The following is a 57,671-nucleotide window of genomic DNA, read 5'->3' as shown; positions in this document are numbered from 1 at the left end:
TTGCTGACACAGCAGGGCGTTTGCATAATAAAAGTAACCTGATGGATGAGTTGGAGAAGGTAAAACGTGTTATTGGTAAGGTAGATGACACGGCTCCCCATGAAGTGTTATTGGTGTTGGACGCTGGAACGGGCCAGAATGCGCTAAGTCAGGCTGACTTATTTAATAAAGCCGTTGGCGTAACGGGCTTGGCATTGACCAAGTTGGATGGTACTGCCAAGGGCGGTGTGATTTTCGCGTTGGCTCAAAAATTTGCTATTCCAGTGCGTTTCATTGGTGTTGGGGAAAGTGCGGAAGATTTGCAGCCTTTCTCTGCGCAAAGCTTTACTCAAGCCTTATTTGGTGACAAGGCGAGCACGTAACCTTGTCATAAGTCGAAAAACAACTGAGCTCATTCGGGATAGAGCGATATAAAGAAAAGAGTAGATGATTAGCTTCAGCCAAGTCAGTAAACGGTACGAAACCGGACAAGAAGCCCTGTCGGGAGTGTCTTTTGATATTCAGCAGGGCGAAATGGTGTTTTTAACCGGCCATTCGGGCGCGGGGAAAAGTACCTTAATGAAGTTAATCATGCTTATGGAGCGCAGTACTCATGGTCAGGTTGTGATTGCCGGGCGTAACCTCAACCGCATGCGACGCAGCCAGATTGCATACCACCGCCGTCAAGTGGGGGTGGTCTTTCAAAACCATCAGTTATTGTTTGATCGCAATGTCTATGAAAACGTAGCGCTACCCTTACAGATTGCCGGCTATCAGTCCAAAGAAGTTGGTCGCAGAGTTCGGGCGGCGCTGGATAAGGTTGGGTTGCTGGATAAAGAAAAACAAAACCCGATAGCCCTTTCGGGGGGGGAGCAGCAGCGTGTGGGTATTGCCCGAGCGGTGGTAAATAAACCCCCTCTCCTACTTGCTGATGAACCAACCGGAAACCTCGATCCGAAACTGTCGGCAGAAATCATGGATTTGTTTCGTCAATTTAATGCGGTTGGGGTCACCATTATGATTGCCAGTCACGACCTTGGTTTGATTCAGCGGTTAGGGCATAGAACCCTCACATTGGCTAAGGGACAGATCGTGCACGATGGTCAGCTGGTTGATACTGAGGTGGTGAGATGATTCGTTCCAATCAAGTTGAAAAAAGTCAGGGGGCGGTGCAAAGTCGAACCACCTTTGGCGATAAGCTTTCCAGTTGGTGGATCCACCATCACACCTCTTTTTTGGGCGCGTTTTCCAGATTGATCGCCACACCGGTGCAAACGTTAATGACCTCCCTTGTCGTGGCCATCGCCCTCGCCTTACCTGCGACCTTATTTGTGGCGTTAAGTAATATCCAGGAGTTGGGTGATAACTGGGATGCCCAACCGAAAATATCGGCTTACCTGAATGTTCGTGCACGAGAGGCGGCGATTTTAAGCTTTATCGATGAAGTGAAGCGCATGCCGGATGTGGCGCGTGTTGAGCACCTGTCTCCCGCAAAAGCGTTAGAGGACTTTCAAAAATATTCTGGTTTTGGCGAGGTGTTATCCGGTCTGGATGAAAACCCCTTACCAGCTACCGTTATCATCACACCCAAATCCTCATTGCAGCCCCATGAATTGAAGCGGTTGGGTGAACAGATTGCAAAAAATCCCATTGTTGATGAAGCCAGCCTGGACATGGAATGGGTGAAGCGTTTGCGCGAGCTTATGGTTCTGGGCAAAAAGATTGTGGTTGCGCTTGCGTCACTGCTTGGGCTCGGTGTGCTTTTGGCTGTTGGTAATACTATTCGCCTGGCAATTGAAAACCGTCGTGATGAGATTGTGGTGGTGAAATTGGTTGGCGGTACCGATGCATTTGTTCGTCGCCCGTTTATCTATGCGGGTGCCTGGTACGGATTCTTTGGCGGTGTCATTGCCAGCATTATCGTGGCTGTTGGCTTCTTTACATTGTCAGATACAGTAGGTCGCTTGGCGTTTTTGTATCAAAGTGATTTTTCGCTACAGGGTCTTAGCTTTGGACAAAACCTGCAACTGCTTTTGGTCAGCACATTATTAGGGTGGGCAGGAGCGAGGTTGGCGGTTGGTCGGCATTTAGCATCTATCGAGCCAAAGTAATCAATGCAGCCTATAAATACGCTTGGGCTGCTCTAATAGAGCGCGCGAGGCCAAGCGCATATCTAACGTAATATTTTATGAGTGATCGCTCTCTGACAGTAAATTGATCGAAAGCGATCCTTCTCACATTATTTCAGTGCATTCCAGCTTTCTATCCCTGCATCCAGTGCAACGACTGCGCCTGCGTTCTCCTGTAACGAACCTCCCATCGCATTTTTGTTAAAGCGGATTGTGTAAGTAGTTCCGCCGTTAAAGTTGATGGTGACGATGTACTCAGCTGTGTTTTCGCTGACTGATGCGGTGTTAATCAAGCCGTCAATATCCAGAACGTTCAGGAAATAGGCCTGCGCATCTGTTGAGCTGATTTCAATCCGGTAGCCGGTGGTGAGATTACCTGCAGCATCAGTGTAGCGGCTGACGATATCTTCCATACCACTGTAACTTACCACGGCTTTTGTGGAGGTACTGGGGTTGGGGACTAGAGGGATAAGCTCAAGTGATGACATACCCCCTTGCATCAGGTAATTGTTGCCGTTTACCGTTGGTGAAAATGGCGTATTGAGTTGCCAGATTTTCCGGGTATCGGAAGAGGCATTATCCGTAACCTTGTCTAACACAACCAATGCACCCTCTTTGATAAATACCATCTCTCTGCGGGCTTGATCCAGTTTTTGGCTGTGGCTTGGGGAGGTGTAATCGTATATTGGCTTGGTATCTACCGCGACCCACAACCAATTAGCCGTGTTTGTCATACCAAAAATATTGGGTGCTGGTGCATCCCAGGTTGTGGTGACCGTTTCGCTAGTTGCCTGGTCTACAATACGAACAACGTTATGGAACTCTTCTTCAGCCCGAATACCTGAGTGGGTATTGATCTGCTGGTCGTAGGCCAGCCACTCGTTTTTGTAGAGGTAGAAACCACCTTTATCCCGGTGATCATGGGACTCGGTAAATGGGCCAATCGTTGTTGAAAAATGCGCAGCGCTTGACGTCCAGTCGGTTCGGCTGAATAGATGGCCGGTGCCTGAAGCGTAGTAACTGTTGTTGAGAATATCCGGTTGTTGTGCAGGAATATCGTCTAAAGCGTAGAGAAAATCGTAGACAAAGTTAAAGCGGTGATACTGTCGAGTAACACTGCTGTTCGCCAGTTGCGTTTTTACCACACCGGAAATAGCTTCTTGTGGGTGTAAAAAGGCCGATTCGAGCATCAATGTACGGTGATAGTCAAAGAAGGCGGCAGAAGAGTCTCTCGCGTGGTCACCAAAAGGCACCAGGTAATCTCCTGTTGGCATTAACGCGTGAACCATGTAATAACTATTTTCCAATGCATGGTCGGTCAGGGTCGTAATATCTGTCCCACCGCTTTGACGCCACCAATCGAATAGGCGGTAAAGGTCTCTAAGGGAAGATCCGTATCCGGTACCTTCCCGAGAGCCTCCACCGACGAGTTCGGCGTTGAATATTGGGATTAATTGGTCGGTGATCTTGGTTTTGAAAAAGATATCTTCCCACTTACCTTGAGCTCCGTATGTTAAGCCGTCATTTTTAAATGCGAGGCCCGTGAGCATGGTGGCTTCAAGGAAACTGTAGTAATAATTGTTGTAAGGGTTGTCTATTGACCAGCCACTCCAAGTGTAGGTCACCCCTCCCCACGAAGCGGAGGTGGGGTTCCAAATGTTGTACACGGTTTGGTCAGCGTAATCTCTCCAACGTCTGACCATGTCGCTGGTAAGGAAGCTTGAACACCAGTCGCGAACCAAAGCAATATCACCAATTGTACCGCCGGAATGTAGGTAGCTATCGCCCGAAACCTCTGCTTTTTGGCCTGAGTTGATAAGCGTTTCTTCTCCCCGGACGAATTCATCTATGTTTGCCACTGCGTATTGGCAGTATTGGGGTTCCTCGGTGAGTTGATACATTAATGCGGCAAACCATTGCTCAAAACCGTAGACGCCACCAGAGGCCAGTTGCAAGTCGACTATGTCTTTAAAGCGTACGGCAGCTGCATGGTTGGTTTGCAGCATACCGCTCAAATGACTGATCAGTTGTGTATTTAGAACGATACTTGCTGTTTTGAATACTGGGGGGGGGCCAGATGAGCCGCTACTGGAGCTCGAGCTTGAGCCTGAAGTCGATCCCGAAGAACTGGAGTTTGAGCTGGAACTCGAACTGTCAGTAGGTGAGTCGGGTTTGGCGACTAACGATTTACTGCCGTCACCTTCGCTACATGCGCTTAGTATGCCGAGAAACGCTGTTAAGATTAAAGCGGATCGGCAACGGGTAACGAAGGTAAAAATTAAAGAAAGGCTCATTCGATATCCTTTTAGGCGGTTATGCAAACTGACATTCTAGCTATACAAATCAATAGATGAATCAATACGTTTGAGGTAAATCATTCTATTGAGCTTTTCCTTATTCTACGCGACAGAAACGACAGTTTTTGCGAAAAATGGCACCCCAAAAGGTGATCTCTCGCCCAATATTGGCCATATGTGGCGTGATAGTCTTCAAGATAGAAAGGAATATTAGGGAACTCTTATGGTGGGCGTTGCTCTAAACCCGAGTAAAATGGGTGGTTTAAATATGGGAATTTATTCGTACATATTTTTTTCACATTTGATGTGCTTGAATATTCCTCGTATTAGCCCAAAATCAGCATGTGGATAACTCCATCGGGGAGTGCTAAACTCCTGCGGTGAAATTTTTGGAGGTTATGAATGGGAACAAGCCTACAGACGGTGCAAGCTCTGGCTCCAGGTCAGAATTTGAACGCTTACATTACGGCGGTCAACAGCTTTTCTGTACTTACTGCTGAAGAAGAAAAGCAGCTTGCAGAGGATCTTTATTACAGAGAGAACCTTGAAGCCGCCCGACGGTTGGTCATGGCGCACCTGCGTTTTGTGGTTCATATTGCAAAATCCTATGCTGGATACGGCTTAAGTCAGGCCGATCTGGTTCAGGAAGGCAATGTTGGATTAATGAAGGCAGTAAAGCGTTTCAACCCTGAAAAGGGCGTTCGACTGGTATCTTTTGCTGTGCACTGGATTAAAGCCGAAATCCATGAATTCATTCTTCGTAATTGGCGCATAGTTAAGATTGCAACCACTAAAGCTCAGCGTAAATTGTTTTTTAATCTTCGCGGGCAAAAGAAAAAGCTTTCATGGTTAACTAACAACGAAGCCAAAGCGATTGCTGAAGACTTGAACGTTGAAGTAAAGCATGTGCATGAAATGGAAGGTCGGTTATCTGCTTTTGATACTGCTTTTGATGCTGGTGCAGATGATGACGATGACACTGCATTTCAGGCGCCTGCAAATTATCTTGAAGATAAACGCTTCGATCCTTCCACATTATTGGAAGATGCTGACTGGAGCGAAAACAGTGTAACAGGCCTGGAATTGGCGTTGGAAGAGCTTGACGATCGAAGCCGGGATATCCTTCAACAGCGATGGTTGAGTGAGGAAAAAGCCACACTGCATGATCTTGCAGCGAAATATGGTGTTTCCGCGGAGCGCATTCGACAGCTTGAAAAGAACGCCATGAAGAAAATGCGTGCGCATATGGAAGCCTAAACGCTTAATTTAAGTCATTACGAAAAGCCGCTTTTACAGCGGCTTTTTTACGTTATAAATCGAGTAAATTAATGGAGAAAAGTAAGTGAGGCATTATATTACGATTGAAGTTAACCTGATTGACCCAGCCTGGGTGCCCGAATACATTGAGGCTGTTACACCTATGGTTGTATCCCATGGTGGTCGTTATCTGACTCGCTCATCCCAGGTGGATGTACTCGAAGGCACTGAGAAGCCTCAATTTCTACTTATCGCCGAATTTCCTTCAAAAGATGCTGCATTGGGTTTCTATAACTGTGAACAGTATCGACCATACAAAGAGAAGCGTTTGGCTGGTGCTCGATGTTCTATGAAGTTGGTCCCGGCGGAAGGGGTTGCGGGTTAATGAGTGCGCCTCAATTTTATTTAGCGATAAGTGCAGCTAGCGGATGTCTGGCCACAATACTCGGTGCTTTTGGTGCCCATGGTTTGAAAGGCAAAATATCTGAGCCTCTATTCCATGCCTATCAGACCGGCATTCAATATCAGTTTTATCATACCTTTGCCCTGGCAATTGTGGCATGTCTTATGTTTCGTTACGGGGCGAGCAAGGCGTTGAGTGCGAGCGCGATGCTTTTTATCGTGGGTATGATTTTGTTTTCTGGAAGTTTGTATGCCCTGGCTTTTGGTGCTCCTAGATGGCTGGGGCCGATAACGCCTGTTGGTGGCCTCTGTTTTATCGGAGCTTGGGCGTGTCTAACTTTTGCAGCATTAAAAATGAACTAAATGAGAGAAGAAGTGAAACCGGAATATAAGAAAAAACCCATTCGTAGTTATGTTATCCGAGCCGGTAGAATGACCGATGGGCAGAGGTCCGCTTTTGATAAATGGTGGCCGCAGTATGGGTTGAGTCTTTTTGACGGCCCAATCGAATTATCAGAGATATTTCCCGAAGGTGGTGAGGTTGTACTTGAAGTGGGTTTTGGCATGGGTGACTCCCTTCTACAAATGACAAAATCCTCACCGGAAACCAATTTTATTGGGATTGAGGTGCACCCCCCTGGGGTTGGTCGTTTAATTAGTTGTGCCGGAAAAGAGGAAGTAAAAAATCTAAAAGTTTATATGGCAGATGCGCTGGATGTACTTGAAGATTGTATACCCCTAAATAGTCTGGATCGATTTCAGCTCTTTTTTCCAGACCCCTGGCATAAAAAAAAGCACAACAAGAGAAGGATTTTACAGCCGGAATTTGTCCAGCTAATTCGGGACAAATTGAAGCCCGGTGGTATTTTTCATATGGCGACAGACTGGGAGGAATATGCAGAATATGCCATGGAGGTCATGTCGACGGCGGATGGATATGAAAATTGTGCTGGGCAGTATTTGTTCTCTGTTAAGCCTGAATATAGACCGAATACCAAATTTGAGGCCCGGGGAGAAAAGCTTGGTCACGGTGTGTGGGACATCGTGTTTCAAAAAAGTTAATGGCATTGTGTTGGCAGGGATGCTGCCGGTGTGTGACCTGCTCATTTTTTTAAGTTAGAACACTCGCGGTTCGATACTATTTAAACTCTAAGAGCTAAATCAATAGTCTGTTTCACCAAATGCGAATGATGTCATGGAATTAAGATGTGTATTTGACGACAATGGGACGTTCCGCGCAAATGTATGCATTGAAATATAATGCGGTATAAGCAAAAGCATTTGCAAGCACGACAACAATACGTAAACGTTCGCGCATAGCTGGATTATTCGGTTTTCAGGTGTTTAGTTTTTAGGATTTGAACAATGGTTACAGCAGAGTCGGTTCAAACTGCAAAGGTCCTCTGGCGTCAGCCTTTGTGGGACTTTTCCTGTTCTCTCTATGAGTCAGAAAAACTCAAGACACTATTGCATCGCCTGCAAGACGAGTATGGGGCGAATATCAATATAATCTTCTGGTGTGTGTGGTTAGAGGTAAATGAGATAGATATCTCGAAAGAAACCATCGATGACGTATTGATTGCGGTAGATTCGGTTTCTCAAACCACGGTATCCAAAGTCAGAGAACTCAGAAATCATATTAAGTCTACAGAGTTGTTTACCCGGGTGCAGACTAAAATGATATGTAAGCATCTTAGTGGTGCAGAATTGTTAATCGAAAAAATTCTTATTCAGAGGTTACAGGATTTAAGCGAGCGCTTTGCTGAGGTTATGCCGGATTCTTTTGATCCAATGAGTTTGGAATTTTATCTGGAGTTTTTGGGAATTCCTGCTTCATATGAGAAGGCAAGAGGGATTGTCAGTTATTGCCAAAAAAATGTGGCTTAACAACAGGGCAGGCTGGGTTACCTTGCGGTATCGGTCGCTCTAATAATGAAAGACGTAAAACGAAAAAACCACCTGAAAGCAGGTGGTTTTTTTATACAAGATCAGAATTAATTGTCGCCAAATAGGCTGCCTGATGAAGGAGAAAAAGGTTTTGGTTCTTCCTCTTTTTTCTCTACCTCAGGTTGTGGTGCCACTGGTGCAGCAGGTTTGTCTTCCACTTCTGGAGTAGCGACCACAGGAGTTGAAGGAGGTACAACTACCGGTGCCTTTTCTTCCACGATAGGGGCAGGTTTTTCTACAGCCACTGGTTCTGGTTTAACAACCGGCTGTTTGCTCTCTGTAACTGCAGGTTTTTCTTCTTTAATAACTGGAGCAGGAGCAGGTTTTTTCTCTACAGGCTTGGATTTGGTAGGTTTAGGAGCCTCTGTTTTTTTAACTTCTGGTTTAGCTACCTCGGCTTTACTCTTCGACGCTGATTTCTTAGCCGTTGCTTTTTTGGCTGCTGGTTTTGCTTTAGCTGTAGCAGCCTTCTTCTTCGCAGGAGCCTTCTTGACGGCCGCCTTTTTTGCAGGCGCCTTTTTATCCTCTGCAGCGGATTTAGCTGAGGCTGCTGCTTTAGCGGTTGATTTTTTTGCTGCTGCTTTTTTTCGTGTTGCTTTTTTCTTGGGAGAAGATTGCTTAACTGCTTTAGTAGCGATTTTAGCGATTGCATCAGCATTAGCCTTAGCTGTTTTTGCTGAAGCTAGCTCAACTTTTGCCTGAGCTAAAGCTTCGGTTGCAGTTTTAACCACGCTGCGTTGCGCTGCGACAGCCTCTTTCGCTTTTGCAACTTTACTCTTCGCTGCTGCGGTTGGTTTAGCTTTAGCCGCTGTTGCTGCTGCTTTGGCTTTTTCGCTTAATTTGGCGAGTTTAGCCTTTTCGCTTACCGCTTTTTTTTGAGCGGCTGATGCAGCTTTTTCGGCATTGGTGACTTTTTTGGTTCGCTCTTTATCAAGTTGCGCAGAGACCTTAGCAATTTGATTTTCGAGATCTACCACAGAATCAATAGTTTTTTTTCTGGCAGCCATGATCTATACCCGGTATGTTTTTATAAGTTGGACAACAATTGATGCAAAAAAATGATAGCTCAGTAAACGCCGACAAGTACGTTTTTTCAGCAAAAGCAATAATACATCTTAAGGCAAAGAGTACAAAGCTTTTGTTAGATAATCTGATCTCAGAATCATGCCTAGATCAAATATAAAAAGGTTTATACGGCAGTTTCTTTACAAATACAGCGGTTAGCCTTGTATTCAGGGGAAAAATGCAAACTTTGTGGAACACCGCGCCTATCTATTGTACTAAGTTTGTATTCATCGCCAAGCATTCTATATACTGGCGCGACGACAATTGGTAGGACCGTATGGGGTCCATAATAAAGGTGCCTTATGAAAAAGCGAATAATGATGATTGGGGTAGCCTCAGCATTAGTTATGTTGACCGGCTGTAAAAAAGATGGGGCGACCGATGCCGCGCCGGCAGATGTAGAGCTTGACTCGCTAGATAAAAAAGTCAGTTACATCTTTGGTTACGATATCGCTCGAAAAACAAAGTCTGTTGGTTTCGAGTTAGACACACAGGCTATGGTTCAGGCGATCCAGGATGCACGTGAAGATAAAGATCCTCGTTTAAGTGATGAGGAAATGCAGGCGACGATGGTTGCTTTCCAAACTGAAAGTCAGGCCAAGCGTCGTGAGCAAATGAAGCAAATGGCGGATGAAAATCTGCAAAAAGGTAAGGATTTCCTTGCGGAAAACGGTAAGCGTGAAGGTGTAACCACAACCGAATCCGGTCTCCAATATGAAGCTTTGACTTCTGGTGATGGGGCATCTCCAACCAAAGACGATAAAGTAAAAGTTCACTATCGTGGAACCTTACTGGATGGCACCGAGTTTGATAGCTCACTTAACCGTGAACCTGCAGTGTTCAAAGTTGCACACTTGATTCCTGGTTGGGTTGAAGCATTACCGCTAATGAAGGTTGGTGATAAGTGGAAGCTATTTATTCCATCTGAGCTTGGTTATGGTGCTGGTGGTACTCAACGTATTCCTCCAAACTCAACTCTGGTTTTTGAAATGGAATTGTTGGATATCGTAAAAGAAGAGCAAAAGCCTGCTGAAGCAGCAAAATAAGATATATTTTCTTCTACTAAAAAGGCCGCTTTTGCGGCCTTTTTTCTATCATTAGTGGGGTGGAATTACTCTGATGGTACGGTTAGATGATGAATGAAACCATTTGATGCCGTGGCGAGAAAATGATTTGGGGTTGACGAAAAGGCGACAGCAATAACCGCCGCAGAAGTCGGTTTCCAGGCATCTCTTTTTGGTAGTTTCCAGCTGGCAATTTTGCGCAAAGTGGCTGTTTCCCAAAGTTCGACAATTTGATCTGGCCGACCTGTTAATAAAAGCTGGTTGTCATTGCTGAAACGTGCGGCTGTGAAATGCAAACCTCTTTTCAAGCGTTCTGCATTTAAGGGGATCTCTCCAATTGCTTCGCCTGTGTCTGTATTCCAAAGCAGAGCTTTATCGTATTTGCTCACGGAAAGGGCCATGCTTCCGTCGTCAGAAATTTCAACAAGTTGAACATCGTCCTCGTGTTTAATTTGAATTAATTGCTTACCTGAAGGTATATCCCAAACTCTTGCGGTAAAGTCTTCGCTACCTGTGAGTGCGAGTTTCCCATCCTGAGATATATCGACACTACGGACGCGGTTGCCGTGTTCAAAACGCCTTTTTATCCCACCGTTACGAATATCAAAAATCACAGCGCTATTGTCGTCCAAGCCGAGCAAGGCAAAGTTTGCGCCGGGACCGAGTTCGATATCGAGGATTTCCCCTGGGGCAGTCCAAAATCGATCACCTTGTCCTGTTGCTGTATTCCAAAGGACGATTGTGTGAGGGTCTGCAGTGACTGCCCATTTGCCGTTAAAGCTAAAATCACAGGCTTGAATAGTGGTTGTTTCTTGGGGGCGATGGTTCCAGTTAAAGTGTCGTTCTTGATCCGCGGTTGTCCACAAACTGCCGCCATGATGTATCGAACCGATTACGGCCATAGAACCGTCCTCGCTGATACTGGACGAGTGAACACCTTTTACCGCCACTTCAAAAGATTGGTTCGGAGAAAGCGATGTGTCACAACCGGATAAGAAAACAGTTGTTACCCCAAAGAAAAGTCGTAGCCATGTTTTATGTATATGCATGTTCATTCTTAATAAACAGTAATGCTAATAGCATAGCACTTGCAGTAGAGTGAGTTGCTATGGGGGAGGTGGAAGCGGGAGAAAACTAGGGGGTTGGGGGAGAGGAAAGAGCCCGGTGTTATCACCGGGCTGATCAGCGTGTTTAGTGTGCTGTTTTAGCTGCATCTAAATGCTTTTTAATTTCTTCGTTATCCGGTTGCTTCTCCAGTGCTTTTTCCAGAATTGGGATCGCTCGATCATTTTGTCCAGACTGGGCTAATATCCATCCGTAGGTATCCAATATATTGGCATCGCCGGGAGCCAATTTGTAAGCCCTTTCAGCAACCGTCAGCGCGCGCGAGTCATTTAACTGCTGGTATATCCATGCAAGATTGTTGAGCATAACGGGCGAATTGGGAGCTGTTACCAGACCCGCTTCTAAATCCGACTGTGCTGCTTTTAGTTGACCTTGCTGAATATATATCGCACTACGCGTGGTTCTCGCTCTTACAGCGTTCGGTAGGGCTTCAACCCAAGTATCAAGGAATTTCTCGGCTTTTTCTTTATGACCTGAAGTACCAAGTAGGTGATAAATTTTAAAGCCAAGTAAATCGGAAGGCTGTTTATCCCAGGCTTTTTCGTAGCTATCTAAAGCGCTGGCAAAATATTTCTGCGCGTTGTTTAAATCGCCTTGAAGATGCAAGCCGAGAATTTCGTTGGTTTCCTTGATTTGTTCGATCACCTGAGCGGCTTGTTCGTATTGCTCTGCTTTGATTTCTGATTCGGCTAACAGAGTCAATAGTAACGGGCTATCAGAATCAAGTTGCAGACCTTTAAGAGCAAATTGCTTTGCGTCTTTATAGTTTTCGGAATCTTTGGCTTGCTTGGCTTTTGCGTACCAAATAGCTGCACTAAGCTTTTGAACTGTTGGGTTGTTTTCACTTATATCATTCGCTTTATCCCGGTAGCTTTCGGCAGCGGTGTAATCGCCTCGTCTTATTGAGTCTAAAGCAACGGCAATGTAGGCGGTTACGTTAGGCGTTTTGGCGTTTTGCTGCTCAATAAAGCTAACTGCACTATCCGATTTGTTCATCGCGTTGGCGGAGCTCAATAATCCCTTATAGCCTTCAATTTTCTCAGGTTGTAGCTCAATCACTTTCTTATAGGAGTCGAAGGCCTCTTGCCACTGTCTCAAGAAATATTGGGATTGAGCAACCTTCAATGCCGCTGCAGAGTTGCTAGGCGCAAGTGCAAGTGCTTGTTGGTAGTGGTTAAGCGCATCTGCGGTTTTTCCCTTGAACTGGGAAAGCTGGCCTGCAAGTAAGTAGCTGGAATATTTTTTGGGGTACTTGCTCAGTACTCGTGTTACGGTAGTTTCAGCCCCCTCACTATTGCCCATCATTAACTGCTGACGTACCAGCGCTTCGTGAATTATGGCGTCATCAGGCACCGCCTTATAGGCACGTTGAATCTCTGCTAAAGCCTTATCTGGCTGGCTTGGCGTTGCGTTGTTGAAGTAATTGGCGAGCACTAAATAAATATGTGTTTTTTCCGGTGCAATCTCCAGCGCTTTACGCAGATAGCCGATGCCCTCTTCTTGTTCTCCACTGCTGAGCTTTGCCAAGCCGTAAAGAGTTAAATTGGAAGGATCCTTGGATGACTGAATACCCGAACCCAAGATTTTTAATACATCTTCCGGTTTGTTCAGGCGCAGACTGGTAAGAGCAACAACCTGTTTTTCCGCGTTAGAGGAGATTTCAGGGTCGATATTCTCGTTGAAGTAGTATTCGGCTTCATCGAGGTCTCCCTGAAAATAATTAATAATTCCCAGCAACTGACCCGCTTTCTCATGTCCGGGAGTTTCTTTTAACAGGGCGATTAATACCGCTTCAGCTTTGTCCAGTTTACCGTCTTTGTAGAGTGTAACGGCTTCGTCATACTGGTTTTTGATGTTTTGTGCCCCGGGATAAGCTTTCGCTATCGAACGGGTATAGATCAACGCATCCGCGCTTCTTCCCAGTCTGGTTAAGACTTCTGCCAACGCGGAGATCACTCTGGCGCGCTTGGGAGTCATGATGTCTGTGGTTGGCATTTGGGTCAGAGCGGCGGTTAGCAATTTTTCACCTTTCTCAAGGTTTTTCTCTTTCAGTGCCAGCTTGGCCTGAAACAGTGTGACATCTGCCTCTCCGCTATTCTCTTCAAGCAAAGAGTCAATCATTTCTTGAGCAGGCCCCTGCTCGTTTTGCATGATGTATATTTCTGCTAGGCGAAGTTTGGGTTCTGCTTTAGAGGGTTCTAATGATCGAGCCTTTTTATAGCGGTTTATCGCTTCACTGAGTTTTCCAAGACCGGCTTCAGCATTGCCCTTAAGAATTTGGTATTGGTAAGGGTTCACGCTTTGTAAAAGCTTGGTATTGCCGCTAAGCATAATGTTGGCAGATTTATATTTACCGCGGGCAATATAGGCTTCTGCCAAAGTAAGAATATAGTCGGAATTTGCTTCGGGGCTAATTTGTTCAAGCTGCATGATGGCAGATTTGTGATTGCCCAATGCAATAAAGCATTTCGCCAGGGCAATATGGCCTTCTGGGGCTTGGGGGCTATTCTTGATTGCATTGCGAGCTTCGATCATTGCAGCGCCGAACTGGCCTTGCTCTAGATAAGAAGCAGATTGCATCAAATGTTTTTCACTGAGTTTTTGCTTGTCTTCTTCTGAGTCGAAGCAGCTGGTAAGCAAAAGTGATAGAAGTATTAGACAAGCAATCTTTAGGGGGTGAAGTGCATTTGAACGAAAAGAGGTTGGGTGAATTATTTTCAATAATGCCATGCTCATATCCCAGGTCTTAAAAGAAAATCTCGCAATTACCTTGTAGTTGGAGTTGGTGGTAACCGCACTGGCCACCGATAATACTACAGCAGTGCAACAATAGTTAGCATAAGTCGGAGAATAGAACGGAGAAAGGTAAGAGGCTGTTTCACAAAGCGGGCTTTGTTTCGTTGGTTTTTACGAAAAATGTACAAATAAAATACGCGAGGCGTGGCTTGAGCGAGAAGGCTCGGTATAGAAATAGCCTCGCGAGAATAGAAAACGGATTAAACGACTTTATCTTTGTTGGCTATGTGCAGAACTTCAATCATGCGATCTTCTGCTTCAAACCGGCTGGCGAGTACTTCGCCCAATTTTGAAAGGTCGACACCAATGGTATCAAGGTCGTCAGTTTCCTGGTACTTGTCGTTAAAATCCAGAATTTCCTCGGTGGTTGAATCAATCGTTTTGAATAACTCTGACGCTTCTTTCAAGCCTTCGGTATCATCAAACTCTCGCCCTTCCTTCACTAACTGGTCATAGACTTCAAAATGTCCGGCAGAGGTGTAATCCACCATGATCTCGCACATGGATTTGAGTTTGGGTGCTCGTTGTTCGTTTTCCTCATCTTCCAGAATCTCTGAAAGAGCACAAAATAACACGAGCATTTGCTGACGCTCTTCCAGCCAGCGGTCGATGATTTCGCTTACTCCACCCCAGCGCTCTTGCGCGGTCTTACAGTTATCTAACATTTATTAACGCCTTAAATCAAACTACTTACTTAGGGCGCAACCGGCAAGGCCACACCGTTCCAAAGAAAGTGGATAAGATAGGCGATCTATATCATCAGGGCAAGCCGCAATTCAGCTCGTCAGCTCTTACTGGTAAACAATTGGAATAGTCCCCATAGGTGTATAAAACATAAACCTATAAAAGCTACGAGGGTCCAGCCGGGGATACTGATGCCAAATAATGTCCAAACGACTTCTGCACAGTTCCCGTCACCGGCAAATAGCACTGAAATAGCATTCCAAAACGGAAGTGTTTCGAACATATAGGTTAAGCTTGGACCGCATGCAGGAGCGAGTTCTTCCGGCAAGCTCTGCAGCCAGAGCTGGCGTATCGCAATGCTTCCACCGCCGGCTGCCAGCAAAACGTTTAGCGCAAACCCAATTTTTAGTAATGAGGTTTTCGGGTTGCTATACCAAAATCCGAATGCAACTAACCCCACGCTAATGACAAAAACCCGTTGAGTTATACATAGAGGGCAGGGTTCAAGCTTGAGAATATGCTGAAAATACATCGCCCCCATCATTAGTCCGATACAACCCAGATAAACGATAAGCAGAATATTGCGTGGTTTGGTTAGAAAAAACATAAGTGGCCTTGTTCAGCAAAGTGTTATTGTGATTGTTAGTTATATCGGTTTATACCTTAAGCGCCAAATAATGCAATTGATCTTGGCGGCTATTTTTGGCTATTTCGAGTTAAGTGACCGTCAAAAGTTCATCACTTTTCGGCTTGTCGTGGCCTAAAGTGACGTTGTAAACGGAATTGTCTAAGCTAAAAGATGCAAAGCGTTAAATCAAATGTGCATATTGAGGTGGTTATGAGAAGAATTGCTCTGCTGGCTGCGGGTATTTTACTGAGTGTGTTTCTGTGGGCAGAGGACGCACCGCCAGAAGAGTCTGACGTCTCTCAAGCTGGAGCTGAAGGAGAGGCTATTCCGGCAACCGCAATTTACATTCCCTTAAAGCCACAGTTTGTTGTTAATTACGGTGGAGCCGGACGTTTACGATACTTAAAAGCAGAAGTGGCAGTGCGTTTGGCTGATGCCGAAACCGCGAATGCTGTTCGTCACCATATGCCGTATATCCGCAATAACCTGGTGATGCTTTTTGCCGGGCAGACTAACGAAACCATTGGTTCGCAAGAGGGCAAGGAAGCTATGCGCAGAGATGCGCTGGAGGAAGTGCGAAAGGTGCTCAAACAGGAAGAAGGTATTGCACCGGAAGCCGTGGTAGGCCTCTATTTCAATACCTTGTTTATTCAAAAATAACTGGACGGTTACAAGAATCAGGTCAGTTGCAGGATTTGTACTGACTGTAGTAATCGTTCAGAAATGCGTCAAAGTCGCCGCTGTTTTTTTCTTCCAGTGCTTGTTGCTCGCAGACCGATTCTGTCGCCATATCTTCGAAGCGAAGAATCGTTTGTTCGTTAAGTGCTGAAGATGTCAGCGCCTCATGATGTTCTCTGGAGTTCTGCAGGGCAAACTCAAGATAGTTTTGATCTCGTGATTCCATTGTGCTGAGCACTCTGGCTGATGGTGTAGTTTCTGGAGCGAGTAGTTTATTTCGCTGAATTTCAACACTTTCCTGGTACAAACTTGTCTTATGGACTGTGTCGAGTAGCTCTGCCACCGGGCGAAGCGTGTCGATAATATTCAGCCCCCAGTCACGCAGTTTTACCGGTTTGTTATCCCTGCCTGTTAATAACAGTTCGGGATCACGTCCCTGGTTTACCACCCGTTTTTGATTGGCTGCGATAACGTCGGATTCTTCTCGGTCACATTCAGGGCTTGCTTGTAGCGCACATGCCACCAGGAAGGTATCCAAAAATCGGACTTGTGTTTCGCTTATCCCCAAAGGAGAAAATGGGTCTACATCAAGGCAGCGCACCTCAATATATTCCACCCCGCGATTTCTCAGCGCTGACAGAGCGGTTTCGCCGTGGTGAGTGGTTCGTTTCGGGCGGATAACGCTGTAGAACTCGTTTTCGATCTGCAGTAGCCCTGTATTGAGTTGTAAGTACTCACCAGCATCGTCTTTTACGCCTATCTTTTCGTAGTCTGCGTGGGGCGTGCTGATTGCGCAGCTGAGCGTTTTCAGATAGGTATCAAGTCGGTTGTAGCATACAAACAGCGCTTCTTGAGCTGAGCTTTGGTAACCGAGGTCTCCCATTCGCAGGGATGTGGCGTAAGGCAGACCAAGGCTTTGTTGCTTGGTGCCAACAAACTCAAGGTGATGCTTTCTACCGTTTACAAAGCTGGGGCACATAACCGGCGATGCGCCAAACAGGTATATAAGTAACCATGCCTGGCGGCGAAAATTGCGAATTAAACCGAAATAGCCTCGATCCCTATAGCTTTGCAGGTCGAGAATGCTGTTTTCCTCATTGTGCAGAAAAGCCCAAAAGGCACTGGGCAAGGAAAAGTTGTAATGTACCCCGGCAACCGTTTGCATAGTTCGCCCATAGCGATTTCCCAGCCCGACTCGGTAGCGGGTTTTCATCAGGCCATTGTTTGAGGTTCCGTACTCTGCCACTGGAATGCTGGCATCGTCTCCTAGCATGCATGGCATGCTGGTAGACCAGAGTAGTTCGTTATCCAGTTGGCCAAGGGTGAATTTTTGTATGGCGGTCAGGTTATCAAACAGATCGTCCATACAATGGCTGGGGGGGGTGATGAACTCAAGCAGTGACTCGCTAAAGTCTGTGGTAATTTGCGGGTGAGTAAGTGCTGACCCCAGTCCGGGGGGGTGGGGGGTTTGTGCAAAATTACCTGCCGGATCAACTCTTAGAGCCTCTCGTTCGGTTCCTCGCATAATGCCGGTAAGCAGCGGCGCATTCTTTTTTTCTAGTAACGCTTTGGATATTTCAAGCTCGGACAAATTGCACCGCCTTTTTAAAAGTTACTGTTTCGGGTCTGCGCTAGCTAACTCGTTATTGGGATGATCGAGGGGTTGTGTTTCAAAAGTATCATCTTCGGTAAAAAGATTTGCTGTGTTTTTCTCGTCAGTGTTCTGAGAATACTGCTCGGCTTCGGCTTCGGCTTCGGCTTCGGCTTCGGCTTCGGCTTCGGCTTCGGCTTCGGCTTCGGCTTCGGCTTCGGCAAATAGATCGCTGTCTGTTTCTGTCGCAGGCTGGGCTTTGGGTCTTGGCAGGTCGATATCAAGCTTCCCCTTGTCCAGTTGGTCGACGGTTACAACCTCAATACGCAAGTATGGATTTTTAACCGTATGCTCCACCTTTTGGTTAATCGCCTCATCTTTAAATTCCGTGCGGAATACCGACCTGGTTTCACCCTCAGCTATCCAGTTTCCTGATTTGTCCAAGTAGGCAGAGTTTTGATTCTTGAGAATGTAAACCTGATTCATTAGTGACTGCTTACCTCAAAAGTTCTCGCAAGTAATTTAGGTGGGGGGTACATATGGCCCTAAATTGGGTCTTATCCCGGATATACAAGCATTGGCGAAACATTTTAGGTTGGAAATGGTGAAACATAAGCATTTTCGCTAAGCAAACAGGCAAAATTCTGTTCATACTGAAGGGGGATTGTGAAAGAATCTAGAATCTACTTGAAGTTCGGAATTGAAGGCATACCAATGTTCCCCACAGGTGTATAAACTGGCATACCGGCATGAAAATACGTTATTGCTAGGATTTAAGAACAAGAATAGAGAGCGGTAGACGTGGAAAAGCTTGAGAGTACATATTCATATACGGCGAAGAGGAGTGAGGATTTATCACTGCATTCCCTAAGGTGTGGCCGTGGTTGATACTCAGTTTTTAAATAATCCCGCGATAGTTCAAGCTCAAGCCCGGTTGATCGGTTTTTTTGAAAAAGTGCGCCAGTGGCCAATTTCTGTATGGAAAACACTGGTCTATGCGGTCGCACTTATATGGGCGGTCCGAAGCCTGGCTGCACTCTTTTGGGTGGTTATGCCTGTTCCTGATGTGGCTGCTCCACCTCGATTGGCCAAGCCTCCAGTATCCCAGCCAACGACCTCCGGGGTAGTGGTGAATCTGGATAGTATTCAAACCGCGAACTTGTTTGGCGATTTGGTGAAGGAACCCGTCATTACGGAAACCAAGCCAAAAGAAGCGCTTCCCGGTATCGAAGATAACGCCCGCACCACTCGGTTAAACCTCAAGTTACAAGGAATTCTGGCCAGCAATGATCCGCAAAAAGCCCATGCGATTATTGCTGATGGCAATACCCAGGCTCTATACAAAGTTGGTGAATCCTTGAAGAACCCCGGTGTTAAATTGGCAAAAGTGATGGAACAGCGGGTGATACTGGACAACAACGGCAGTTATGAATCCCTCTGGCTGTATTCCGAAGAGGATTTCAAGCGTTCCAAAGCGATTTCAAAACGGGAAATTCGGGTTCCCGATCAAACTCAACGTCAACCGACCCCTGAAGTCGTTGCTTCGGCTCAGGCTCCAAAAGGCAGAACTGCGCCCTACGATGCAGATCGAACTATTGTTCGTCAGGTGCCCCCAAGCAAAATGCCAAAGTCCGTTGGTGATGTTGTCCGTTTTAGCATCCACCGTGAGGGTGGAAAAATGGTGGGGTATCGAATCCGTCCCGGCCGGGATAGAGAACTGTTTGAACAGGCCGGTTTAAAAAATAATGACATAGTGACTTCGGTAAATGGCATTTCTATGGATGACCCTAGAAAGCTTCGCGAAGTGTATCAGAACTTGAAGGCAGCTCCTTCCGCACAGTTAGAAGTGTTGCGAGATGGGCAGTCATACTCAATTAATCTTAGTTTGGGCGATGGGTAGTAGCGTGTTTAAGCACTCTTCAATATTTATGGGTTTGATTTTTATGGTGGCTGTCGCTGGCAGCTTACCCTCTAATAACAGCTACGCTGCAGAGCAAACCTGGACGATCAATTTTAAAGATTCAGATATCCAAGAAGTCATCAAGTTTGTCGCCGATGTAACGGGCAAGACAATCATTATCGACCCCAGAGTGAAGGGGCGGGTAAAAGTGATTTCGAACAAGGCGCTGAATGAACATGAACTTTACGAACTGTTCCGCACGGTGCTTGAAGTTCATGATTTCACCGTTGTGGAAGTGGGCGATGTCGTTCGTGTCATTCCACTAAAAGATGCGCGCTCTGCACCCCTTCCTGTTGTTGATAACAAAAGTAAGGAAAAAGCTGAGGGCTATGTGACCCATGTTATTCAGCTAAAAAATATTGCTGCGGCCAAAGTGCTTCCTGTTCTGCGTCCTCTGGTTCCACAGCACTCCCATTTAGCGGCCTACAGCCCAAGTAACGCTATTGTAATTTCCGATACCGCTGAAAACATCGCCCGCATGCAGGAAGTCATCGAGAAAATTGATACTGCGGCATTGCCTGTAACGGAAGTGATCGAATTGAAGTACGCCCATGCGCCAGATGTTGTGCAGATGCTGGACAAGTTGCAGAGTCAGGAAGCCAAAACCGGCCCAGAGGGCAGCCGTTTGAAGTTGGTTGCCGATAAACGCAACAACACTATTTTGGTAAGCGGTGAAGATGTTCACCGTGAAAACGTAAAACGCCTGGTTCGCCGCATGGATAAGCCTCAGCGACAAACCGGTAACGTGCGGGTTATTTACCTCGAATACGCCAAAGCGAAAGAAGTGGCCACTGTACTGACTAAAGTCGTACAGAACATGACAAAAATGACCCCAGGGGACGACAAAAACAAACAGGGTGCAACGGTTGAAGCGGACGAAGATACCAACTCTCTGTTAATTACCGCTTCCGGTGAAGTGCTGGACTCCCTGCTAGCTGTTGTTGATCGCTTGGATATTCGTCGGGCACAGGTACTGGTTGAGGCCATTATTGTTGAGCTTACTCTGGGTAAAAATGACGAGCTGGGTATTGAGTGGATGTTCAGCAATTCGAAAGAGGGTGTTTTCGGGTCATCTATTCGAAGTGGTACACCTGGTATAGGGTCTGCCCTGTTGGGTAGTGATACCGATAATGATGATACCGTAGTGGCAGATTTGGCTGCGGGTCTAGTGAAGAAAACTGGTCAAATCTTTGGTGTTGCCGGTACAGCAGGTGATGAGAAATTTATTGCGGTGCTCAATGCGTTAAAGCAAAACGATAAAGCTAACATCCTTTCAACGCCAACGCTCCTGACCATGGATAACCATGAAGCGACCATTTCTGTTGGTCAAAACGTACCTTTTGTAACGGGTAGTTTCTCCAACACTGGTGGCAGTGGAAATGTATCAAACCCCTTCCAGACCATTCAGCGTGAAGATGTGGGTATTACCTTAACCGTGACACCTCATGTTAACGAAGGCGATAAAGTGCTGCTGGATATTGCCCAGGAAGTGTCATCAATTACGCCCAGTGAACAGGCATCGGACATTATCACTAACAAGAAAGACATTAAGACTCAGGTGTTGGCAAGTGATGGTGAAGTGATTGTATTGGGTGGTTTGATTGAAGATAAAGTAACGGAAACTGAAACCAAAGTGCCTATCCTCGGCAGTATTCCTCTGCTGGGTAACCTATTTAAGTCGCAGGGCGCGGCTCATCAAAAGCAAAACCTGATGGTGTTTCTGAAAGCAACCATCATCCGTGATGACGAGACCCTCTACGGAGCAACCGCTGAAAAATACAAACTGATTCGTGACGAGCAGATCGGCCGACGCGAAAAAGGGCTATTCCTGATGAAGGATAGCGTATTGCCGGTATTGCCTGAATTGGATGCAATGCGTCCCCGTGATACAGAAGTCGCGGCTAAAAAGGAAGACAAGAAAGCGGTAACACCACAGGATCTTTACAACAGCGTCAGCGACGGCAGTGAAGAGGAGTAATTCCTGTGACTGAAGAAGCGATTCTTACTCACGTCCGACTGCCATTTTCATTTGCCTCCAATTATGGGGTGTTGGTTGAAGATGGACGGGTGTTGCATAAGGCAGACATCAGCCCGCAAACGCTGCTGGAAGTTCGTCGTTACCTGGGCCGCCCCTTTGCTATGGAGCTTATGGACGCGGATGAGTTTAGTAAAAAGCTTACTCAACTCTATCAAAGCAGTGATGGCGAAGCGCAGCAGGCTGTTGATGAGATGGGGGCTGACCTTGATTTGTCCGCTCTGGTGGATGATATTCCTGAAGACGGTGAATTGCTTTCCGGTGAGGACGATGCGCCGATTATTCGCCTGATTAACGCTGTACTCTCCCAAGCCGTGCAGGAAAAAGCTTCCGATATCCATGTTGAACCCTATGAAGACCGGGTTTCGATTCGTTTCCGTGTTGATGGTGTATTAAACGAAGTCCTGTCTCCCAAACCAATGTTGGCTCCATTACTGGTTTCTCGTTTAAAGGTAATGGCCAAACTGGACATTGCAGAAAAACGTATACCCCAGGATGGTCGTATCACCGTAAAGCTCGCCGGGCACGCGGTGGACATCCGTGTTTCTACCATTCCTTCTGCTCATGGCGAGCGAGTGGTACTTCGTTTGTTGGATCAGGCAGCAGGTGCGTTGAGTCTTTCGCAATTGAACATGCCTGAAATCGTGCAGACGGAGTTTGAGGCTGCTCTGTATAAACCCCATGGCATTATTTTGGTTACCGGCCCAACCGGTTCCGGTAAAACCACATCGCTTTATGCTGGGTTGAGCCACCTTAACTCACGTACGCGAAATATTTTGACCATTGAAGACCCCATCGAATACCTGTTGCCGGGCATTGGCCAGACTCAGGTAAACGCCAAAGTGGATATGAGTTTCGCCCGTGGATTACGGGCAATTCTGCGTCAAGACCCGGACGTGGTGATGGTAGGTGAGATCCGTGACCAGGAAACGGCGGCAATTGCCGTGCAAGCGAGTTTGACTGGTCACTTGGTGATTTCAACGTTGCACACCAATACCGCCATTGGTGCGGTAACCCGATTACACGACATGGGTATTGAGCCCTTCCTGTTGTCTTCCAGTTTGGAAGCCTTAATGGCACAGCGTCTGGTTCGGGTTTTGTGTTCTGAATGTAAAGAACCCCACGAAGCCACGCCATCTGAATGTGCAAGGTTACGTTTGCCCCAGGGGTCGATTGTGTACAAAGGCCGCGGTTGTGAGCGTTGCCATCAATCCGGTTACAAAGGGCGAACAGGTATTTATGAATTAATTGTTGTCGATGATGAAATGCGTCAACTCATTCACGAAGGTGTGGGCGAGCAGGCCATGACAGCACATGCTCGACAACGAGGTCAGGGGATCGATCAGGACGGTCGGGATAAAGTAATAGCCGGTATCACCAGCGTGGAGGAAGTGTTGCGGGTGACTGCGGCATCATAAGCTTATGTTCTGTTTTGCTTTCCCGGATTTTGGTCACAGCTATTGCCTCTTTACTCTAACGACGAAGAGGGATTGCTAATATGCCTGCTTTTACTTATCAAGCCCTGGATGCAAAAGGGAAAAAAGTTAAAGGTGTCATTGAAGGGGATTCGGAAAGACACGTTCGCAATCAGTTAAGAGCGAAGCAGCTTAAACCCCTTACGGTTAAGTCCAGCCATAAAAAAGCGGCCAACGACAACAATAAATCTTCAGGCTTTTCTCTCAATTTTAATTTAGGTGGGCCACGCCTCGGGTATCGGGATATTTCTCTGTTAACCCGCCAGTTGGCATCCTTGATTCAATCAGGCTTGCCCCTTGATGAAGTGTTACAGGCAACGGCCAAGCAAAGCCGTAAACCAGCAGCTAAAACCATCATGTTGCAGGTTCGATCGCGTGTTCTTGAAGGTTTAAGTCTTGCCCAGTCTATGGCTGAGCTGCCCAGGGTATTCGATCATTTATACCGGGCCATGATTCGTGCAGGTGAATCTTCCGGTTACCTTGGTCCGGTATTGGAACAGTTGGCGGATTACACCGAACGGAGCCAGGAAACCAAACAAAAACTGCAAATGGCAATGATCTACCCCATTACCATGCTTGTGGTGAGTATTACTGTCGTTTCGATTTTGATGGTTAAAGTGGTGCCCAAGCTAATGGGGCTGTTTGAAAACAGTAAAACGGAATTGCCGTTCGCGACCAAACTACTGATTGCGATGAGTAACTTTTTGGTCAATTACGGTTTCTTCCTGTTGTTGGGCGTTGTGGGAGTGGCTATTTTTATTAGCTGGTTGTTGAAGTCTGAATCGCGACAAAAAAAATGGCACAAGATGCAGTTAAAGCTTCCCGTTTTTGGCAATTTGATTCTGCAATCTCAATCCGCGCGTTATTCCAGCACACTTGGTTTGTTAACCAATAGTGGTGTGCCTTTGCTTGAAGCACTAAAAATTGCAGCCCAGGTATTGACCAATCGTGTATTGAAAGAAGCCAGTGCGGAAGTGGCGATGTCCGTACAAGAAGGGATGAGCTTAAACAAAGCTCTGGCTCAGGTGGATGTGTTTCCGCCTTTATTAGTTCAGATGGTTGCCAGTGGTGAGGCAAATGGTCAGTTGGCCGAACAGCTTCTGCATGTTTCTAAAAACCAGGAGCGGGAGCTGGAATTTTCAGTCAACACCGCTATGGGGTTATTAGAACCATTTATGGTGCTGTTTATGGGAGGCATGGTGGTCTTTATTGTGATGGCAATTTTGCTACCTATCTTCAAACTCAACCAGATGGTTGGCATGTAATAAATTTAAAAATTGGTGGGAGTCGTTATGAAATCAAGAAAATTACAAAAGGGTTTTAGCCTTATCGAGGTTATGGTGGTGCTGGTAATTATCGGTATGCTTGCCGGTATTATTGGCCCGAACGTGATGAAGGCACTTGGCGGCAGTCAGGAGAAAAAAGTACGCGCAGACTTTGCCAATATCGAAACGGCATTGAAAATGTACAAGTTACATAATTTCCGTTTCCCTACCACCGAACAAGGTTTGGAAGCGTTAGTGAGCAAACCAACTACCTCACCAGAACCCAAAAATTATCAAAGTGGTGGCTACATGCCAAAACTGCCAAAAGATCCTTGGGGTACTGAGTATATGTATGTCAGTCCAGCCGAAGGTAAGCCTTATGAAATCTACACTTTTGGTGCGGATGCTGTACGCGGTGGTGAAGAAGAAAATAAAGATCTCAGTAATTGGGATGATGTGTAATTCATTGTTATGACACTCTCTGCCAAGAGTATTCAATTAATGAACTCGAAAAATCGGGGCTTTACGTTAATTGAAATACTGGTCGTGTTAGTGATTGTGGGCATTGCGGTTGGCGGTGCATCAGCAATGATTAGCGTCGGCGATAGTGAGCAGGAAGTGGCGGAACAGGTTAATGCCTTAACCGCCTATAGTGAACATGCGGCAGAAATGGCCGTTATTACTGGCGAGCCTATAGGTTTGGTTTTAATGCCGCCAAAGTGGCGGCAGGAAGAAATGGAAGAGGCCGAGGAAAAGCGGGAATTTAATCTCGATGATCTGGGCTGGGAATATCGCTGGATGAAAGAAACCGGCGTCGCAGGGGCAAATGGCACTATGCGACGTTGGGTTGACATCGAAGAAATGGAGCCTGTTGTTATGCCGCCGGAAATTGATCTGGCGGTGAGCGTGGAGGAGCGTTTGTTGACCTGGGATTTCCGCCCGGACCAACCAATACCGGTAATTGCGTTTTATCCCGAAGGGGAAGTAACGCCCTTTGAAATTGAATTTACCTACGATAAAGACCCTGAAACAGCGCAACACATCGTGGTCAATATCTGGGGTGAAATAGAGTGGAAGGAAAAAGCTGACGTAAACCGAGATGACGATGACTTCTTCAAGTAAATTAAATCGTTGCGCAAAAATTGAAGGAAAGTCAAAAAGCCTTGGTTTTACATTAGTCGAGGTTATGGTGGCGCTGATGGTGGTCGGAATGGCATTGCCGGCTATCGTAATGCAAATTCAGAGCTCACTCGATTACGCAACGCAAGCCGAAGATAAAACCTTCGCCTACTGGATCGCAGAAAATAAATCCCAGGAAATTATCCTGGCCCATAGGCTGAAGAAAAAACTGCCGCCTAAAAGAGAAAGTGACACCATGGAATTTGGTGGTCGGGAATGGGCCTGGCAAATTGTGTCAAAAAAAGTTGGCGAAAAAGAAACCGCCATGCAGCAGTACGAAATATTTGTTGGTCTGGAAAAAGATGAGTGGTTGGCCAATATTATGGGATATCTGCCGTTATGAAAAAGGCTGTTCGATATCCGAATAAGCAATTGGGTATGACGCTTATCGAAGTGATTGTGGCGGTCAGTATCATGGCTGTTATTGCGGTGACGTCATTTCAGACGTTGACAGTAGCGATTGATGCAAGTGAACTCAGTCGCAATTCAATGAAGAGGTTGGGGCGTATTGACCGAACCTGGCTGTTATTGGAAAAAGATTTAAACCATGCGGTAGGGCACCCTCGCCGAGGAGCATATGGCGATAAAATAAAAGCGTTTGAAGCACCTTTTGAGCGTGAATATATTTTTCAGGTGTTTCGTGCGGGGAGAAGTAACCCGCTTTACCTGCCGCGCACCGAATTAGCTCGCGTGGGTTATCGACTCGAAGACGATGTACTCTGGCGAGATATGTGGGTAGATCCGGGTAATATTGAGGCGGATCCGTCTACATCGCAAAAATTATTGGACAAGGTGGAACAGGTTGAAATTCATATGTTGCCCTGGTCAGCGAATGATCCTTCAATGGAAGGAACGGGATGGTCGGAAAAATGGCCGATCTCACAAGCGGAAGACCTACCCGCAGCCGTGAGAATTCGCATTACGTTAGAAGACCGCGGTGAAATCACGCGGTTATTTCTGATACTGAAAGAAGATTTTTAGTTGCATGAAGAGGCCAAAAAAATGCAACTAAACCGAGTAATAAACAGAAATCAGATGCAGTTACCAACGCAGCAAAAGGGTGTTGCCTTACTAATTGCGTTAATGGTTGCAGCATTAATCTCGGTCATTGCCATCGAGTTAAGTTGGCAGTTTGATTTAAGCATCACTCGCAGTGGAAACCGCTGGCAAGGTATTCAGGCGAATACTTATCTTGATGCTTCGGAAAATCTGGCTGTAAAAGTGCTGACTAATGATTTGAACAATCAAGATAGTAAGAACGACAACCTCGGGGAATTATGGGCGACGCAAAAGCCGCAATTTCCAACAGACCATGGTTATATCGCAGGGTCGTTAGAGGATGCCTCGGCAAGATTTAATTTGAATTCTTTGGGCGGTCAACCACCCAAAGGTGCGGAAAACGCGTTTGACGCAAAAAAATATAATGAACCGCAACGGCGTTTTATCCGATTATTGCAAACGATAGAAAATGAAGAGGGTGTTCCGTTTCTTCAGTTGCAGGAAGCGCAAGCGATTGCCGAGTCGGTCATTGACTGGGTGGATGTGAATACCAGTGAAACCGGTTTTGGTGGCGCGGAAGGCGACTATTACCAACAGCTTAATCCGCCATTTGTTATTGCTAACGATGTAATGAGTAGCGTTAGTGAATTAAGTTTAATAAAAGGCATGACGCCGGAAATATATCGCAGGTTGGTGCCGCTGGTGATCGCATTGCCGGCCAATGTGACTTTAAATGTGAATACTGCGCCGGAAGCGTTACTGCGTACTATTAATTACGAAAATGATTTAATGCCGTTGTCAAAAAGTGATGTACAACGTTTGTTGGCGGATAGGCAAAATAATCCAAGTGGGTTTGATAGCTGTAACGACTTTGTTGCGCAGGGAACAGAAGCTGCGGTGTTATTTCCAGTAACTATAGGTGGCACTGAGCAAAATAGTGGTAACCAGGGCAACACACCAGAACAAGCCAGCGGCGATCAGGGCAACACTCCTGAACAAGGTAGCGCTAACCCAGAGGTCAACCAACAGCAAAATAAAATGGATATGACTGGGTTGGGAACGGCGTCGGATTATTTTATTTTGAGTAGCGAGACGATGGTGGGTGACCATATTCGGACGCGAAAAACATTATTAAAACGAGAAAAGAATACCAGGACGGTACTTCCCGTAAGAAGAACAGATGCTAATTTTTAGGTGCTCATAATGACTATGAGTTGCACGATTTAGGTAGTTGCCATGGCAAATACATTATTTATTCGATCTTTAGAAAATGGCCTTTGGCAGTGGCGCTTTTTATCCGAAAGCGGAGAATGGCTGGGCGAAGACTATAGCGCAGGTGATACTGAATCCCTGCTCAGTAGTTTGCCCGAAGAACGCGTAACTGCAAACTTGATGTTTTGTGGACAGCAAGTTGTATCCTGCCGGGTGCCGTTTGATGAAAAAGAAAAACGTCACATTGCAAAACTGCTTCCCTATGAAATGGAAGAGCGCATCATTGATAATGTCGATGATTTGCATTTTGCCATTGGCGATGTATCGGGTGGTTCCGCCAGTGTCGCCTATGCGCGAATGGAAACGGTTGCACGGGTTATGGAGGAAGTAAATTCACTGCCCTGTGATTTGTACCAGTGTTTACCTGATTACCTGATGTTACAGCGTGAAGCCGGTAGTATTACTATTGTTTATGATGATAATCAGGTGTTTGTTAATCAGGGTGAAGGCATTGGTTTCACCGTTGATGCCGGCTTTGCGCCCGTTGTATTAGGATCAATGGAAAGCAAAGTTAAGGCTGATACCAAACTGGTTTTGGTTGCGGAAGATGACGAACGCCTACAACAACTCCTCACCTGGCTTCCCGATGCGTGGCAACAAGAAGAAGGTGGTTTAGGAATTGATGCGCGTTTTGGCAGTTTGTGGGATGCAATTGATACCAGCTTTCCTGACACCAGTATGTCTTTACGACGGGGTGCCTTTGCTCGTCAGCTACCGATAGCGCGTTGGTGGGAAACCTGGCAAATGCCGGCCTATATCGCGGCGGCGGCTTTTGTGCTCTCTCTTGCGGTTTCTTTCTCCCAATACCTTGGAGCCAAAAGCGAATTTAATAGTATTCGTGAGGAAACCACGAGAATATTTTTGGATGCGGTTCCAAATGGCCGTAAAGGTGACCCGGAAAGAGAATTAAAATCGCGATTAAAATCCGGCGATGGTGGTGGTCAGCCAACAAACATGATGCGACTGCTTTCCGCTTCGGCAAAAGCAGTCAAGCAAGTTCCTGATATTACCTTCTCCAGTTTTCGTTATAACGGAGATAATCGGGAGTTGCAGTTGGACTTTGAAGCAAAAACATTTGCTGATGTGGAAAAGGTCAGAGAGTTAATTGGTCAATCTTCTGTTAATGCAGAATTAATGCGTGTTAACCCCAAAGGCGGTGTTCAGCAGGCTCGATTGAAAATAACGGAGGCTGCACAATGAACGCAATAACTGAATGGTGGGAACAGGCAAGCCCAAGAGACCAGCTGGCTATTTTTGTTTTGTCTATCTGTGCGGCTCTGTATTTCTTATATATGGCGGTATACAGCCCGATCGTGTCGATGAAAGACGAGCAAATAGCCCGTAACCGAACAGCAATGGCGGAGCAGCAGCGCGTTCGGGAGCTGGCAGCAAAAGTTAAAAGTCAGAGCGCTCCTGCCGCTGGTGGTAAATCTATTGTTGAAATCGTCAGTCGATCCATGAGTGCGAATGGCCTTAATCATTCGGGCATGCAGCCTAACGGGACAAGCAATGTTCGTTTGAGAATTGAAAAAGCCCCCTTTAATAAAGTTGTGGCTTGGCTAAACCATTTGGAAACGAATGAAGGCCTGTTAGTGAATGATGCGTCTGTTGCCGCAACATCCGACGCAGGCGTAGTCTCAGTTAATATTCGCTTAAGTCGACCATAATAAAAGGCACGGTATTATGCCCTCAAAACTACTTAAGTTTTTCTTTTTTCTTTTTTTAATCATTTATTTTTTATATTTGATTCTGTCGCGTATTCCTGCCGAATACGCTGCTGTGGCAATTCACAAAGCTGCGCCTAACGTTTGGCTTAATGGTATTACGGGGTCATTTTGGCAAGGCGCAGCTTCGAGCACACAAGTGGATGTTGCCAGAGCAAATATTGCCCTGGGGCAAACTCGATGGAAAATAAATCCCTGGAGCTTATTAATTCTTTCCCCCTGTGTTCAATTTGAAATGATCGCTCCCGGACAAATGATACGGGGTAAAGCCTGTCATAGCCCTTTTATTGGAACACAGATAAAAGGTTTGGAAGTTGAAGCGCCCGTTGCCATTGCGCAAGTGCTTTTACCTATGCGTGTCGACGGTCATGTTTCTGTAAATATCCTGGCGGCAACGGTGAGTGGGCAAACCGTGAAGAAAATGGATGGGCAAGTAAGCTGGCTCGGCGCAAAAGTGCATGACGGTAATGGGATGATCAACCTGGGCTCTTTTGCGGCAAAGCTAAGCCAGGCGAATTCAGGTATTCAAGCCAAACTATTTGAGTTGGACGGTCCAATAGGCGTTGATTTGATGGCTAACTGGGCTGCTGGTCAGGAAAGCTGGAAAATAAACGGAACGGTCTCACCAAAAGAAGGTGCTCCAGAGACAGTAACCCAGGCATTACAGTTGGTAGCGGAAGAAAAAGAACCTGGGAAATTCACACTTATTTGGCCCAATCAATAGTAAAAAATCGGGGTAATCTCCCTGATCCAGGAGGTCTGTTTTTGCGACGTTATATTACGTACTTTATTGGCTTTCTGGGGTTGATGCCCCTTTCATTGATGTGCTTTGCTGAGTGGTATCAGCAAAGTAACGAAATAATGGGCACCGAAGTTTCGGTACAACTCTGGTACGACAATCCCGCCCAGTCCGAGGCGCAACAAAAAAACGCTGCCGATATTGCCATAGGTGAAGTGATGGCGATTATGCGTGGTATTGATCAGCGGTTGTCCCCTTATATTTCTACCAGTGAAGTGTATAAAATCAATGCTGAAGCTGCGCATCAGCCGCAAAAAATATCAAAAGAACTGGTCAAATTAATTGATAAGTCCCTTTATTTCAGTCAGGTAACTCAAGGCGCATTTGATATCACTTTTGCTTCGGTCGGATGGTACTACGATTACCGCGAACAAAAACAACCTGATGAAAAACTACGTCAATCGTTACTGCCCGCAATTAATTACAAATTACTCGATTTAGATCGGGAAAAATCAACGCTCTATTTCCAACATAAAAATGTTCGAATCGATTTGGGTGGCGTTGCCAAAGGTTATGCTGTTGACCTCGCTGCGGAAAAACTGAAAACGCTTGGTATTCACCATGCAAGCATCAGTGCTGGCGGAGATACGCGAATTCTTGGCGACAAACTCGGTCGTCCCTGGGTGGTGGGTATTCGTAACCCAAGGAAACAAGAAGCAGACGCTACGCCGGTTATTTTACTTCCTGTTGTTAATTCTGCTGTCTCCACCTCCGGTGATTACGAACGTTATTTTATCGATGAAAGTGGTGCGCGCGTTCACCACATTATTAACCCCAAAACTGGCACTTCCGCGCGCGAAGTTGTCAGTGTCACCGTAATCGGGCCGTCGGGATTCGATACAGATCCGCTGTCTACCAGTGTTTTTGTTTTAGGTGTCGAGCGAGGTCTTGCGTTAGTCAATCAGATCCCTGGATTTGATTGCGTGATAATTGACCGATTTGGCCAGGTTCATTACAGCAAGGAGCTAATGTCGCCGGAAGATTTAAAAAAAACAACTTCTGGCATAAAAAATGAAAAGGATTCCGGCTAGACATTAATAAGTATTTGTTTAAAAAAGAAAAAATGTGAGCAATGTCACATTTGATGCGGTTCTTAGACGGATACTGGCAGATTAAACTGTGCAAAATAATTGGCGGCGAAGTACTGCCAACCCAAATAAAAACTCTCGTATCTAACCAGCTGACAAATTGTGGTAAAGAATAGCTGCAAACTCAGGGCTAGCGTAGATTCGGTGGTTAACGAATATCTGGAGACTGACCTTGATTGATACAAAGTGTCGAATTTTGGCAAAGTGGATGATGGCGCTTGCACCCGTCACAGCAAAAGCTTTGCTTTCAGCGTGCATAGTGGCCTTTGTGTCATTGCAGCATGTTTACGCTGAAGACGAAGTGCAATCAGAAGCCGAAAGTCCGGCCGAGGAACACACCATTTCGCCGTTGAGCGACGAAGTTGAAGATTTAAAAAAAGCGGCATTAGAGTTAAATCGTGATCTCCTCATATTAGAAGAAGAATTGCTTTTTCCGGCAAACACGCAAATCGTTGTGTTTGTCTCTATGGATGTGGGGAAGTTTTTTGAGTTGGATGCAATAAAGCTCTCCATTGACGACAAAATGGTTGCCAGCCATTTATATACCCACAGACAAAACGATGCACTTGCCCGTGGTGGTGTGCAAAGGCTCTATATGGGCAACCTTAAAGCCGGTGAGCATGAGCTGACAGCAATTTTCACCGGTATGGGCCCAGACAACCGCGAATACAAACGGGGAGCAACAATGCTGCTCGAAAAAGACGGCGACCCCAAAATGGTCGAGATACAAATTCGCGATTCAGAAAAGACTATGCAACCGGAGTTCAGCTTTAAAGAATGGGAGCTGTAATACCTAAATGGTGTCGCTGGTCGTTTGTAGCTGCTGTTCTTTTCTCCAGTACTAACCTCGCCGCCAAAGACGAACCCCTCACCTCCGTAGCCGATTTGCGCTACGGCGTTGCCCTGTACGAGTACTATCAGGAAGAGTACATGGCTGCGCTGGCCGAATTAATGGTGGCCAAAGAGCGGGGCGGAATTAACGGGCATGGTGACAATCCGGAAATCATGGAGGGCGGTTTCGCTGTCGGTTATGGCATGGAGCGTCATGCGTCCGATATATTCCTGCGCTTGTTAGAGGCAAATCGTCCGCAACATGTTCGTGACGCGGCCTGGTTTTTCCTGGCTAAGCTGAGATACATCCGCAATGATTTTGACGGCGCCAAAGAGGCGTTGAAAAATGTTCGTCCTTTCCCCAGTAAAAAAATGCGCGGCGATGTTTTCGCCTTAAAAATCAATCTGGCAATCCAGCAGGGCAAATTAAAACTGGCAGAAAGATATCTGGAGAAGCGAGACCCCGGTGTTGGTTGGCAGCCGTATATGTACTACAACCTGGGTGCTGCCTGGGCCAGAGAAGGAAATTACACCAAAGCCATTTATTATTTCGATGAAATTGGCAAAAGCCGTTTTATTGATGAAGAGCACGTTGCTTTATTTGATCAGGCGATGACGGCGGCGGGTTATGCGCATTTATTACTTGAAGAATACCCGCAGGCAATCGAAAAATTTAAAAAAGTGCGTTTGAATTCCGATACATCCAACCGAGCACTATTAGGGTACGGTTGGGCTTCTGACCGACTGGGTAATCACAATGATGCTCTGGATGCCTGGACACACTTAAGTAATAGTAATTTGTTGGATGCCAGCAACCAGGAAGCGGTTGTCGCTGTGCCTTTTGCCTACGAACGGCTCGGTGCTGAAACCCTCGCATTGAGAAGTTTTAAAGAAGCTGAGCAAAAGCTTCTTGCAGAGATCGACAGCCTCGACAAAATCATTGTCGATATGCAAAACGATAAGTTAATCGATGTGCTGCGAATAAAACGAAGTCACGGTTTGGACTGGTTGCGTTACGCGGAAGAAAATGATCTGGCCCCTCAACTCAGTTACCTCGTGCAATTATTTTCGCGTGATGAGTTTCAAAGCAGTGTGCTGGAATTGCGCGATTTGCTCGCCATTAAAGAAGATATGCAGTTATGGAAAAGCAAACTTAATTTTTATATGGCAATGGTAAATTCCCGTGAGTTCGAACGAGCCAAAAGGGCGGAAGCATTAGCCGAAAACGATCTGTTTGGTGAGATTGGCAAGTTAGTCAAACAGCGTTCGGAACTAACCAGAAAAATTGAAACGACAGCCGCAGAAAAAGACTATTTTGCCCTGGCATCAGGTAACGAAGCTGAATTGATTGAACGTATTAAGCGTGTACAAAGAAATATTGAACTGCTTCGTGAAACAGACCCGTTTATTGATGAGTATGACGAAGCTGCGCGACGTTACTACGGTATTTTATTGTGGGAATCCAGTGAGAAATTTTCTGATCGAATGTGGCGTGTTGTGAAAACCCTCAGCTCGTTGGACGAAACCATTCGCGACGTCAGAAAAAAACATAAAGATGTTGAAGCAATTCTTGCCGAAGCTGAGGATCTGGAACCCTATAAAGTTACTATTCAACAGCTGCAAAGCAAAATCGATCACGCACTTGTGCAAGTAGACATGGTGCTGGAGAAAAATAAAGCCAGTATTCGTTACCAGATTGTTGAGATCCTCAATATTCAGCGAGGACGTTTGACTCACTACCTTGCTCAAAGCCGTTTGGCGATGGCGCGTATTCTGGACAGGGCAACCCGTGGTGAAGGGCGCAGAGATATTGAAGCCTATGAAAGTACACTGACCGCGCCTGGTGATAACCCCGGTGATAACGGTGATGGGCAACCGGTTGCGGCAGAGAAAAAAGCGCCGAAAAAATCTATCCAAACAGAAACAGAAACAGAAACAGAAACAGAAACGCCGGAGGTGAATCCATGATTCGCTGCCTGGTGGTGATCATATGTGTTTTATCAATTAGCGCCTGTTCGTCATTTGGCGGAGGTAAAAACCGCACGTTGACATTAAGTGATCTGCCCAAGGCCTATTTGCCGGAAGAGCCTATGCCGGTAGAAAAAACCTCCATTGATATTATTGAAGACCATTACCGTTCTGCGCTGGAAATCGCTGTTGACCCCGGTGTACGCCATCGCGTGCTCATCCGTTTGGCCGACCTGGAACTGGTTCGTTCACAAGAAAAACAGCTGGATACTACAGAGCAACAAGCGTATTACGAAGATAGTATTGCCATGTTTCAGGAGCTTTTGGTACTGAACGCAGCAAGGCAGGGTGAACCGGATACGCCAACCAACGAACGTCTGCTCTATCAGCTTTCCAAGGCATACGCGCTCGATGGGCGAATGGAAGAATCCAATCAGGTACTGGCGCAACTCATTGAACAATTCCCTGATTCGCAATTTGCTGCCGAAGTGGAATTCCGTCGTGGGGAGTTAGCATTCAGTAACCGCGACTATAAAGCCGCAGAAGACTTATACGGCCAGGTGATGTTGGAAGGTGACGGCACCCCCTTCTATGACAACGCCGTCTATATGCATGGTTGGTCTCAATTTAAACGTGGTCGTTATCGCGCCTCGTTAAAATCGTTTACCGAAGTACTGGACCGCGTATTAATCGAAGGTAAATCTTTTGATGATTTAAGGAATAGCCAAAAAAATATGGTCAATGACACCCTGCGTGTGTTGAGTCTGGCCTTCTCGTATATTGACGGGGCAGAAACCATTACCGAGATTTATCAAAAGTGGGGTCAGCGCCATTATCAACATATGTTGTATATGAATCTTGGTGATTTGTACTTGGAGAAAAAACGTTATAGAGACAGTGCGGATACCTACCGCCACTACGTGAAACATTTCCCGGAAACCGACTGGGCCCCGCAATTTAGTGAAAAAGCGATCAAAGTGTATATTGCGGGGGATTTCCCAAGCCTGGTTTTACCGGCAAAAGAAGAGTTTGTTCGCAACTATGGCTTTTACAGTGAATTCTGGCGGGTACGGGACGAAGTCGCACAAAATAAATTACGGCCGCAACTTCATACCTATATCGATGAATTAGCCAGTTATTACCATGCGCAAGGTATCGCCCTGAAAGAAGCCGGGGAAGTCTTTAATAAAAACCCCAAGGCAAAAAACAAAGACAAGCCTGAGCCTTACGAACCACAATTCGTTAAGGCTGCCGATCTTTATCAGGAATTCATTCATACTTTCCCGCAAGACAGCAAAACGCCAGAGTTTGCCTATTTAATGGGGGAGGCGCATTTCGAAGCGAGAAATTATCCGAAGGCGGTCGAAGCCTACGAAATGGTTGCTTATCAATATCTGGATAAAAAGCGCGGGCCAGATGCCGGTTATAACGCGTTAGTGACAATGCAGATCCTGATCGACCAAACCCAGGCTCCGGAGTTGCTGGAACAAAATCAGATCTGGAAAAATAAGAAAATCGATTCGGCCATCAGCTATGCGGATTATTATCCAACAGATAAACGTGCCGCACCTGTGCTAACCAAAGCTGCTCAGGAAATATTTGAGAGTGGCAACTATATGAGATCAATAGAGGTTGCGACTCGAATTGTCGAATGGCAGCCGCCGGTAGAAAAATCACTGCAAAAAACAGCGTGGCTGGTTATTGCGCATAGTCAGTTTGATATGGCGCAGTATGCCGAAGCTGAATGGGCTTATCGACAACTGTTATCGCTTTTGCCGGCTAACGATCAAGAGCGTCATCAAGTCATCGAGCGTATCGCCGCATGTATGTACCGCATAGCAGAGTTTCAAGTGGCAGAAGGAAACCTCGCAGGAGCCGTCGATAAATTACTGGGTATTCGGGAAATTGCTCCAGCCAGCGACATCGCCATCAGTGCCCAGTACGATGCGGCTAATCATTTAATGACCTTGAAAGACTGGAATGCTGCGGAACAGGTTATTCTGGATTTCCGCCGACGTTATCCTACGCATGAACTGGTAAAAACCTTACCGCCCAAGCTGGCAGTTATCTATCAGGAATCCGAACAGTGGGGCAAGGCGGCTAACGTTCTGGCAGATATGTCGAAAAATGACAGTGATCCCGATGTTCGTCGACAGTCTTTATATCTGTCCGCTGAGCTATACGAAAAAATTGGTAAAAAAGACGAAGCCATTACTCACTATAAACAATACGCCAATACCTACCCGCTACCGTTTGCCATTGCAACCGAAGCGCGTTTTCACTTGGTGGAATTGTATGAGCAAACCAATCAGGACGGTAAACGTGATTTCTGGTTGAAAAAACTCATTAGTGAACATGCTGCTGCCGGCGGTAATGCGACAGACCGTTCAAAATATCTGGCTGCGTTTGCTTCGGCAAAATTTGCGAAAGATGAATACCTCGCCTTTGAACGTATTAAATTGAGTCTGCCAATCAAGAAAAGTTTGAACCGGAAAAAAGCGGCGCTGGATAAAACCTTAAAAGCCTATAGAAAGGTGCTTGCTTACGGTGTGGCTGAATTTGCCACGGAAGCCAATTACCGTATTGGAATGGTCTACGCGCAATTAAGTAAAGACTTAATGAATTCCCAGCGCCCCAAAGGTTTGGATGTTCTCGCGCTTGAGCAATACGAAATTCTCTTGGAAGAACAGGCTTATCCATTTGAAGAAAAAGCCATTGATATTCATGCTGCCAACTCGGAGCGGGCCTGGAAAGGTATATACGACAACTGGGTGAAAGAAAGCTTTGAAACCCTGGCTAAACTGTTGCCGGCACGCTACGGCAAAAAAGAAAAACGCCTGGAGGTGAGTGATGGTATTTACTAAACCCGAAATCCTCTCTCGTTGTAAGCACTACCGGTGCAATAGAGTTATTTTACTAGCGGTTCTATTCTTAGCCGCTTGTCAAAGCTCGCCGCCAAAAGATACCGAAAAGGACAAAACAACGGAACCTGATCAGGCTCAGGTTGAAGCACCCATTGAACGAATTCCCAATCCCTATGAGCAAGCACCGAAACCGGAAGTGGCTTCAGAAGCAAAATCCGAATACGCCAAAATAAAAGAGGCGATGGAGAAAAAACAATGGGAGAAAGCCGAAGGTTTGTTGAGCTTGATGGTAGAAACCTACCCTAATTTATCTGGCCCGTATGTCAATCTTGGAATTGTGCAGCGGGAGTTGAACAAACTTGAGGACGCGGAGCAGGCTTTTAAATACGCGATTGAAGTCAATGTGAATAACATGGATGCATACAGTCAGCTGGGCCTGTTATACCGGGAACAAGGCAAATTTGTTGAAGCAGAGGCAACCTATAAAAAAGCCTTGGAAGTGTGGCCCCACAATAAAGATGTCCATGTGGCCATTGGTATCTTGTACGACATGTATATGGGGCAATTTGACAATGCCATGGAGCATTATCAAATGGCTCAGAAAATATCCCCCGAACCAGATAGAAAACTGAAAGGCTGGATTGTCGACCTTGAACGACGCATGAAAGAAATCGCAGCCAAACAAGCGCCGGCTGAACCATCAGCGGAGGAGAAGCAGCAATGAAATTAAGTGTAATACTACTCTTTACTATGCTAGCTTCGTTTCAGGTAAGTGCCGCAGATGATTCCGATGTGGTCGAAATGGGCGCGACGGTGAAAGGCAACCAGGAACAGCCGAAAGTGTTTTATATTGTGCCCTGGAAACCGGCAAAAGATCATACAATTCTTTATCAACCGCTCACCAGTAAACTGGAAGTGATATTTCCTCACGTCGAGCGCAGAGAACATCGTCGTCAGGTCGAATTTCTGGATGACCTGACGCACAATAGTCAAAATTTAAATTAAAAAGCAAAACTGTTGGAGGCATTGCTTTATGAACACAATCATTACTTTTTTCCAATCCGGTGGTGCGTTTATGTACCCGATTGCAGTGGTATTAGTGTTGGGCCTGGCCCTGGCTATTGAGCGTTGGGTTTTTCTCACTGCTGCCAAGAGTACCAATCGCAGAGCATTTGACAGAATGTTGCCGTTGCTCAAGAAAAAAGATTATGCCGGCGTGGTTGATCTGGCGCGTGCATCTAAAGCACCTGTTGGCCGAATCGTGGCTTCAGGTATTGCGCGTATGCAACAAACGCCGCGCCGTGAAGATATTGAGCTGGCGATGGAAGAAGGTGTAATGGAAGTGGTTCCACGTTTGGAAAAACGCACACCTTACTTAGCGACATTAGCCAACATCGCTACACTACTCGGACTTTTAGGTACCATCATGGGTCTGATTGCAGCCTTTACTGCGGTGGCAAATGCTGAGCCTGCAGAGAAAGCCACACTGCTATCACAAAGTATTTCTGTGGCGATGAACACCACTGCATTTGGATTGATCTCTGCAATTCCTTTGTTACTGCTTCACGCCATGCTGCAAAGTAAAACCACAGAAATTGTGGACAGCTTGGAAATGGCCGGTGTGAAGTGCTTAAACATTATGTCGAATTCCAATGCTTTTGTCGGAAAAACAAGAGCGACAGACGCGAAGTAGAGTTAATCAATTCACCAATTAATAAACGGCTACCGCTATGCGACATAGACGATTCAGACAACAGGAAGCGGATCTCGACATCACGTCTTTCATGAACTTGATGATCATTTTGGTACCTGTGCTGCTTATGAGTATGGTGTTTTCACACATCACTGTACTGGATTTAAAGCTGCCAGACCTTGCCTCCAACTCGGGACCAAATAAGGATCCAAAAAATGAGTTGCTTGAATTGGTTATCGAACCAAATGAGTTGGTGATTAATTACCCCGCCGGAGCACCACTAAAACGTATTCCCTTGAAAGAGAATGACGACACTGGTGCTCAGGAATACGATTTTAAAACCCTCTCCGTTGTATTACAGGAAGTAAAACGATTACTGAGAGAAAAAGGTATTGATAAAAAAGATATCTTAATTCTTTCCCAACAGGACACGGATTATCAAACTATTGTAAGAGCAATGGATACGGTACGAAGTTTTAAAGCTGTCGTAGCCGCATCGGTTGTGGATGCGGAATTGTTTCCCCAGGTTTCTCTTGGGGATGCACCACCGCCGGTCCAAGGTACCTCCACAGTGGGAGGTAAACAATGAAGCAGTCAATACATGCCAAACGCATGGCGAGGCATCACAAGCGTCTGGCCGGCCAGCCAAAATTGAACCTTGTATCATTGATGGATATTTTTACCATTCTGGTTTTTTTCCTTTTGGTAAATTCTTCTGATGTTGAAGTGCTACAAAGCAATAAAGATATTCAATTACCTCAATCAGTCGCTGAGAAAAAACCCGACAATGCACTTGTTGTCATGGTAAGCGATACAGATATTCTGGTTGGTGGCCGAAAAGTTGCAGACGTGGCCGCAGTAACACGAAGTGTGGACCTCGAGATAACAGGTTTAAAGCGAGAGCTGGATTACCTGGCCGCGAGAAAACCATTTCAAAACGAAGAAGAGGCAAAAAAAGGGCGTGACGTCACCATCATGGGAGATAAAGCTCTGCCTTATAAATTATTGAAAAAAATAATGACCACCTGCGCAAAATCTGAATATCGCAATATTTCGCTTGCCGTAAGTCAGGTTGCGGACGACAGTTCGGCAGGTGCCACAGACGGTGCGGAGGGTTAACATGGCGGTGATAATCTCTGCTCCCAATTTGCAGTTGCCCTGGAGTTCGACGTTAGAGGACGATCGTCGGCTATACAGAATTATTCTTTTTCTGCTCATACCATTTTTTCTTTTTAGTGTGGCGATCCCGTTGGTAAACGTACCTGAACCGGATCGAAAGGAGCTGGAAAAATTACCCCCGCAGCTAGCGAAGGTGGTATTGGAAAAACAAGAACTACCCAAACCTCCTCCGCCGAAACCCAAACCTAAAAAAGAAGAAAAGAAAAAAGAAGAGAAAAAACCGGAAGAGCCGAAAAAGGAAGAAAAGAAACCCGAAGCCAAGCCCGAACCCAAACCGGAACCCGAGCCCGCTAAGCTCGTTGAGCAGGCGCGTGAGGTGGCGGCGGCAGAAATTAATCAATTTGCCGATGCCTTAATGGATATGCGGGACGACTTTGATTTGTCCGAAGTGAATGCCGATGAGCTAACGCAGGGAACGGGGGAAGCGGCAGAGTTGGATCGTGCCATTATTTCAAGTCAGGCAAAAGCCGGCAGTGGTGGCATTAATACACAAAACCTCAGTCGAGACACCGGCGGTGTTGCGCTATCCGGTAAAGAGTCTACACGGGTTAAAAGCAAAATCGCCAGCACGTCGAGTGGTAGTGGCAATAAAGCGGGCGGTAAAAAAGGCACTGGCGGCGATGGAGCCTCGCGTAGCGAAGAAGAAATCAGAAAAACTATGGATCGGCATAAGAGCTCTGTTTTTGCTATCTATAACCGTGCGCTGCGTAGTGATCCGACCCTGGAAGGTAAGGTCGTTATTGAGATTGTAATCGAACCAAGCGGTCAGGTTTCATCCGCTAAAATTTTATCCAGTGATTTAAATTCCCCTGATTTGGAAAATAAAATTCTGGCTAGAATTAAGTTGATTAACTTTGGTGCCAAAGCCGTTGGACGTAAAACTCTGAATTATACATACGACTTCCTGCCGTACTAATCTGCCACAGGCTTTTATGTTTTAACTTAAACCCCACTTAAAACAGGTGGGGTTTTTATTGCCCGGTTAAAATAAAACGAGAACAGTGGCCTGGAACTTAAAAAAGAGACTGGGTTGTAAAAGAAGGGATGAATAATTTTTTGATAGGAAAATAACAAGGCTTCCGCTCTCCAGGCGGAGGGGGGAAGCCTAAACAGAGCTTATGGACGAGGAACGTTAATGGTAATGGTTCGATCTTGATAGGCGCGAATAAAACCACTTTCAAATTCACGGGAAGGGTCACCGTCTTCCATACGGGAAAGGGTTAACTTAATGGTGCAGTCCTGGTCTGCGGTAATCCCGTCACGCGCATTTTGCAATAAATCGGCAACTGTTGTGGAATAAGCGCCGTTATCCTGCAATATCGAAGAATACTCGGTAGAACTTTGTGTATTACCAGAACAATCCGGAGTGTATTTTAAGGTGACGTAACTGCTAATTCCGGCGGTTGACCAGGTAATGTCAATGGCTTCGTCTTCAGCAAAAGCCTGGCCATTGGTTGGTAGAACAAAATTAGCGGGCTCAGGCAGGTCAACATAAGAATGGGCATCATCTTCGATATAACGGTAGAGAGATACTCTGACATTGGTGCCGCTTTCATCTGAATCGAAGTGGTTTTTGTAAATAAAATTGCCGTCTTCGTCTCGTGTTTCCTTAAGCTCTTTTTCCTGGCCATTCATTTCGGCTTCGAAGTTATCGAAGTCAGCCAGTTCAAGGTAGAGATTATTGTCTTTCAGGTAGGCTTCAAAATAGGTTTTGCCATCACCGGGCGAAGTAAGGGTGATTTCTGCCCGGATCCAACGCGTGTCTACGTCGTGACTGTTGGTATCGTTATTACAGGCGGTCAAGCCGACTAGGCAGGAAGCGGCGAGGGGCGCGATCAATGCGCTTTTTATGACTTGTTTCATAATGTCACTCGTTAGTGTGCAATTAGTAGATGCCGGGAATTCTAGCTCGGCCAGTCGAGTGGGGCTAGGGTGCGAATGTTAGCAAATGTGATCGGAATGTAACCGTTCAGGTGAGTATCGAGGTCAATAGCGAAAAAGAAGCAGGGCTATCGCCACAGCCAAAGGCTGTGGCGTGGGAGTTTTAACTGGAAACAAAGAAGAAATTGATGATCTCAACCGGGTTATTGGGGTCCTGAGCAATGCACACCATCTGTTTTTCATTGGTGGATTGCACGTTGACATCTACCGCGCAGGCCAAATTACCGGTGGCCGTCTCAGTTGTTAGCGTGCCGGTAATAAAACCATTAGGTAAGTCAGTGGTCGGCATATCCAATGATATCTGATAGATAACGGCCCCAGAATTGGATAGCGTGGCTATATTGGACTGCTTACGAATCGAACATTCCCCTTCACTGCAGGTGGTGGAAATAGTTGAAGTGGCGCTGACACCGGTTTCAGATGACTCATACATCAGGCCAACATAGCTTTCATTCAGTTCAGCAGCAGTAGCGATATTATCTGACGCAAACGTCAGCAGTATGCGGTCAGCAGTTTCACTATCATATTTTTCGTGTAACAAGGCAGTGCTGTTTGGGGCAAAGAAATGGGAATTGTCATCGTTAAAGGCAATGCCGTTAGCGCATTCCGCACCGGAAATCGTTTCAGTTCCGGTCACTTCATTTAGCCCGAGGGAGCGTCGTTCAGTAAGCTCTACACTGTTGTTGTCCGACTTGAAGTTGTACAAACCGAAATAGGCCTGGCTGGTATCTGTGGCGTCGGCGGTAGAGGTACTGTGCAGAGTCATCCAGCCGCTGCTGAAGTTACCAGAAGGGCAGTCTCCCTGGCGGATAAAGGCCAGAATCTGGGTTTTCTGAGTCGAGGTTGCGTCTTTTTCAAATGGCATAAGAAATACCATCTGGTTTTCTGCAGAGATAATGCCGGCAATGGTATCGTTTTCGTCAACATCATTGGTGCCGGCAACTTCATCTACATTAAAGCGGGTAAAACCGCTACTCAGGTCGTCGTAGGTGCCGGTAATCGTGATTTCGATATTACCGTCGATATCCGAATACTTTCTCAGGCGAAAATCATTGATTTGAGAATCGTCGGTGGTCGTTTTGTTATCTTTGTTGGAGTCGTTGATGACCAAGCTCCAGCGTGTTCCTGCGGCATAGAAGGAGGGGTCACTGGCATCCAGGTTGGTATCCAGGTTGCTGTAGCCGCGCTTACAACCTGTGGACATTGCCAGGGTGGAAGCGGCTGCGAGGGCTAAGCCAAATTTATAAAGTTTCATTGTGGGTATCGCTATTCATTATTAGTAAAGAACCGAGATAAACAGCCGGATAACCGTTGCATCGAATTGATACATCGACTCTTGCCCAACAGCGGCAACAGCGGGTCGACCTGGCAGGTTCATACTCTCACGCGCGTCTCGAAAGTTATCATATTCAAATGACATTGTGTCGACAAATAAGTTTACCGAGGCTTTGTCTACAAATTGTAACCACCCGGCCTTGATAACGTAACTGCCGCCAACGCCCATTGAAGTACTGGTGTAGGTACTTAACTCTTTGTCCCGTGCCATAAAGGTGTATTCGTCCCGCTCATTGAACAAGTCCGAATAAAAGTTTGCCTGGGTCTGAGAGTAGTTCCGGTATTTGGCTTCGATAGTCCACTGGTCGCCGATGGGGTGAATGTAGCGCAGCTCATAATTGTCTGCTTCAATGCCCCAGCTATCGCTGAATACACGGTACTCCAATCGCACAGCTGCACGGTAAGGCAGGTAGTACATGGAGCGGATGGCAAAGGCATCACTGTTACGTGTAAACGGGTATTTTTCCCGCTGGCTTAAACGTGAACCGGTTGCTGCATCGTAGAACATTGCGCTGCGATAGGGGTTGGCCAGCGCACTGTACTCAGAGTCAAATTCGGGGGTGGCTTCGTCGACCACCGTCTCTGCATTGAGTGAGATAATCCAGTTCTTGGTTAAAATCTGTGACAGACCAATACCGTAGCGTTGATGATTCACCGGGTCGGCCAGCTGCTCTTCGGAGGGTAAATCGTTATCCGCGTTGCTCATCACCGTATCGTTGCCCTGTGAATAGTTCAGTGACAGGGTGGTGAGGTCGCCAAAAAAATCCTGGCTGAGTGCAAAGCCAACGGTCTCCGCGTCGTAATCATTTTCGCTACTGTTGGTGTAGCTCAGGCTAAGGGTGGTTTTATCGTAGAGATAGTCCACGCCTAATGAAAACTCCGTTCTATCCTCGCTGTAACCTTGGGTACTGCCGCCGGTTTCCACGTCGATCGAAGCGTTGGTCACCATATCCGCGTAATAGTTGCCCCAAACGGAAACGGTTTCGGCAAATTGCTTACGCATTAAAATAGAAGGGCCGTTAATTTCTGCACCACCGCCATCATAGGCGTGATAGAGCACATCTACCCGGTCTTCGGGTAATACCGCCGCCTGGCATAGGGCGGCAGCGAACAGGCTGGCCAGCAGGGTTGCCGCAGTGAGTAATTTCTTAGTTACAACCACAGCCGCCTCCCGCACTGCCTTCCGCTCCCCTTCCCGCTTCACGGGCTTCATAAACGTGATTGATATAGCGGGTGGAGGTTGGGTGACTTTCAAAAGACATAATTGGGTCTGCCAGGTTTTCCCTTTCATAAGGTTTTACCCAGGGTTTGATGGTGCAAGCGCTAAGCACACACAAGCACGCACACAGAACCAAAGTTTTAATGCATTTTATTTGCATGAACGAATTAAACCTTTTATGCGTTTAACGTATTCTTTTTCGTCTCCAGCTTTATAGCCACGATGCAAGTAACTCATATTGCCATCGCAATCGACTAGTATGGTGCTGGGCATAGCATCAACTTTATATTGCTCGCTTACTTTACTGGTGGTGTCGTACAGTACAGGAAAGCTTACAGGAATTTCTTTTAATAGTTTGTCGGCCTCTTTGGAGTCGGCTTCCACATTAATGCCGAGTAAAGTAAACCCTGCGGTTGAATAACGTTGATAAATTTTGTCCAACAACGGCATTTCCTGACGACATGGACCACACCAGGATGCCCAGAAATTCAACATTACCACCTGACCGCGTAAATCGCTAAGGCGAACATTTTTTCCTTGATTGGATTTCAAAATAAAATCATGAGCTTTACCAGAAAGCTCTTTCGCATGGGTAACAGGGCTGATCGATAAAACCAGGGCAGCGACAGTCGCTGAAAAAAATTGAGTTACTGCTTTATTCATTGAGTTTGCTCCGTTATTTCCACCAATGTTGATTCAGGTTTAAAAATAAAAACTTAAGCCGACATGGTGTTCTAGGTTTTGTATTGATTTGTCATCCCCAAAAATATTGTGCGTAAATAAATGGTTTCTGGCATCCATATGAAAAGCAATCCAGTCCGTGATTAGCATTCTGAAACCACCGCCGAAGTTATAAGTAAAAAATTTGTCGTTAGCAAACTCGGTACTGCCAACGCCGGCAATTAAATAAAAACTGGTGTTAAAAGAATGATTTTTACCGAGGAATATTTCACCGGGAAACAGGTTGACCCCTAAAGAGATGTTGTAATACTCCAGATCTCTGTTTTCGTCAGAAAGCAGGTTGCTCCCGGTAAGTTGTTCAAAACTGGTTTCACTCACGGTGCTTTGCCCATAGGCACCTTCTAAAAACCAGTCCTCGGAAATATGGTACGCCAGACGAACACCGTATGAATCGTTTGAACCGAAATCCTCGACACTCATTACCCCGGCGTAAAATCCGATTTCAAAATTTTCTACATCTATCTGATCTTCTTTTATTCTGCGGCGCTCAATACCTGGTTCGACAACCTCGTCTAATACCGTTAAGTCATCGTTTTCCCGTATTGGTGCCTGTTCTGCTGCTTGAGCAGTCAGTGAAATACTGAATAACAGCCCTAAAAGAATATGCTGAAACCGGCTTTCCATTCATCAACCTCTTCGTTGGAATCTCGCGTTGTGAGAATTGTGTAATCGTTGTATTCGACTTTCCATAAGAACTGTCGAGAGGCGTAAAAAATCAGGCCACCACCAACAACCATATAACTGTCCTGCCGGTCTTCCACGGTTTCCAGGGAGGAACTGGGAGAAATGGTAATTTCGCCTGCGCCCAATAAAAAGTAGGGTGAGAACCGCCATTGTGGAAATGTCTGATGACGGAGATTTACGCCGTATAATTCGTTGGTGGCCACAGCACTGAATGTTTGTGTGTATTTCAGTTCGGCGGCAATGTTATGGGTCAGCTGATAACCGATATAGGCGGTCAGGGAACTGGCTCCGGAGAAATCACCGGCCATCACGCCAAACTCTCTGGGCTGGTTAACGTGTTCCTGCCAGCCCGGGCGGGAGAAATCAATTTCGTTACCATCCGGCCCAAGTGTGTTAATTAATTGATCACGCTTAACGTAACCTTCCTTGCCGTCATTGGTCTTAACTTTGTACCAGTCTGTATAACGCTTATACAGAATCAAGGTGTCTGTTTTTTCTACCACATGAAACACGGGGTAGCCTCGGCCAGGCCCGGTTCGCATTTCCACAAATGGGTCAGTCACCGTAACTTCAACACCGCTTTTACGCGCATGTGTTGCACTGGCAAAAAAAAGGCTGGCAATAATTAGCCCTAGAAGCAAAATCTTTTTATAGATAATTTTCAAAACGTGTTCACCAAGTACCTAATAGTGGTGTTTATTTTAATTATCGGGGGCGGCAAATGGGTTGTTGTAGTATTGCCCACCAACATCCAGCCACTCAGAAATTAATTTCAGTTCTGCCGGGTTTAAGTAGCCTTCGTGGCTGCCAAAGGTATCAAATAACGCAAAGAAGCGTTGGCTGGCGTTGGCACCATTTGGGCTTAAAACCTGGGGTGGTGCGGGTACGTCAACCAAAATGGGGATTGGATTACCGTCAGCATCCAAACGCAGTACCGGGTTGCCATTGGCATCCAGCACCGGGTCACCATTCGCGTCTAACTCTACTTCAAACTGGGGAACGCCGTCGACGACTTCTTGAACTTGTTCATTGATTAAATTGCCGGTTACCGGGTCAATAATCTGATTCACATCGCGAAATAAAAGCTCAGCGTAGGATGTGACGTAATCGTTGCGATCCACCGAGGTTTCGCCGGTGAGTTCCACTTGCCCGGCCGGAATCATTGTTTGCAACATGGCGTCGGTGCGCGAATGACAGCTGATGCAAGTTCTGTCTTCCAGCAATACTGCTGGATCAGCGGGGTCAAAAACACGTCTGTCCTGTTCCCAAATGGGTTGGATATGCGCCGCATAATTAATCACGATACGACATAGGCCATCCCAGTTGGTAATGCAGTCTGATCGAGTGAGAGGCGGTATGCCTGATAACAAATCCAGATAACTGTATGTAAATGAATCCGCTTTGGTTTGTATGGTGGGGTTGGTCCAGTCGTCGACAAACTGGATATCCACGGAAGGAATACGCACACCATTCACTCGTGCGTAGTATTCGGCCATGGTTTCACCAATAACCGGCGGCCCATATGGGTTGTTGTCCGCATCAAACAGGCGAGTGTTGGGGAACGGACTTTGGCTTAATGCACCGGGGTTAATCGACGGTGCTTCCGCATCGATTCTGCCATGTGGTTGAGTGCTGTCCTCCTGGTGACAACCATTACACTGGCGAACTTCCCCGGCTCTTACTGAGAGCCAATTACGGTGACGGGGGTAACGGTCATCTTCAATACGTCTGCCGTTGCCATCAAGAATTGAAATCGAAAAGGCCACATCTGCAGGCACGGCAAACATAGCGGAACCATCGGGTTCGATAGGTACATAGCCGAGGATATCTTTCATCTGACGACCGGCCCGGCCAAATGCGCTTGGATCAAAATCCTTCACGTCCTGATCCGGCATGGAAACCGCTTTAACAATGCGAATAAATTGCGCGGGTCGCTCTGACGGATGAAGACGGGTTGGGTCAGCTGTGGCAGCCAGTCCGGCGGGGGAAGTGTCCACACCATCAATGTCGTAAACACTACGAATGTGCACCACACCGAGATTGCCATTAAACAATGACTGGTCAACATCCACACCGGGAATTGGATCAGGAACGTAATTGGGGATGGGCTTGTCTTCCAGCACTATCGCTTCGGTGAACATGTGATCCCGCTCGGCGAGCACGACAGGTGTGACCAGTCTGTCGCTTGGGCTGTATATCCAAAGCCCATATCGCACTGGAGACTGCTTGATGTTCGCTACCTGAATATTGTCGTCTGTGCAGGGGAATGAAGATAACTCGCTATCTGCCACCACTTCTGGGGTGGTGACCGCATTGCCTCGGCCGTCCACGAACTCACCATCTTCATTGATGAGTTCGTTATCTTCTGTCACGTAGACATTAATGCCGATACCTTCCACCAAACAGTTACTCCAGCTCACCAGATAGCGGCCTGAAGAATCATTCAACGGATAAGCCGAGCTAAAACGTCCGTGGGGAGACAGGCTACCGTTGTCGGTGTATGTAACACCGGTAGTCAGTGATGTTTGAGCCGGTTCGGACAAATCACCATTTACATAGGTGGCTTGGGTATTATCGAAATAATTTTCTACGTCGATTACCAATATATCGCCACCCAAATGTTGCGATTGACGGGGGCGACCGATCACCATAATTCTTCCGTCGGCAAGTTCTCTGGGTTGGGAGAAAACGATCGGTTTGATTAGTTCGTTATTCGGGTTGTCGTCATTATCCAGCCCTGTACCGCTATTCTGACTGTGAAAACCGTATAACAGTGTTGGGTTGCTGCCGTTGGGGTTGGCTTTATACAAACTGATACTGCCAGCGTTATTCGCCGGTGCATCTGGGTCAGCAGGGTCAAAGTCGGCAGCATTTTGTAAACCGTAGGCATCCCAGCGCAAAAACAAAATTTCGCCACTATCCAGCACTGTGGGTTGCAGGTCATGACTCTGGTTGTAACTGATTTGGGTTATCTTGCTTCCGTCTTCTTCCAGCACATGTAACAGGTACGCACCTTCGGCGTTGTCCATGTTCCCTTCGGCCAGTGCCGGAAATTGTGGCTTGTTTTCGTCGAGTAAAATTGCTTTCGAGCGGGTTTGGCGGTTCGAAGAAAATACAATTCGGCCATCGGGTAAATAATGGGGTGCAACGTCGTGGCCTTCCTCCGCAACTAAATTAGAGGAAATAACACGGCGCAGTATTTCTGTTTCCCTGTCGTATTCCCAAATATTCCAGGTGGGTTGATCTTCCGGTTCGGCATCGGGAATTTCCGGTGCACGCATGGCAAAAACCAGTTTTAAACCGTCACTGGAAGTTTCCAAGTCTTTGACATCGTATAGGGGAACTTCGCCGACAATATTTCCATTTTCATCCAGTTCGGCAAAGGCCTTATCGGTGACCACAAACTCTGCTGCCGGGACTGAGGCCCGGTCTTTCATAATCAGTTTTGCGCCAGGTTTAAATGCAGAGGGTGAAATAATATCGTCGACAATCATATCCCCGTTTTCATCGCGAGGAATCGGACGGGAGATATATGCAATAGGTAAATCGACCGCAACAGGGTCGGGGTCCTGAGAGCCGCCACCACCGCCATTACTGACATCACACGCACTTAACACCAAGGCGCTGGTTAATGCGATGCATAGCGGGTTGCCAATATAGGCATTAATTTTTTTTAGTAAAGGCGTAGGTAAATTCATACTTACAGTCCGTAAAAATTTTTATCATGGGCGCGGCGGATCATTTTTATCGTGTTTTTTGGTCGACCCGTTTTTCGAGTTTCACCATTAACGCAAGATTCATGCGTTTTTAAAACAAAACGAAAATAAATTATTTTTTTTGTGCGCGAGTTCAACTTTTTCAGGGCGTCTTGCGAGTGCTCTGGTGAATAATTTCAGTTCTAAAATGTTTTTGGTACAAAAAACACGCATAAAAATACAGTCTTTTTATCTTTTGTTGGTTTTTTTTACAGTCACTAATATTTGCGCAATTTGTACCCTTCATCATTTGCATTTTAACGCCCGTCAGTTGGGGGCATGACATTTCAGCAAAAGCTGAGACATTACGCGCTAGCTTCCAATGAGTAAGCACAGCACTCAAAACCCAGAGCAGTTTTTTTATGAGCTGGTTCTCATTTTGAATAAATTGACGGAATAGTGGCTTATTTTTTCGCGTGTTGGGAACAAATTCTGCCTGTTTTTTTCGCACAAATAAAATAAATACTTGATGCCTTAGCGAAACCTGCTGATTTAAGGATCAAATTCGAGCGTTGAAGTGACAATTTTGGGCCGGGGCTCAGAGCGTGTGACAAAAATTGTTTTTTCTAGCGTTAAGCTTCCAGGTGTGGGTATTCCACCTGCTTTAACAAAGGGTGATGTTGATAATGAAATTTCGATACACAGGCCAAGCCGGATCTATCCGCTGGCTATCTGGATTCCTATTCGGGGTGGTACTGGCTGCTGCTATACCCTCCCATGCGGGGCCACTCGAACAGGCAAAGCGTATTCATGATCGTTTAGCGGGTGTACCACCGACAGAAGCCGACTTAGTTGCAATGCGTGATTTAATTGCAGCCGATAATCGAACCGGTGCCGCCGCAATCGCATTGGAAAATGACGCTTTCTACAATGTTACGCTCAAAAACTGGGCCGCTCCCTGGACCAACGAAGAGCAAGATGTCTTTGTTCCATTGAATGACTACATCGCAACTGTAGTGGGTGTTGTTCGTGATGAAGTGGATTTTCGACAAATACTCTATTCCGACATTATCTATACCGCGAATTCTTCTCTGGGGTTGCCTGCCTATTCCAACAGCAACAATAACCACTACGAAGCATTGGAGTCTGGTGGTTACAGCTTAAAAGATAATTTAGTTCAGCGAGCCCAGTCTTCCGTTACAGGTTTGCCCGCTGACGCCACCGCTGGTGTGGTAACCAGCCGTGCCTCTGCCAGGGCATTCTTTAAAGCGGGCACCAATAGAGCCATGTTCCGTTTTACCTTAATGAACCACCTGTGCATGGACCTCGAGCAGGTACACGACACATCGCGCATTCCCGATCGCATTCGTCAGGATGTTTCCCGCAGTCCAGGTGGTGACTCCCGAGTCTTTCTTAACAGTTGCATGGGCTGTCATGCTGGCATGGACCCATTAACCCAGGCTTTTGCTTACTATGACTATGCCTATGATATGGACGCAGATCCCACAGGAGAAAACGGGGCGATCAGCTACAACACATCGGGTATGACCGACCCGGAGACCGGTACCCGGGTGAAAGCCAAATACCTCATTAATGCCACCACCTTCCCTCAAGGGTATATCACTCCCAACGACAGCTGGGATAACTACTGGCGAAAAGGCATCAACGCCAACCTGGGGTGGGATATGACCTTGACGGGTTCTGGTGAGGGCGCGCGAAGCATGCTTCAGGAGCTGGCGCACAGCGAAGCGTTTGCCCAGTGCCAGGTGAAAAAAGTATTTAAGGCGGTATGTTTACGTGACCCCGGAAATGCTGCAGACAGAGGACAGGTTACAACCATGGTGAACAATCTGACTTCAGGTGGTTACAACATCAAAAACACCTTTGCTGAAGCAGCGGTCTATTGCGCGGGAGAATAATAATGATCAAATTACTAGCTAACAGGCTCCCGCTTTGGACTTTGGTCGGAGCATCCGTCTGGCTTGCCGGTTGTAGTGGCGGCAGCGGCCAGGAAAACGAAAAACTAGTCAACAGGGAAGATCCGGACGATACCGGCGGTGCCATTGTGTATCGCGGAGAAAATCCGGCCAAAACCGACGATGTATTAAATTTCCAACAAAACCTATGGCAAAACCTGGCGGGCGAAGACCGTTGTGGTTCCTGTCATATTGAAGGCGGGCAATCCCCTCAATTTGTTCGTCGTGACGATATTAACCTGGCTTACCAGGCGGCGATTGATATTGCCGACCTGCTTTCTCCTGCGCAGTCGCGCATGGTGATTAAAGTTGCAGAAGGCCACAACTGCTGGGTTGCGGACTCCACCGCCTGTGGTGACATTATCACCCGTTACATCAGTGCCTGGGCCGGTGAATCCGGTAAGGTGCCCGCCGAGTTTCAGCGCATAGACCCAGAACCCAAAAGCGTCGGTTCCAGTCGCAGCTTCCCTGCCTCCTCCGGTGATTTTGCCGCAACGGTATACCCCGTGGTGCGTGAGTACTGCAGCAGTTGTCACTCGGAAGATTCCGCTCAGCGTCAACAGCCTTACTTCGCCAGTTCGGATGTGGATGTGGCATACGAAGTGGCCAAAAGCCGAATAAATCTGGACGACCCCGGCAGTTCCCGTTTTGTTGTGCGCTTGCGTAGCGAATCCCACAACTGCTGGAGCGGCAACTGTATGAGTGATGCTAACCAGATGGAAGCCGCCATTGCAGCATTTGCCAGTCGAGTACCTACGTCTGCAGTTGACCCGGATCTATTGGTAAGTCATGCCCTGGTTCTGGCGGCGGATGGTCAGCCGTTGGATACCGGCGAGCGAGTGGAAACCGACGTGATTGCGCTGTACGAGTTTAAGTCCAGCAATACCGAAACGGCCTTCGATACCAGCGGTATAAACCCGGCGATGAACCTGCAGTTACTGGGTGGTGTTCAGCGTGTGGGTGGTCGCGGTATTCGTATTGAAGCGGGCTCGGTAGCCAAATCCGATACCCAATCCAGTACCAAGTTGTTTAACCACCTAACAGCGACGGGCGAGTTTTCCGTCGAAACCTGGGTGGTGCCCAGCAACGTTACCCAGGACGGTCCGGCCAGAATTGTGACCTATTCCGGTGGTGCTGAAACCCGTAACTTTACCTTGGGGCAAACCCTGTACAACTACAACTTCCTCACTCGCAATTCCGAGTCTGATGCCAATGGTATGCCCATGTTGTCGACCCCGGATGCCGATGAAGTTTTGCAGGCCACCCTGCAGCACGTAGTTGCTACTTATGATTTGATTGACGGTCGTAAGATTTATGTAAATGGCCAGCTAGTCGCTTCCGACTTGTTAACCGGTACCAATATCAATGATTGGGATCGATCTTTTGCCCTGGTATTAGGGGGCGAGTCTGGAGCCAGTGAAGGCGGGTGGTTGGGTGCGATTCGCTTCCTGGCTGTTCACGAGCGTGCGTTAACCGAGGAGCAAATACTGACTAACTACGAGGCGGGAGTGGGTGAGAAACTCCTTATGCGCTTTGGTATTCATCAAGACCCATTAAACGGGGCGATTCCGAATGCCTACATCGAGTTTGTGGTCGAGCAATACGATAGCTACTCCTACTTATTCAGCGAGCCTACTTTCTATATGGCATCCGGTGCGGACACCTTGGCCACAACGGATATCGTGATTGAAGGTTTGCGCATTGGGGTAAATGGTAAAGAAGCGCCTGTTGGTCAGGCATTTGCCAACATGTCCTTTACCGTGACCGCAGACAATTTCGACCCTAACGGTGTGCCTCTGTATACCTCGCCAACCGGTACCATTATTGAGTTGGAGTTAGGGCCGGAGCAGGACGAGTTCTTCCTGACCTTTGACCGCTTGATGACCCGCACCTACAACCGTCCGGCAGATCCCACCCCGGCAGCACCGGTTCCAGCGGACATTCCGGACCAAGCCCATATCGGCCTGCGTAACTTTGCGGAAATTAACGCGAGTATCTCTGCCATGACCACGGTACCTGCCACCACAACCAGTGTGGAAAGCATCTACAACGCAGTCCGCCAGCAGTTACCTATTGCGGAAGACATACGCGGCTTCCTGGCTGCACACCAATCCGGTGTGATGCAGTTGTCCGTCGCCTACTGTACCGCCCTGGTGAATGATACTACGCGCAGGGCCAGCTTCTTCCCTGGTTTGAATTTTGCGGCATCCCACGGTGTGGCCTTCCCGGATGAAGCAGGCAGAAGCCTGGTTGTTAACCCCTTGGTTGACGCCATGCTTGCCCATCAAATTGATGTTGGTGGAGGCACGATGGAATCCGTTGCAACACAACCGGCTAATGGTTTGTCCTCAGAACTGCACACGCTGATCAGCAGTATGTCCAGTGCCGACACGCCGACAACTGTCATTGCTGCCTGTACGGCAGCGATGGGCAGTGCAGCCATGTTAATTCAATAAAGGTAGGAACAATCCATGTCAAAACGTAAACCATTTTTTCATCCGGATGAGCCTTTATTGCATTCGGACCATCGACGTCCAAAAACCCGTCGAGAGTTTTTATCCCAGGGGTTCAGCGCCGGAATGGGAGCCGTGTATGGCACCTCCGTTATGGGGTCGCTATTGGCATCCCGAGTGGCCAATGCTCAAATTGCATACCCAACCGATTTACAAACCAGAATCAACGAATGTGGGATCCCGGAAGGTGCAGGCAAAATCCCATTCATCTGCTTCGATTTAGCCGGTGGTGCCAATATTGCCGGTTCTAATGTACTGGTGGGTGGCCCCGGCGGGCAAAAAGATTTTCTCAGCTCCGAGGGTTACGGAAAGCAGGGTTTGCCCCCGGCAATGGTGCCCGGCTTGGCGAATCCGGACTCCGCCAACAACGAGTTTTTCGACGAAACACTGGGTTTGGCATTTCATTCAGACAGCCAGTTTTTGCGCGGTATTCTGGAGCGAACCTCAGCGGCTACCCAGGCAGCTATTGACGGCGCAGTGTTCGCAGCACGTTCGGAAAACGATACTGGCAATAACCCTCACAACCCCATGTACGCCATTAATATTGCCGGTGCTAACGGTGAGTTGCTTGCCTTGATTGGTTCCCGTACCAGTGATTCCGGTGGTAACTCAATGGCTCCGGCGGACATGATTAACAGCGAAGTGCGGCCAACCAAAATTGACCGGCCTGCTGACGTAACCGGGTTAGTGAACGTCGGGGATTTTGGCAGTTTAACGCCAGCTCAGGTGGTCGACATCATGTTGTCCGTTGAGAAAATCAGTGGTCATAAAATGGATTTGGCTTCCATTACTACCGGCACCAGTGACGAGGCGCTAATCAAAGAAAAAGTGAAATGCGCTTATGTGAAAAGTGCCAAGCTTGCTGCCGATGTACCGGATTCGTCCAGCTTAAGCCCGGAATCCGACCCTGACATTGTGGGGGGAGCGAGCAGCATTTTTACCGCGGAAGAATTTAATAATGACCGCGAATTCCGAAAAACCGCTTCTGTGATGAAAATGGTTATCGACGGTAATGCCGGTGCGGGCACCATCGCCATGGGTGGTTACGATTACCATACCGGTGATCGTGCAACCGGTGAACTGCGAGATTTGCGTGCGGGTCGTTGCATGGGGGCGTGTCTGGAATATGCCGCTCGCCGTGGCAAGCCATTAATGCTGTATGTGTTCAGTGACGGTTCGGTATTCAGTAACGGCATGACAGACGAATCAGTAAATGGTCGTGGCAAAGGCGTGTGGACCGGTGACAACCAGCAAACCGCCGCATCGTTCTTTTTAGTGTATAACCCCGGTGGCCGCGCCACACTTATGCGCCCGGAAGATCGTCAAATCGGTTACATGCGTCGCAGCGGCGATGTGGAAACATCCTCCAGTCCGGTTGCCAATAATGTTAACCAACTCGTGCAAGCCGTCATGCTTAACTACATGGCGTTACATGGTGAACAAGCTCAGTTTGACTCTGTGTTGGCCAATCGTGGGTTAACTCACGGTTTGGGTAGCGTTGCCACCCGGGATTCACTCACCGCATTTACCCAGCTATCCTCCGTGCAAGGCGGAATAGTTGTCTCCACCTAAATACCATTTTTATTAGAAGTATTCGACTGAGCCCATTAAGCAATTAATGGGCTTTTTTTTGGTAAAGACAAAAACCTGCTTTTTAATCAAGATTAATTCTATCGGTGGCAAAAAATATATTGAATGAGAACCTTTCTCTTTTATGGTGTTTTTTATGTAGACAATAGTATGTATGTTTTCGCTTTTGGAATATTTTTTCTGTTTTTTTTATTAAAAAAATACAGTAGAGGTTCTACTGTATTTTAATTGCATTTTTTTCTGGTAAAAATAATACAATGGCATTTAAAATGTGGATTGTTTTTTAATGAAATAATAGTTAGACTTGCTAAAAATTGGACAGTCGTAGTAAGCAGGGAAGGTTAACATCGTTTTATTATTTGCTTTTTTCTTTCCTGATGTTATTCACTTTTTATTCTCTTCGGCCCAGGCTGCGTGCGCCTGCTTTATAGGTCAGGTGATTTTTCTTAAAAGGATTGATAATGAAAACAACACTTCTTTTCCTGTGTGGGATATTTGTCTCAGTCAATTCCTTTGCCGATGTGTTGGTCGATGTGCCTTCTATTGTTGGAAAAAACAAAAGCGAAGTCAGTGCGCTGATTGGCGAGCCGGGTTCCTGTGAAAACACAGAACAAGGTGAGCAGTGTGCTTATGCGCAAGCTGAACTGCAAATTGCATTTATTAATAATAAAGCGGACTGGATGACGGTAGAGGGTGTTGATCATTTGCCATTTAATTCCATTGTGATGGAGAACTTGGGGTTAAATCTCGGTTCGCCATCATCGTCAAGTGATTATGAAATTCGCTGGGAAAATACGGGCGGTTTAATTCTGGTGTCACTGTATAAAGGTAAAGAAAATAATAGTGACTACGTTTTTATTAAAGCGTTTTCAGAATAAAAATAATTCATCAGTATGGCGATTGAAACCGGTCTTTAGATTTTCTGTTTTGTTGGTAAGCCAAATATTTCATTTGGTGGGATGTGTTTTATCTAGGGAAGAGAATAAGTTGTTGTCGTAGGCTGTAGTCCTCTATAGCTTCTTGTGGTCTCTTTCCTTCTTGTTTTGTATTTACGGAAAACTTGTATCGTAGGGGAAAGTATGGCTGCTCAGGCTATTCATAATAAAATTCTATTCTTTGTTAAAAAAATACATTTGCTTGCGCTTATTGCTATTTTTTTTCCTCAGTTTGCCAGCGCAGTCACGCTCTATTCTGCCAGTTTTTCGCCATCGTCTGTTTCTGCTGGTGGATCTTCGACATTGTCCTGGTCGAGTAACGGTGTTTACTGCAAGGTTGATGGTGTTACACACAATGGCAGTAGCGGCTCAAAAGTTTATTCAAATCTACAAAGCTCAAGGAACGTAACGGTTACATGTTCTGCACCAATGGGCGGCTCTGCTTCAAAAGTGGCGAGTGTGACGGTGACGATTCCCAAGCCGGGAATTCCTTCAAGCTTAACGGTATCTCCCAGCACTCTTTACACAGCGCCGTCATTGGCGCATTGCTCTCCATCTGATGTTGTTTGTCAGCCGAGGGATATTGCCCAGGGAACCGTTACCCGAGGCTCGTCATCAGGGACTGTTTCAAGTTATCAAATTGAACGGAGAGTCAATGGCGGCAGTTGGACTTCGTACTACACCGGAACCGCCAATAACCTGACTTACACATTTACTCCGGGTTCCTGGCAGTTTCGGATAAAGGCGTGTAACAGCAGTGGCTGCAGTGATTATAAGTACAGTAATACCGTGTCTGTGGTATATCCGGTGCCGGGAGTGCCGACCAGTATGTCGGTTACCCCTGCGTCCACTACCGCCACTTCCGTATCGGCTTCCTGGGGTGGGGCGGCTAATACCCCCAGTCACTATGTCACCCGTTATGAAGCACAAAGACGTTTAGGGTCGGGAAGCTGGAGTAATTTTTCCACCAGTAACACCACTCAGGCCAGTTCCACAAACATGTCAGTGGGGACGTGGTCATTCCAGGTGCGCGCCTGTAATACTACCGGTTGCAGTGCTTATCGGGCTG

Annotated in this window: 53 protein-coding genes (2 of these 53 only partly in view); 37 read left to right on the top strand and 16 right to left on the bottom strand. The window is 46.7% G+C overall.

The window, feature by feature from the left end; translation table 11 throughout:
- The 3 genes from ftsY to ftsX form a co-directional block, all read left to right on the top strand.
- On the top strand, nucleotides 1–362 hold the final stretch of the coding sequence (ftsY, locus tag P5V12_RS18800; protein WP_316954617.1) for a signal recognition particle-docking protein FtsY. It extends 655 nt beyond the left edge of the window; 362 of the gene's 1,017 nt are visible here — the last part of the coding sequence; its start codon lies off the left edge, out of view; it ends in the stop codon at nucleotides 360–362.
- A 64-nt stretch (nucleotides 363–426) separates the two neighbouring features.
- Nucleotides 427–1,113: a cell division ATP-binding protein FtsE gene (gene ftsE, locus P5V12_RS18795; protein ID WP_316954616.1), complete on the top strand. Its 687-nt coding sequence runs from the start codon at nucleotides 427–429 to the stop codon at nucleotides 1,111–1,113.
- Nucleotides 1,110–2,090, top strand: coding sequence for a permease-like cell division protein FtsX (gene ftsX, locus P5V12_RS18790; protein WP_316954615.1), 981 nt, complete (start codon nucleotides 1,110–1,112; stop codon nucleotides 2,088–2,090). Before ftsE ends, ftsX begins: the two co-directional genes overlap by 4 nt.
- A 128-nt stretch (nucleotides 2,091–2,218) precedes the next feature.
- Here ftsX and P5V12_RS18785 read toward each other — a convergent pair whose 3' ends face one another.
- On the bottom strand, nucleotides 2,219–4,402 hold the full coding sequence (locus P5V12_RS18785) for a hypothetical protein (RefSeq protein ID WP_316954614.1): 2,184 nt from the start codon (nucleotides 4,400–4,402) through the stop codon (nucleotides 2,219–2,221).
- A gap of 405 nt (nucleotides 4,403–4,807) precedes the next feature.
- Here P5V12_RS18785 and rpoH point away from each other — a divergent pair, with 405 nt between their 5' ends.
- The 5 genes from rpoH to P5V12_RS18760 all read left to right on the top strand — a co-directional run bounded on the left by rpoH (nucleotide 4,808) and on the right by P5V12_RS18760 (nucleotide 7,951).
- Nucleotides 4,808–5,662, top strand: a complete 855-nt coding sequence (gene rpoH / locus P5V12_RS18780; protein ID WP_316954613.1) for an RNA polymerase sigma factor RpoH — start codon at nucleotides 4,808–4,810, stop codon at nucleotides 5,660–5,662.
- 85 nt (nucleotides 5,663–5,747) lie between these two features.
- Nucleotides 5,748–6,047: a DUF1330 domain-containing protein gene (locus P5V12_RS18775; RefSeq protein WP_316954612.1), complete on the top strand. Its 300-nt coding sequence runs from the start codon at nucleotides 5,748–5,750 to the stop codon at nucleotides 6,045–6,047.
- Entirely contained in the window at nucleotides 6,047–6,427 is a 381-nt protein-coding gene (locus P5V12_RS18770; protein WP_316954611.1) for a DUF423 domain-containing protein, read from the top strand. The genes P5V12_RS18775 and P5V12_RS18770 overlap by 1 nt, the downstream gene beginning before the upstream one ends.
- 12 nt (nucleotides 6,428–6,439) lie before the next feature.
- Nucleotides 6,440–7,126 carry a tRNA (guanosine(46)-N7)-methyltransferase TrmB gene (gene trmB / locus P5V12_RS18765; protein ID WP_316957449.1) on the top strand — a complete coding sequence of 229 codons (687 nt, stop codon included), beginning with the start codon at nucleotides 6,440–6,442 and terminating at the stop codon, nucleotides 7,124–7,126.
- A gap of 303 nt (nucleotides 7,127–7,429) precedes the next feature.
- Nucleotides 7,430–7,951, top strand: a complete 522-nt coding sequence (locus P5V12_RS18760; RefSeq protein ID WP_316954610.1) for a TIGR02444 family protein — start codon at nucleotides 7,430–7,432, stop codon at nucleotides 7,949–7,951.
- 107 nt (nucleotides 7,952–8,058) lie between these two features.
- Here P5V12_RS18760 and P5V12_RS18755 read toward each other — a convergent pair whose 3' ends face one another.
- Nucleotides 8,059–9,018, bottom strand: a complete 960-nt coding sequence (locus P5V12_RS18755) for a histidine kinase (protein ID WP_316954609.1) — start codon at nucleotides 9,016–9,018, stop codon at nucleotides 8,059–8,061.
- A gap of 360 nt (nucleotides 9,019–9,378) precedes the next feature.
- Between P5V12_RS18755 and P5V12_RS18750 the strand changes: the two genes are divergently transcribed.
- A complete protein-coding gene (locus P5V12_RS18750) occupies nucleotides 9,379–10,122 on the top strand; it encodes an FKBP-type peptidyl-prolyl cis-trans isomerase (RefSeq protein WP_316954608.1) in 744 nt (247 codons plus the stop codon).
- 65 nt (nucleotides 10,123–10,187) lie between these two features.
- On the opposite strand, the gene P5V12_RS18745 is transcribed toward P5V12_RS18750, so the two are convergent.
- The 4 genes from P5V12_RS18745 to P5V12_RS18730 form a co-directional block, all read right to left on the bottom strand.
- Nucleotides 10,188–11,189 carry a hypothetical protein gene (locus tag P5V12_RS18745; protein ID WP_316954607.1) on the bottom strand — a complete coding sequence of 334 codons (1,002 nt, stop codon included), beginning with the start codon at nucleotides 11,187–11,189 and terminating at the stop codon, nucleotides 10,188–10,190.
- A 142-nt stretch (nucleotides 11,190–11,331) separates the two neighbouring features.
- Nucleotides 11,332–13,995, bottom strand: a complete 2,664-nt coding sequence (locus P5V12_RS18740) for a tetratricopeptide repeat protein (protein ID WP_316954606.1) — start codon at nucleotides 13,993–13,995, stop codon at nucleotides 11,332–11,334.
- 266 nt (nucleotides 13,996–14,261) lie between these two features.
- Nucleotides 14,262–14,726, bottom strand: coding sequence for a sigma D regulator (gene rsd, locus P5V12_RS18735; RefSeq protein WP_316954605.1), 465 nt, complete (start codon nucleotides 14,724–14,726; stop codon nucleotides 14,262–14,264).
- Between the two features lie 119 nt (nucleotides 14,727–14,845).
- Nucleotides 14,846–15,352, bottom strand: coding sequence for a disulfide bond formation protein B (locus P5V12_RS18730; RefSeq protein ID WP_316954604.1), 507 nt, complete (start codon nucleotides 15,350–15,352; stop codon nucleotides 14,846–14,848).
- 231 nt (nucleotides 15,353–15,583) lie between these two features.
- Here P5V12_RS18730 and P5V12_RS18725 point away from each other — a divergent pair, with 231 nt between their 5' ends.
- Nucleotides 15,584–16,033, top strand: coding sequence for a flagellar basal body-associated FliL family protein (locus P5V12_RS18725; protein WP_316954603.1), 450 nt, complete (start codon nucleotides 15,584–15,586; stop codon nucleotides 16,031–16,033).
- A 22-nt stretch (nucleotides 16,034–16,055) separates the two neighbouring features.
- On the opposite strand, the gene gshA is transcribed toward P5V12_RS18725, so the two are convergent.
- Both gshA and P5V12_RS18715 read right to left on the bottom strand, forming a co-directional pair.
- The gene (gene gshA / locus P5V12_RS18720) at nucleotides 16,056–17,642 is read right to left on the bottom strand and encodes a glutamate--cysteine ligase (protein ID WP_316954602.1); all 1,587 of its coding nucleotides are present in this window, start codon (nucleotides 17,640–17,642) and stop codon (nucleotides 16,056–16,058) included.
- Between the two features lie 21 nt (nucleotides 17,643–17,663).
- Nucleotides 17,664–18,128: a hypothetical protein gene (locus tag P5V12_RS18715; RefSeq protein WP_316954601.1), complete on the bottom strand. Its 465-nt coding sequence runs from the start codon at nucleotides 18,126–18,128 to the stop codon at nucleotides 17,664–17,666.
- Between the two features lie 394 nt (nucleotides 18,129–18,522).
- Between P5V12_RS18715 and gspC the strand changes: the two genes are divergently transcribed.
- From gspC to P5V12_RS18605, 22 genes are all read left to right on the top strand, one after another.
- Complete coding sequence (gene gspC / locus P5V12_RS18710) at nucleotides 18,523–19,542, top strand: type II secretion system protein GspC (RefSeq protein ID WP_316954600.1); 1,020 nt, start codon at nucleotides 18,523–18,525, stop codon at nucleotides 19,540–19,542.
- Nucleotides 19,535–21,580: a type II secretion system secretin GspD gene (gene gspD, locus P5V12_RS18705; RefSeq protein WP_410483346.1), complete on the top strand. Its 2,046-nt coding sequence runs from the start codon at nucleotides 19,535–19,537 to the stop codon at nucleotides 21,578–21,580. Before gspC ends, gspD begins: the two co-directional genes overlap by 8 nt.
- 5 nt (nucleotides 21,581–21,585) lie before the next feature.
- Nucleotides 21,586–23,055 (top strand): type II secretion system ATPase GspE, encoded by a 1,470-nt coding sequence (gene gspE, locus P5V12_RS18700; RefSeq protein WP_316954598.1) that lies wholly within the window; start codon nucleotides 21,586–21,588, stop codon nucleotides 23,053–23,055.
- An 80-nt stretch (nucleotides 23,056–23,135) separates the two neighbouring features.
- The gene (gspF, locus tag P5V12_RS18695; protein WP_316954597.1) at nucleotides 23,136–24,377 is read left to right on the top strand and encodes a type II secretion system inner membrane protein GspF; all 1,242 of its coding nucleotides are present in this window, start codon (nucleotides 23,136–23,138) and stop codon (nucleotides 24,375–24,377) included.
- 27 nt (nucleotides 24,378–24,404) lie between these two features.
- A complete protein-coding gene (gspG, locus tag P5V12_RS18690) occupies nucleotides 24,405–24,839 on the top strand; it encodes a type II secretion system major pseudopilin GspG (RefSeq protein WP_316954596.1) in 435 nt (144 codons plus the stop codon).
- Between the two features lie 39 nt (nucleotides 24,840–24,878).
- The gene (locus tag P5V12_RS18685; protein ID WP_316954595.1) at nucleotides 24,879–25,499 is read left to right on the top strand and encodes a Tfp pilus assembly protein FimT/FimU; all 621 of its coding nucleotides are present in this window, start codon (nucleotides 24,879–24,881) and stop codon (nucleotides 25,497–25,499) included.
- A complete protein-coding gene (gene gspI / locus P5V12_RS18680) occupies nucleotides 25,483–25,899 on the top strand; it encodes a type II secretion system minor pseudopilin GspI (RefSeq protein ID WP_316954594.1) in 417 nt (138 codons plus the stop codon). The genes P5V12_RS18685 and gspI overlap by 17 nt, the downstream gene beginning before the upstream one ends.
- A complete protein-coding gene (gspJ, locus tag P5V12_RS18675; protein ID WP_316954593.1) occupies nucleotides 25,896–26,537 on the top strand; it encodes a type II secretion system minor pseudopilin GspJ in 642 nt (213 codons plus the stop codon). The genes gspI and gspJ overlap by 4 nt, the downstream gene beginning before the upstream one ends.
- Before the next feature lie 21 nt (nucleotides 26,538–26,558).
- On the top strand, nucleotides 26,559–27,749 hold the full coding sequence (gene gspK / locus P5V12_RS18670) for a type II secretion system minor pseudopilin GspK (RefSeq protein ID WP_316954592.1): 1,191 nt from the start codon (nucleotides 26,559–26,561) through the stop codon (nucleotides 27,747–27,749).
- 42 nt (nucleotides 27,750–27,791) lie between these two features.
- Nucleotides 27,792–29,027 (top strand): type II secretion system protein GspL, encoded by a 1,236-nt coding sequence (gene gspL / locus P5V12_RS18665; protein ID WP_316954591.1) that lies wholly within the window; start codon nucleotides 27,792–27,794, stop codon nucleotides 29,025–29,027.
- On the top strand, nucleotides 29,024–29,494 hold the full coding sequence (locus P5V12_RS18660; RefSeq protein WP_316954590.1) for a type II secretion system protein M: 471 nt from the start codon (nucleotides 29,024–29,026) through the stop codon (nucleotides 29,492–29,494). Before gspL ends, P5V12_RS18660 begins: the two co-directional genes overlap by 4 nt.
- 16 nt (nucleotides 29,495–29,510) lie before the next feature.
- Nucleotides 29,511–30,275, top strand: a complete 765-nt coding sequence (locus tag P5V12_RS18655; RefSeq protein WP_316954589.1) for a type II secretion system protein N — start codon at nucleotides 29,511–29,513, stop codon at nucleotides 30,273–30,275.
- 83 nt (nucleotides 30,276–30,358) lie between these two features.
- Nucleotides 30,359–31,381 carry an FAD:protein FMN transferase gene (locus P5V12_RS18650; RefSeq protein WP_316957448.1) on the top strand — a complete coding sequence of 341 codons (1,023 nt, stop codon included), beginning with the start codon at nucleotides 30,359–30,361 and terminating at the stop codon, nucleotides 31,379–31,381.
- Nucleotides 31,382–31,610: 229 nt separating this feature from the next.
- Nucleotides 31,611–32,228: an AraC family transcriptional regulator gene (locus P5V12_RS18645; protein ID WP_316954588.1), complete on the top strand. Its 618-nt coding sequence runs from the start codon at nucleotides 31,611–31,613 to the stop codon at nucleotides 32,226–32,228.
- Nucleotides 32,216–34,237 (top strand): hypothetical protein, encoded by a 2,022-nt coding sequence (locus P5V12_RS18640; protein WP_316954587.1) that lies wholly within the window; start codon nucleotides 32,216–32,218, stop codon nucleotides 34,235–34,237. The genes P5V12_RS18645 and P5V12_RS18640 overlap by 13 nt, the downstream gene beginning before the upstream one ends.
- Nucleotides 34,234–37,101: a tetratricopeptide repeat protein gene (locus P5V12_RS18635; RefSeq protein ID WP_316954586.1), complete on the top strand. Its 2,868-nt coding sequence runs from the start codon at nucleotides 34,234–34,236 to the stop codon at nucleotides 37,099–37,101. The genes P5V12_RS18640 and P5V12_RS18635 overlap by 4 nt, the downstream gene beginning before the upstream one ends.
- Nucleotides 37,088–37,825 (top strand): tetratricopeptide repeat protein, encoded by a 738-nt coding sequence (locus P5V12_RS18630; RefSeq protein WP_316954585.1) that lies wholly within the window; start codon nucleotides 37,088–37,090, stop codon nucleotides 37,823–37,825. The genes P5V12_RS18635 and P5V12_RS18630 overlap by 14 nt, the downstream gene beginning before the upstream one ends.
- A complete protein-coding gene (locus P5V12_RS18625; protein WP_316954584.1) occupies nucleotides 37,822–38,106 on the top strand; it encodes a hypothetical protein in 285 nt (94 codons plus the stop codon). The genes P5V12_RS18630 and P5V12_RS18625 overlap by 4 nt, the downstream gene beginning before the upstream one ends.
- Nucleotides 38,107–38,134: 28 nt before the next feature.
- Nucleotides 38,135–38,794, top strand: a complete 660-nt coding sequence (locus P5V12_RS18620) for a MotA/TolQ/ExbB proton channel family protein (RefSeq protein WP_316954583.1) — start codon at nucleotides 38,135–38,137, stop codon at nucleotides 38,792–38,794.
- A 37-nt stretch (nucleotides 38,795–38,831) separates the two neighbouring features.
- Nucleotides 38,832–39,383 carry an ExbD/TolR family protein gene (locus P5V12_RS18615; RefSeq protein WP_316954582.1) on the top strand — a complete coding sequence of 184 codons (552 nt, stop codon included), beginning with the start codon at nucleotides 38,832–38,834 and terminating at the stop codon, nucleotides 39,381–39,383.
- Nucleotides 39,380–39,913 (top strand): biopolymer transporter ExbD, encoded by a 534-nt coding sequence (locus tag P5V12_RS18610; protein ID WP_316954581.1) that lies wholly within the window; start codon nucleotides 39,380–39,382, stop codon nucleotides 39,911–39,913. Before P5V12_RS18615 ends, P5V12_RS18610 begins: the two co-directional genes overlap by 4 nt.
- 1 nt (nucleotide 39,914) lies before the next feature.
- The gene (locus tag P5V12_RS18605) at nucleotides 39,915–40,889 is read left to right on the top strand and encodes an AgmX/PglI C-terminal domain-containing protein (protein WP_316954580.1); all 975 of its coding nucleotides are present in this window, start codon (nucleotides 39,915–39,917) and stop codon (nucleotides 40,887–40,889) included.
- Between the two features lie 200 nt (nucleotides 40,890–41,089).
- Here the strand turns inward: P5V12_RS18605 and P5V12_RS18600 are convergent, their stop codons facing one another.
- From P5V12_RS18600 to P5V12_RS18565, 8 genes are all read right to left on the bottom strand, one after another.
- A complete protein-coding gene (locus tag P5V12_RS18600; protein ID WP_316954579.1) occupies nucleotides 41,090–41,836 on the bottom strand; it encodes a hypothetical protein in 747 nt (248 codons plus the stop codon).
- 181 nt (nucleotides 41,837–42,017) lie between these two features.
- The gene (locus P5V12_RS18595; protein WP_316954578.1) at nucleotides 42,018–43,169 is read right to left on the bottom strand and encodes a hypothetical protein; all 1,152 of its coding nucleotides are present in this window, start codon (nucleotides 43,167–43,169) and stop codon (nucleotides 42,018–42,020) included.
- A 21-nt stretch (nucleotides 43,170–43,190) separates the two neighbouring features.
- Nucleotides 43,191–44,411, bottom strand: coding sequence for a DUF3570 domain-containing protein (locus P5V12_RS18590; protein WP_316954577.1), 1,221 nt, complete (start codon nucleotides 44,409–44,411; stop codon nucleotides 43,191–43,193).
- Entirely contained in the window at nucleotides 44,398–44,628 is a 231-nt protein-coding gene (locus tag P5V12_RS18585) for a DUF4266 domain-containing protein (RefSeq protein WP_316954576.1), read from the bottom strand. Before P5V12_RS18585 ends, P5V12_RS18590 begins: the two co-directional genes overlap by 14 nt.
- Entirely contained in the window at nucleotides 44,619–45,131 is a 513-nt protein-coding gene (locus P5V12_RS18580) for a TlpA disulfide reductase family protein (protein ID WP_316954575.1), read from the bottom strand. The genes P5V12_RS18585 and P5V12_RS18580 overlap by 10 nt, the downstream gene beginning before the upstream one ends.
- 39 nt (nucleotides 45,132–45,170) lie before the next feature.
- Entirely contained in the window at nucleotides 45,171–45,833 is a 663-nt protein-coding gene (locus tag P5V12_RS18575; protein WP_316954574.1) for an outer membrane beta-barrel domain-containing protein, read from the bottom strand.
- Entirely contained in the window at nucleotides 45,803–46,558 is a 756-nt protein-coding gene (locus tag P5V12_RS18570; protein WP_316954573.1) for an SH3 domain-containing protein, read from the bottom strand. The genes P5V12_RS18575 and P5V12_RS18570 overlap by 31 nt, the downstream gene beginning before the upstream one ends.
- 36 nt (nucleotides 46,559–46,594) lie before the next feature.
- Nucleotides 46,595–49,591: a hypothetical protein gene (locus P5V12_RS18565; RefSeq protein WP_316954572.1), complete on the bottom strand. Its 2,997-nt coding sequence runs from the start codon at nucleotides 49,589–49,591 to the stop codon at nucleotides 46,595–46,597.
- Nucleotides 49,592–50,274: 683 nt separating this feature from the next.
- Between P5V12_RS18565 and P5V12_RS18560 the strand changes: the two genes are divergently transcribed.
- From P5V12_RS18560 to P5V12_RS18540, 5 genes are all read left to right on the top strand, one after another.
- Nucleotides 50,275–51,507: a hypothetical protein gene (locus tag P5V12_RS18560; protein WP_316954571.1), complete on the top strand. Its 1,233-nt coding sequence runs from the start codon at nucleotides 50,275–50,277 to the stop codon at nucleotides 51,505–51,507.
- A gap of 2 nt (nucleotides 51,508–51,509) precedes the next feature.
- Nucleotides 51,510–54,020, top strand: a complete 2,511-nt coding sequence (locus P5V12_RS18555) for a LamG domain-containing protein (RefSeq protein WP_316954570.1) — start codon at nucleotides 51,510–51,512, stop codon at nucleotides 54,018–54,020.
- 15 nt (nucleotides 54,021–54,035) lie between these two features.
- Nucleotides 54,036–55,649: a hypothetical protein gene (locus tag P5V12_RS18550; protein ID WP_316954569.1), complete on the top strand. Its 1,614-nt coding sequence runs from the start codon at nucleotides 54,036–54,038 to the stop codon at nucleotides 55,647–55,649.
- Between the two features lie 479 nt (nucleotides 55,650–56,128).
- The gene (locus P5V12_RS18545) at nucleotides 56,129–56,545 is read left to right on the top strand and encodes a hypothetical protein (protein ID WP_316954568.1); all 417 of its coding nucleotides are present in this window, start codon (nucleotides 56,129–56,131) and stop codon (nucleotides 56,543–56,545) included.
- Nucleotides 56,546–56,746: 201 nt separating this feature from the next.
- Nucleotides 56,747–57,671 carry the start of an RHS repeat-associated core domain-containing protein gene (locus P5V12_RS18540; protein WP_316954567.1) on the top strand. The gene runs 9,878 nt beyond the window's last position, so only the first 925 of its 10,803 coding nucleotides appear in the window; the start codon lies at nucleotides 56,747–56,749; the stop codon falls past the right edge of the window.

Origin of the sequence: Teredinibacter sp. KSP-S5-2, assembly GCF_032773895.1 — a bacterium.
In the GTDB taxonomy this organism is placed as follows: domain Bacteria; phylum Pseudomonadota; class Gammaproteobacteria; order Pseudomonadales; family Cellvibrionaceae.
Note: the sequence above shows the minus strand (reverse complement) of the source record. Positions and strands in the feature narration are given on the sequence as shown.

Excerpts from the sequence above, each read along its gene's own strand:
- ftsE (WP_316954616.1), top strand. The coding sequence starts at position 427 with ATGATTAGCTTCAGCCAAGTCAGTAAACGGTACGAAACCGGACAAGAA.
- ftsX (WP_316954615.1), top strand. The coding sequence starts at position 1,110 with ATGATTCGTTCCAATCAAGTTGAAAAAAGTCAGGGGGCGGTGCAAAGT.
- P5V12_RS18785 (WP_316954614.1), bottom strand. The coding sequence starts at position 4,402 with ATGAGCCTTTCTTTAATTTTTACCTTCGTTACCCGTTGCCGATCCGCT.
- rpoH (WP_316954613.1), top strand. The coding sequence starts at position 4,808 with ATGGGAACAAGCCTACAGACGGTGCAAGCTCTGGCTCCAGGTCAGAAT.
- P5V12_RS18770 (WP_316954611.1), top strand. The coding sequence starts at position 6,047 with ATGAGTGCGCCTCAATTTTATTTAGCGATAAGTGCAGCTAGCGGATGT.
- P5V12_RS18760 (WP_316954610.1), top strand. The coding sequence starts at position 7,430 with ATGGTTACAGCAGAGTCGGTTCAAACTGCAAAGGTCCTCTGGCGTCAG.
- P5V12_RS18755 (WP_316954609.1), bottom strand. The coding sequence starts at position 9,018 with ATGGCTGCCAGAAAAAAAACTATTGATTCTGTGGTAGATCTCGAAAAT.
- P5V12_RS18750 (WP_316954608.1), top strand. The coding sequence starts at position 9,379 with ATGAAAAAGCGAATAATGATGATTGGGGTAGCCTCAGCATTAGTTATG.
- P5V12_RS18745 (WP_316954607.1), bottom strand. The coding sequence starts at position 11,189 with ATGCATATACATAAAACATGGCTACGACTTTTCTTTGGGGTAACAACT.
- P5V12_RS18740 (WP_316954606.1), bottom strand. The coding sequence starts at position 13,995 with ATGGCATTATTGAAAATAATTCACCCAACCTCTTTTCGTTCAAATGCA.
- rsd (WP_316954605.1), bottom strand. The coding sequence starts at position 14,726 with ATGTTAGATAACTGTAAGACCGCGCAAGAGCGCTGGGGTGGAGTAAGC.
- P5V12_RS18730 (WP_316954604.1), bottom strand. The coding sequence starts at position 15,352 with ATGTTTTTTCTAACCAAACCACGCAATATTCTGCTTATCGTTTATCTG.
- P5V12_RS18725 (WP_316954603.1), top strand. The coding sequence starts at position 15,584 with ATGAGAAGAATTGCTCTGCTGGCTGCGGGTATTTTACTGAGTGTGTTT.
- P5V12_RS18715 (WP_316954601.1), bottom strand. The coding sequence starts at position 18,128 with ATGAATCAGGTTTACATTCTCAAGAATCAAAACTCTGCCTACTTGGAC.
- gspD (WP_410483346.1), top strand. The coding sequence starts at position 19,535 with ATGGGTAGTAGCGTGTTTAAGCACTCTTCAATATTTATGGGTTTGATT.
- gspF (WP_316954597.1), top strand. The coding sequence starts at position 23,136 with ATGCCTGCTTTTACTTATCAAGCCCTGGATGCAAAAGGGAAAAAAGTT.
- gspG (WP_316954596.1), top strand. The coding sequence starts at position 24,405 with ATGAAATCAAGAAAATTACAAAAGGGTTTTAGCCTTATCGAGGTTATG.
- P5V12_RS18685 (WP_316954595.1), top strand. The coding sequence starts at position 24,879 with ATGAACTCGAAAAATCGGGGCTTTACGTTAATTGAAATACTGGTCGTG.
- gspI (WP_316954594.1), top strand. The coding sequence starts at position 25,483 with ATGACTTCTTCAAGTAAATTAAATCGTTGCGCAAAAATTGAAGGAAAG.
- gspJ (WP_316954593.1), top strand. The coding sequence starts at position 25,896 with ATGAAAAAGGCTGTTCGATATCCGAATAAGCAATTGGGTATGACGCTT.
- gspK (WP_316954592.1), top strand. The coding sequence starts at position 26,559 with ATGCAACTAAACCGAGTAATAAACAGAAATCAGATGCAGTTACCAACG.
- gspL (WP_316954591.1), top strand. The coding sequence starts at position 27,792 with ATGGCAAATACATTATTTATTCGATCTTTAGAAAATGGCCTTTGGCAG.
- P5V12_RS18660 (WP_316954590.1), top strand. The coding sequence starts at position 29,024 with ATGAACGCAATAACTGAATGGTGGGAACAGGCAAGCCCAAGAGACCAG.
- P5V12_RS18655 (WP_316954589.1), top strand. The coding sequence starts at position 29,511 with ATGCCCTCAAAACTACTTAAGTTTTTCTTTTTTCTTTTTTTAATCATT.
- P5V12_RS18650 (WP_316957448.1), top strand. The coding sequence starts at position 30,359 with ATGCCCCTTTCATTGATGTGCTTTGCTGAGTGGTATCAGCAAAGTAAC.
- P5V12_RS18640 (WP_316954587.1), top strand. The coding sequence starts at position 32,216 with ATGGGAGCTGTAATACCTAAATGGTGTCGCTGGTCGTTTGTAGCTGCT.
- P5V12_RS18635 (WP_316954586.1), top strand. The coding sequence starts at position 34,234 with ATGATTCGCTGCCTGGTGGTGATCATATGTGTTTTATCAATTAGCGCC.
- P5V12_RS18630 (WP_316954585.1), top strand. The coding sequence starts at position 37,088 with ATGGTATTTACTAAACCCGAAATCCTCTCTCGTTGTAAGCACTACCGG.
- P5V12_RS18625 (WP_316954584.1), top strand. The coding sequence starts at position 37,822 with ATGAAATTAAGTGTAATACTACTCTTTACTATGCTAGCTTCGTTTCAG.
- P5V12_RS18620 (WP_316954583.1), top strand. The coding sequence starts at position 38,135 with ATGAACACAATCATTACTTTTTTCCAATCCGGTGGTGCGTTTATGTAC.
- P5V12_RS18615 (WP_316954582.1), top strand. The coding sequence starts at position 38,832 with ATGCGACATAGACGATTCAGACAACAGGAAGCGGATCTCGACATCACG.
- P5V12_RS18610 (WP_316954581.1), top strand. The coding sequence starts at position 39,380 with ATGAAGCAGTCAATACATGCCAAACGCATGGCGAGGCATCACAAGCGT.
- P5V12_RS18605 (WP_316954580.1), top strand. The coding sequence starts at position 39,915 with ATGGCGGTGATAATCTCTGCTCCCAATTTGCAGTTGCCCTGGAGTTCG.
- P5V12_RS18600 (WP_316954579.1), bottom strand. The coding sequence starts at position 41,836 with ATGAAACAAGTCATAAAAAGCGCATTGATCGCGCCCCTCGCCGCTTCC.
- P5V12_RS18595 (WP_316954578.1), bottom strand. The coding sequence starts at position 43,169 with ATGAAACTTTATAAATTTGGCTTAGCCCTCGCAGCCGCTTCCACCCTG.
- P5V12_RS18585 (WP_316954576.1), bottom strand. The coding sequence starts at position 44,628 with ATGCAAATAAAATGCATTAAAACTTTGGTTCTGTGTGCGTGCTTGTGT.
- P5V12_RS18580 (WP_316954575.1), bottom strand. The coding sequence starts at position 45,131 with ATGAATAAAGCAGTAACTCAATTTTTTTCAGCGACTGTCGCTGCCCTG.
- P5V12_RS18575 (WP_316954574.1), bottom strand. The coding sequence starts at position 45,833 with ATGGAAAGCCGGTTTCAGCATATTCTTTTAGGGCTGTTATTCAGTATT.
- P5V12_RS18565 (WP_316954572.1), bottom strand. The coding sequence starts at position 49,591 with ATGAATTTACCTACGCCTTTACTAAAAAAAATTAATGCCTATATTGGC.
- P5V12_RS18560 (WP_316954571.1), top strand. The coding sequence starts at position 50,275 with ATGAAATTTCGATACACAGGCCAAGCCGGATCTATCCGCTGGCTATCT.
- P5V12_RS18555 (WP_316954570.1), top strand. The coding sequence starts at position 51,510 with ATGATCAAATTACTAGCTAACAGGCTCCCGCTTTGGACTTTGGTCGGA.
- P5V12_RS18550 (WP_316954569.1), top strand. The coding sequence starts at position 54,036 with ATGTCAAAACGTAAACCATTTTTTCATCCGGATGAGCCTTTATTGCAT.
- P5V12_RS18545 (WP_316954568.1), top strand. The coding sequence starts at position 56,129 with ATGAAAACAACACTTCTTTTCCTGTGTGGGATATTTGTCTCAGTCAAT.